This is a genomic window from Cellulophaga sp. F20128 (genome assembly GCF_023015805.1).
Classification (GTDB): Bacteria; Bacteroidota; Bacteroidia; order Flavobacteriales; family Flavobacteriaceae; genus Cellulophaga.
Window position 1 is genome coordinate 1 of sequence record NZ_JALKBA010000007.1, and the last position, 57671, is coordinate 57671.

Consider the following 57671-nt stretch of genomic DNA (forward strand, 5'->3'; position numbering starts at 1 on the left):
ATATCAGGTATTGAAGGAGCTCAAATTTTAAAGAACAATAAAACAGGAGTAATGATTGCAGGAAAAATAGTTGATCTCACACCAAATCTAGCATTAAAACTAACCAAGTTTGTACTGAAAAAAGCTATAAAGATAGGGATACAAAAAGGGATTTCTTATTAAATAAAACACACCTAATTATGACAAAACTTGAAGAGTTAACAGCATTAGTAGTCAATGAACTCAATGACTTTAAAACTGGTATTGAGAAATTAGAGAAAATCAATAGGGCATTAATTGACACTAAAATTAAGATGGATTTAACCGAATATAAATCCATGATTGAAACCCAGCAACAGGAAATGACATCTCATAAGGAATTTATGAAAAGCTTTGAAAATCGTTTTAATAACAAAACCAATCAAGCTAAAATTTATCCTACTTGGGCAGTTGTGGTTTTTATTGTTAGCTTAGTATTTAGTTTTGCTTCTTTATCCTATATTATTTTAACCTAAACAATTTCAATTAATTCTAATAGAACTATAAACAAAACCAGATAAATATAGTTCTCCCTTACTTTTTTAATTAAAACTTGATAACATTAAGCAAATAAATCAACATTAACATCTTTTTTCAAAAAACTCGATCAGTTAAGTTATATACACAACCCAAATAAGATTTACAAAAATTGTAACCTTAAAAAAAAAGACATTAGAACACTGGTATTGGGATTAATTAAAAGATTGTAGTTTTTGTATGCGCCACATTACATATTCAACAAGGCTATCACATTTAGAGTTTCCAAATTCAAAAATATCCTGTGAATTTGCAGTATTGAGAAGAAATTTTTTCATCATATTCCTAGCCCTATGAAGTCTTACTTTCACATTACTATTGGTTAAATCAAGACCTTTTGAAATTTCCGAAATTTCCATACCTTCGACTTCTTTAAGCATATACACAACCTTGTACTTATGAGGTAATGCATCAATAGCCTTTTCAATAAAAGCGGTGGATTCTTTATACATAATCTTACTTTCTGGGTTCATAGAGGATGTATCCGCAATTTGAAATACGCCTGTTTCTTGCATAAGGTCTGCAACTTGATGTCTTTTAGATTTCCTTTTCCGTTGAAGGGCTTCATTAATTCCAATTCTTACTAACCAGGTTGAAAACATAGCTTCATTTTTAAACTGATAAATTTTTTGAAAAGCTTTAACGTATGCGTCCTGCATTGTATCTTCAACATCTGCTTCAATATCTATATAACTACGAATAGTTCTATAAAGCAGTTCATTATACCGTCTCATTAAAATTTCGAAAAGCTCAGTTTGACCATTCAATATTTTTTCTACAACCATAAAATCCGGCAGTAATGTTGTCGAAACAATTTCTTTTTTCTTTTCTGAATTTCCATTACCCATATTCACTCTTTTTTAATTAGATGCAATAATCCAAATTAGGTTACAAGAATACTATAAGAAATTCAACCAATACCCCCAATTTGTACAACATCACTCTTTTTATTGCCAATTCGATCATTTTTAGTAAATCACGTATAAATAAGAATAAACTATGAAGTTTTCTGGCTTCGTATTGTGTAAGCGACAGCATTGTCAAAAAAGAAAAAAAAGAGCTCTTCAAATCCCTAAAAAAAATAGTTTTTTGTAACCACAATACATTTTCTGCATCCAATGGATAATAATTATAAAAATTTTATCATGAAATCACTTATAAGTATGCTATTGTTTGAATTAATTTGTTTTTCATCCTACGGACAGCAAAAAGATGAATTGTCAGATCCAGAAGTAGCTTCTGTAGCTGTTGTCGCAAATCAAATTGATATTAGCTACGCAGAAATAGCGCTCAAAAAATCAAAAAATAACGAAATTCTTGAATTCGCAAATCGAATGATAACCGACCATAATGTGGTAATTAAACAGGCAGTTGATCTGGTAACAAAACTTAGTGTTACCCCTAAAGATAATGCAATTAGTAAATCATTAGTGGAAGACGCTGAAAAAATTAATAAGAAGCTACTTAAAGCTAAAAAAAAGAAGTTTGATAATATATATATAGATAACGAAGTTGCATACCATAAGGCAGTTATTGCCGCGGTAAAAAACTTATTAATTCCAGAATCCGACAATATGGAACTTAAGGAATTATTAGAAGCCGTTTTACCTGCATTAGAAGCACATCTAGAGCATGCGGAAATGGTTCAAAAGCAATTATAATCTTGTAATAATAAAACAAAACGATTATGAACTTCCTTAAGAAAAAAAAGATACTACTGTTTGTTACTGTTGTTATAGGATTTGGAATATCCATGGTAGCTCAAAACGCTCCCAAAAAACATATTGTTGAAATTAAAAAAATGAAGTTTATTCCAGCCGAAATCAATGTAAAAAAAGGAGATACGGTCGTTTGGATAAATAAAGAATTTTTTCCTCACGATGTAACCGACCAAAAGACTAAAGCTTGGGGTTCCGGACCATTCGGACAAAATGAAACTTGGAGCAAGGTTATTACCAAAAACGAAAATTATTTCTGCAACCTACATAAAGTTATGAAAGGAATTATAAAAATTAAGAAATAAAATATTAACGCAAAAACCAAAAATTATGACAAACAAATTTATGACCCCAGTGCTCCTACTAATTATGGTATTTAGCCTTTTTAGTTGCAATAATGATGATTCTGGTTCTACACCTATAATTCCTCCAGGTGAGGGAAGTTTAAATTTACCCCCATTAGATCCTCAATTAGTTCAAGAAGGCCAAGATGTCTTTCGATATGACACTTTCGGAGATGAAACATTTTGGACAGATGTATTACAAATGAACCAAGTAATAGAAACAGCTATAAGTCCGAATACAGCTTTAAATGTGGGTTTAAAGGTGGATGCCGAAGCTTTACCACCAGCTGTTGTTACTGCTATTCAAAATGGGGAGGTTGATTTAGATGACCCTCAAACCACGTTGGTCTTATTACAACTTAATGCTGTTCTTGGGGTTCAAGGACAAGTCAGTAAAAACCCTGATGGTAGCTTGTCGTTGGACAGAATGGGCGTTACTTGCGCGTTGTGCCACTCAACTGTTGACGACTCCTTTGCCCCTGGCATTGGTAGTCGTTTGGATGGATGGGCAAATCGGGATTTAGACCCTGGTTTAATTATTTCATTATCTCCAGCTCTAGACCAACCAACAAAGGATGTTTATGCTTCTTGGGGGCCTGGAATTTACGATCCAAGATTTAACAATGATGGTTTGAATAACCCAGTTGTCATCCCACCTGCGTATGGCTTATATGGCCTTCCTAAAGCTATTTTTACTGGAGATGGAGATGTAGAACGCGAGCCCGCAGGACCTGTGGCTTATTGGAATAGATATGTAGCGGTTACTCAAATGCACGGACACGGATATTTCGCCGATGCACGCCTCAATTTAGAAGTTGACCATAGAGAAAATGATGATTTAGTAACAGATAAACTGCCTGCTTTGCAAGCGTATCAATTTTCTATTTCAGCTCCCACAGCTCCCGTCAGTTCTTTTGATGCGAATGCCGCTGCCAGAGGAAAAGCGCTTTTTTCTGGAAAAGGACAGTGTTCAAGTTGTCATTCCGGGCCATTATTTACTGATGTTATCGATGGTGGGAAATTACATCCTCAAAATGCATCTGTGGCAGTAGATAAAGATTATGTTAATCGCTCAGCTACAAAGAAATGGAGAGTTACACCACTTAAAGGAATTTGGCAACACCCTCCTTATTTTCATGATGGCTCTGCGGCTACCTTGGCTGATGTAGTCGCAAGATATAACCAGCAAATGAATCTTAATTTAAATACGGCAGAAATGGCTGATCTTACTGAATATCTGAAATCTATATAGTTATTGGTTGGTAGTGTAAAAAGAAGAATAAAGACTTATTTAATATTCTGCTTTTATAAGCATCTTTTTGGAGCGATACATTCTTTAAGAATCAATCCCTAAAGAGGTGCTTTTTTTTATGTGCAAGTACTAAAGTTTGATAAAATGTGTCCTATTTAAAAAGATCTTGGTATTAGAACAATATATAATTGATTATTAACAAAATGAAAGGCCTAAAAGAAATCCTATTCTCTACCCGTACCATGACGGTTCTTTTGCTTTTATATGGTATTTCCATGGCAGTTGCAACTTTTGTAGAAAACGACTATGATACACCTACAGCAAAAACGCTTATTTATAACTCGATTTGGTTTGAAATTTTGATGCTTTGGTTGATTGTCTTGTTCGCTGCAAATATTAAGACTTATAGACTTACAAGACAAGAAAAATGGCCGCTATTGGTATTTCATTTAGCTTTTATTTTTATGTTTATTGGAGGCGCTGTAACGCGTTACATAAGTTTTGAAGGACAAATGCCGATTAAAGAAGGACAGACTACCAATGAAATTATCAGTGATCTCACTTATTTCAAATTGATTGTAAGCGATGGAAACAAAACATTAAGCTACGACAAAAACCCCTATATGATGTCTTATTTTAATGCAAAAGACACTAAATGGCCTTTCAAAAGAACCTTTAAACAAAAATATCGATTTGGAAATAAAGTTATTGCCTTAAAAACCATTGACTATATTCCGTTAGCCAAGGACTCTGTTCAAAAAACCGAATCGGGAAAGAAGATGCTCAATATTGTATCTTTAGGACATGGAGGTCGAGAAAATACTTATATCCCTGAAGGCGAAACCAAGAATATAGAAGGAACACTATTTAGTTTTAACAACCCGGTCCAAGGCACAGTTCAACTCAAGGAAACGGATAGTATCATTACGATTGTACTTCCCAATGATGGACACTACATGTCTATGGAAGGACAGCAAAAAGGTATCGTAACTGATTCTACCTTATTGGCGCAACGTTCTGGCGAACTTAAAGCGAATGCATCTGCCATTTTGAATCACAGGACACTCTACACCGTTAACACAACCAATTTCATCATCCCTGAAAACGCCTTCAATGGAAAAATTGTTTACTACAATGGGAACAAAAACGACCCGATGGATAAAAATCTTTTGGAAGTGATTCAGTTGGAATTAACCTCGGGAAATGAAATAGATACACTGTTGATAAAAGGGGGGAAAGGTGTTACTGAATTAGATAAAACTGTAAGGATTAATGGGCTGAATGTTTCCTTGGGATTTGGTTCCAAAATACTTTATACTGATTTTTATTTGCGATGTGATGATTTTTTACTGGAACGTTATCCAGGGTCAAATAACCCATCATCTTATGAAAGCAAGATAACCGTTATTGATGGAGAAACAGAGAATCAGCATCATATTTATATGAATAATGTGATGGATTATCGTGGCTACCGATTCTTTCAGGCCAGTTATTTCCCTGATGAAACCGGAACCATCCTTTCTGTAAATGCCGACAAATGGGGAACAAATATTACCTATTTTGGATATTTTTTATTGTTTACAGGAATGTTTTTCACGCTCTTCTGGAAAGGGACTCGTTTTTGGAATCTCAATAATTCTTTAAAGAAAATGCACGCGAAAAGTCGTGTATTGATTCCTTTTTTAATGCTTTTAGGCTTAGGATTCGGAGTGAATCTCAGTTTCGCCCAAAATAGTGTCGTTCAAACTACAGAGACAACAAGTTTAAAACGACAGAAACTTGGACCAAATGCTCAATTTGCAAAGCCTAGCGAGTTTGGACTCAAAAGGATAATTGATCCCGTTCATGCCGAAAAATTTGGACATCTTTTAGTTCAGGATTTTCAAGGCAGGATTAAACCTATGAACACACATAGTCTTGAACTACTTAGGAAGATTTATAAGAAAGATTCATATCACAAAGGAACACAGACTATATCTTCAGAACAATGGTTTATTTCCATGCAGATCGATCCTAGTTTTTGGGCCAATGAACCATTGATAAAAGTGGGTAAAAACGGAGGTGATAAATTAATAAAGGAAACAGATGCCAATGAAGATGGTTATACGTCATACACCAATCTTGTGGACATGAATACAGGCGTTTTTAAGCTGGAAGAACAGAATAACTTATCTTTCAGCAAACGGAAAGCCGACCAGTCTAAATATGACAAAGCCGTAATAGAGGTGACCGAACGCTTTAATGTTTTCAGCAATATCGCTTTTGGGTATTATACGCAAACCGTTCCAATAAAAAACGATTCAGCACAAACATGGACAAGTTGGATATACAGTACTGAAGAAAATTCTGTAATGATTGACACGACAGCTTATGCACTGTTAACCAATTATTTTAATGGTGCCAAAGAAGGGTTGAAAACCGGAAATTGGAACAGTGCTGATAACGCTATTGAAGACATCCGTGAATTTCAGCAGATTTGGGGTGAAAAAGTTATGCCACCAAAAACAAAGGTACAACTGGAGATTCTCTATAATCATCTAAACATTTTCTTCTGGTTGATGATAATTTACAGTTTTTTGGGTGTGTTTATGATCTTGCTTGGTTTTGCGGAGGTATTTTCTCTTGGATCAAGATATCATAACATGATTCGTATTTTGACCAAAACCTTATTGGGTATCATGGTTGCAGCACTAGTCGTACAAGTGATGGCTTTAGCATTACGTTGGTATCTTTCGGGACATGCCCCTTGGAGTAATGGATATGAAGCTATAATATTTATTTCTGGAATAGGTGTACTTTCAGGTTTGCTTCTTTACAGAAATCGGAATGCTTTTATTCCTGCAGCTGGAGCGTTGGTCGCCATGATCATGATGGGTTTTGCCCATGGAGGTTCCATGCTCGACCCACAGATTACGCCTTTGGAACCCGTATTAAAATCCTATTGGCTCATGATTCATGTTGGCATCATAACTTCCAGTTACGGATTCTTCGGCTTATCTACAGTATTGAGTGCAATTTCATTAATACTGTTCAGTGCAAAACCTACTATAAAAATAAAGCGTTCCATTAAGGAATTGACCATAGTCAATGAAATGGCTTTAACCGTGGGCATCTTTGCCCTTGCCGTAGGCACCTTTCTAGGAGGAATGTGGGCTAATGAGAGTTGGGGAAGATATTGGAGCTGGGATCCCAAAGAAACTTGGGCATTTATATCGGTTATATTATATGCTGTGGTGCTCCACTTGAGATTAGTACCGAAACTGAAGGGTAAACTTACTTTTAATATCGCAAGCCTATGGGCAATATGGCCGATTATATTTACCTATTTTGGAGTAAACTACTATCTGTCAGGATTGCATTCCTACGCTGCTGGTGACCCAATACCAATTCCTGCCTGGATTTATATTACTGCAGCAGGAATGCTTATTTTGACTTTGGTGGCTTACTTTAGAAACAAATTGAGCAAGAAACAGATTTAATTAGAACCAAGCAAAACCGATATAAGATTAGAATCGTTTTTTATCTGTCCCTTAAAAACAGACGTTACGGTTGAACTTCCCAAATCCTCAACACCTCTACAAGAAATGCAACTATGATTTGCTTTTAAAACAACACCTACATCCTCTGTGTTAAGTATAAAAGATAGTTCTTGCAATATCTGCATTGTCAATCGCTCTTGCACTTGTGGTCTTCGTGCAAAATAGTCAACAATTCTATGGATTTTAGATAATCCAATGATATAATCTTTTGGATTGTAAACAACATTGGCTATGCCTTGAATTGGTACAAAATGATGTTCACAAAACGACGTAAACGGGATATTGAGCTCAATTAAAGGCGTGTGATAACCAAACTCATTTTCAAATACAGTTACTTTAGGCTTGTTTTTTGGATTTAAACCCTTAAATACCTCGTTCACGTACATTTTTGCCACTCGCTTTGGTGTGCCCTTTATACTATCGTTGGTTAGGTCAAATCCCAATATTTCTATAATATCCTTAAACTTTTCAGTAATCAGTTCAATCTTCAATTCTTCATCTCTATCAAAAGCATCATCACGTAGCGGATTTTTGGCCACTACGTGATGATTGAAATTTTTTAAACTATCTTTTACTAAAAGGGTGTTTCCGTTTACCTCCATAAAATTAATTCTTGGCTTTATTGAAATTGTTTTCAGATAGTTTTGCCAATGAAAATGCACCAATTGCCATTACTATATCTCTCACCGCAACATCTACATAAGTCCAACTGAAAATTAAGGTCAAGGCTATTGCCACTAGCCATCCAGAAACCACATAAGCACCTAATTTCGTTTTTGTTAAAACCAGTACTCCAGCAATAATTTCGATAACACCAACTATCATCATAAATGTAGTAGGTTCAAATGGAAGCATGGATGCAAATCCTTCGGAAATGTATTGAGACCAATCGGTCAAAATGTTTGTAAATTTGTCTAGTCCTGCAACAATTGGAACTAAGCCAAAAGTGAATTTTAGCAAGGTTTTTACTAACTGTACGTTTGAGTTCATAATTCTACTATTTAGTTATTAATTTATTACACCCTTTTGATGGTAAATTTTAAAAAACGATACAAAATTTTGTAACTTTTTTTGCCTTTTTCAATCTAAACTAAAAGACACATGCACATGGAAGCTATTAATATTAATAATTATAACAATAAAAAAATAAAAGAAGCGCACGTGATAAGGCGTATTCTTGGAGGTGAGAAAGAACTCTACGAAATTTTAGTGAGACGGAATAACCAAAAATTGTTTCGGGTTATTAGAAGTTATTTAAAAGACACGGCAGAAATAGAGGATGTCATGCAAAATACTTATTTAAAAGCCTATGCCAAGCTGTATCAATTCAAATTGGAATCTTCATTTTCTACTTGGTTAATTCGCATTGCAATAAACGAATCGCTTGCTAGATTGAAGGAAAAAGGAAAACTATACCATTTAAACCAACAATCGGATATTTCAAAAAGCAATACCATTTTAGAAATTCCAGACCATAGGCAGTTAAACCCACAAGACACGATGATACAGATTGAAGCAAAGCAATTGTTGGAAAATGCTATTGACAGTTTAAGTATGAAATACAAGACTGTTTATATTATGAAACAGGTGGAAGAAATGAGTCTCAAAGAGGTAGCTGCTGCTTTAGATATATCTGTTGCCAATGTAAAAATACGTTTACATCGCTCAAAAGAAATGCTGAAAGAAAAACTTTACGAAGTCACAAATGATAAAAATGTCTTTGAATTTGGGTTTAGCAAATGCGATAGGATTACCGAGAATGTGATGAATATGGTATAATAGCTAACAATAAAAAGATTCAACAAAAACTATTATGCCTATAAAAACAGAAAAGCTCAATTAATTACATATTTGAATACACAAGTAGTTAGTTTCTTTATACAAACCGTATATGGAATAGGGCTTAATAACATGTATCAATCTGAATTACAGCAGATTAGATGTTTGAAGTTTTTCATCCAACGAAAAGTTAAAATTTACAAATTAAATCAAAAACAATGAAAATTAAACCAGTAAAGATCATATCTATCGGCTTCAACACACATGATGTCTTGCATATTGTAACCGCCAAACCGAAAGGAATTGAATTCGTCCCAGGGCAAGCTACCGAAATTTTTATTGATAAAGAAGGCTGGTATAACCAAGGTAGAGCGTTTACTTTTACTTGTTTACCAACAGATGATTATTTAGAATTCTTGATAAAAATCTATCCTTCTCACAAAGGAGTTACCAACAGACTACTTGATTTAAAAGCAGGAGACAAGCTTATTATAAATGATGTTTTTGGTGCAATCACCTATAATGGAGAAGGAACCTTTATTGCCGGTGGTACTGGAATAACGCCATTTATATCAATCTTTAGGGAATTAAAAGCACATAATAAATTGGGCAACAACAGACTTATTTATGCGAACAAAACGAAAAAAGACATCATACTTGAAAATGAATTTAAGGAAATGTTAGGTGATAATTTTATTAATATACTTTCTGAAGAAAAAATAGAAGGCTATTCTTACGGAAGGGTTTCCAAAAATTTCATAAAGAATAATTCGAACGTTTCAAATTCTATTTTTTATGTATGTGGCCCACCACATATGATGTTGGCTGTGGAAAAATATTTATTACAATTAGGGGTGAGTAAGAAAAATATTGTGACCGAAGAATTTTAATAAATATTTATATAGAAGTCAAATAATTTTATGGCACAATAAGATAACAAGAAAGTTAAGACCATTAAATATAGCGCGCACCTAATTGATAAATTTTTTGCTATGTTTCAAAAACATCTATCTGATATGGTTAATAGATGTTAGTAATTCTCTAAGTTCTGGTAAATTTCCGCCTTTCAATATGATTATTTAAATTATTTAACTTAAATTTTAACTATAAATTAAGTTCCAAGTACTAGCACTAGTACAAATTGATTAGACCTTTTTGTTATCAATCCTAATGGAGGCAATATGAAAAAATTAAGGAATCATAGAAACACTGATTGGAGCGATTTTTATTCAACACAACAATAATAAAAATATTGCTAATAATAACTTTGTAGTAAAATAATACTCCTCTTTTAATATGTACTTTATTACATCTTGACAGAAAATATAGAGCGCGTTACTCACAGCAAGCCTATGGACCCTTTTTCATATTTCTATAAGGTATTATTCTTAACAGCAAAACAATAGCAACGACTGAATCACCCACTAAACTAGTTTATTATGAAATGAGAAATTTAAATTTTCGTTTTATCAAAATCTATTGCCTAACATTCCGAAATTCCAATGATCCAATTTGAATCGTTATAATTTTATATTATAGATTGGTAACTATAAATCTTCTAATTTGCTTTTTAATAAATAAACAAGTAAATCCGTTTCCTTTTTATGTGTTCTAAAGGACAAAATAGCTGCACGTAATGTGAATTGGCTGTCAAGAATTGTTGAAGAAATAAAGACACGGCCATCTTCGAGAATATGGTTTAACAGAGCCGTGTTCAGGGCCTCGTTATCACGATCTTTAAAGTTAAATCTGAAAGCTATGATTGTCAGATCCGGTTCGCAAACAATCGTAAACCCCAATTGCCGTAATTCTTTGCATAAATAAATTGTAAGTCTCAACTTTTCTTCAAGGTAATCGGAGAAAATGTCTACCCCATATAGTTTTAAAGGTAACCACATACGCAATCCTCTAAAGTGCTTACTCATTTCAGGAGACAAATCCGATGGAGAATAATGCATTTCCTTTTCAGCATCTTGCATATAATTTGCAGAGTACTTATTGGTATTAAGTAAATGATTTATATCCTTTACCAGTAGCATTCCGGAACCATAGGGTAAAAACATACCTTTATGAGGATCAAGAATTACTGAATCAGCCTGTTTCAAACCATATAATTTATTTTTACCGTAAGTGGTCATAGCAAAAAAGCCTCCATAGGCTGCATCTACATGAAACCAAATAGAATATTCTCTACATATTGCACTTAGTTTTTCCAGAGGATCAATGGCCCCAACATCAGTAGAACCGGCATTGGCAATTGCCAAAAATGGTTTTAAACCATCATTAACATCTTTTTTTATTTGAGATTTGAGTTCGAAAGTAGAAATTCTAAAATCACTATCTAAAGGTATTTGACGTAAAACACACTCTTCCAGCCCAACGATATTAATTGCTTTGTAAATACTGTGATGTGTTTGTGTTGAGCAGTAGATTACACTTTTTAATAGATTCTTTGAGGTAATGTTTTTAGACTTTTTGGCTGTTGATAATGCAATTAGATTGGCAATACTACCTCCCGATGTTAAGTTTCCACCAAACCCTTTTGAATATCCTATTAAGTTGCCTACCCATTTTATTAATGCATCTTCCATTCTTACAGCACCTGGTGAGGCATAGAATATACCAGCGTATCTATTTGTAACTGCGGCGAGGTAATCACCTAGAGCAGAGCTATATATACCACCTCCCGGGATATAACCAAAATTACCCCCTGAAGCAGGATTTAAACCAGTATCAACTACACGCTCCTTTATTAAACCAAGTATATTCTCCAGTTTTAAAGTTTCTTTTCCAATTTCAAATAAATTATCCTGTTTTGTTTTATTTTGACCGCTATTATTAAAAGCTTTTGTTTCGCTAATTGTGTTTAAAAATTCATTGGCGAAATTCAAAATTACATTATCAATTTCTTTCCGTTTCTCCTCGTTTTCCTCCAAGGGAAAATTATCGTTAGAACAGGATTGATGCTCTTTTTTAAAATCCATAATTTATTATTATGAAATAGAATTTACATTTTCAATAAATGATAATTGACTCCTATAATTTATACCCAGTTTGGATATAACTTCTTTCCGCTCCTAATTGTATTAAACAATTTCTAATATCCTCTTCAAAAGCTTTTGGTCCACATATATAAAAATATTGATTTATATTTTTTATTTGTTCTTTCATAAAAATATAATCGACTCTTCCAGAAATCATATTCTGTGCTTTGGATATGCTCAAAATATTAATATAATTTTCACCAAAAAGAGGCTTCAAATCAGATTTAAAGAGGATGTCATTTTTCGTTTTGTTCGCATAAATCAATTTATTGTCCTTTATTTCTGTACCCGAGTTAACTAGTGATTTCAAGATGGGTACAAATGGTGTTATTCCAGTACCACCCGCAATAAAAACACCTCTACCCTTATATTCAAAGGTACTCCACGGTTCAGTTATTTGTAAAATTGCACCACTATCTAATGATGCTAACCCATTGGTCAAACTTCCTTTGTTCTGATTTATCTTGATATACAGTTCTAAAAAAGGACTGTCGTTGGTATTTGTAATTGTAAATGGTGCTACATCAAGTTCATATCCAGGTTGATCTATGCTTAAATCAATAGCCTGTCCGGGTGCAAATGTATATCCATAAGGTTTCTGTATTTGAAAACGAATTACATTGTGGTTAATTTGTTGTTTGTGTAAGATCTTGGATCTGTAAGGAAAAATAAAACCGTTCATAGAATAATCTTTTTTGGTTATCTATTTGATTAAAAAGTTCAAGTTTGGTTACAATTTTATAACATAAGCTATAAATTTCATCCCGATCATTTCAGGAATTCGCAATACAATCGTATACGTATCAAGGTCTGCCTTACCTCAAAAGCCTATAAACCTAATATCATTAGTTATAGAGGAGAAGTCATCAAAATTTAAGAAAGGTATATCCCTGGTTTTATTAATAGTTAGATTAAGGATAAAGTTCTAAGAGGTCGTTTCAAGTGGATTTTGGAGCCAGGGTAGGAAAAAATCAGAAAAGAGGGAATGTAATTTCACCTAACAACCAATTAGTTATTATAAAGGGTTGTTTAGCACCAAAATGATTGATTTAGTGTGGTTTGTAAAAAACAGGATAGTAACCAACATCATTCGGAAATCGACATTATTAATAAGCGAATTAACATTCTCAACTTCAACATTAAAAATATGGATCAAACTAACCTCTGATTTAGGATTATTTAAGATGAATACAATAGTAGATTTATCATCGACCCACTATTTATCAGTAAATATGTATTTTGATTATTCGTATCAGGATGATTTCTTTCCGAAATAGTTTTTTGAATTAATTTTGATTTAAGACAGTATTGTAATAGATAAGCATGACAATATCTACCTATTAAGTATCACAACAATTTCAAATTAACCGGACAAATGTATAAAACGCAACCCTAAACTGAGGCAAGAGGCTTAAGGACTAGCTAATAAAATAAACCTTAAAAAAACTTCAACTATCATAGGCATTAAGTAAAGCATACTAAATACCTAATCTTATAAGTTCTGTGGATGAAATTTAAGAAAAGATGCGGAAAAGGAATTTCGAATTAGAGATTCAACTGCATAAATCTTTTAAAGAATTTACTACCAGGTTTAATGAACATTTTAAACTCTTCAATAATTCTGGGCTAAATAATAATTATTTATCGGATGTTAAAATACCTACAAGATTAGAAATCCACAAAGCCAATCGGAATAGATGATGAGATTAATTTAAAAATTAATCACATTATCTAATGCATCGTCGGCATCTTTGTGCATAAAATTTGCTTGATAGTTTACGGTCGTCGTAATTGAGGAATGACGATAAAGTTTCTGAAGCATTTGAATTGGAATTTTCTCACCTGAAATATTTCCAAAGCTATGTCTTGCAATATGCATACTCATATTTTTTTTGATCCCAACTTGTATTGAAGCTCTTTTCAATAATCGATTAAGGTTTCTTGTAACGGATTGAATTCTTACAGAAACTTCTTCATAATCCCTTAAATTGGTGCTTCCAAGATATGGGAATATAAGATTATTGGGAGTTTCTAATTTTCTATAAATGTCGAGTAATACCTTTGCCTTATTTGGAACTTTCAAAGAAACAAGTTTACTGTTTTTGTCCATTCGATAGAGTAATCGGTTATCAACAATATCCGACCATTTTAACTTTAAGACATCAGCAACTCGAATACCTGCAAAATAAAAGCTAATGAGCCAAACATTAACTGCATTCTGTTGCGCTTCAGAAAGATTGTTAACCACTTCTAGCTTTTGAATTTCTTCTATATTCAATCCAATTTTTTGAGATTCAGGAATTCTAATTGTCATTTTGCCTTTACCAAAAGGATATAGCCCTCTGTCCGTAATAGATTCTGCAATAGCAAGATTATAAATTGTTCTGATTAAAATAAGGTAGTTAACGACCGTTCTAGGGGAAAGCTTTTTGCTATGTATTAAATAGGTTTCAAATTTCTTTAGTAACACAACATTTAACTTGTTAAAAGGAAGCACATCCTTACCTAAAAATTCCTTAAACTTTTTTAAGCGGCCAAACTCAGTATCATATTGATGATGTTTATTTCTATTTTTAAGATTTTTAAGGTGCATATTGGCAACAACAAAGAAATCAAAGCCCTTGTTTTCTACTATCTTGTTTCTAATTTCTGCAACTGATTCGTACTCTGGTTTCATTTCAGATTTTAAAACCTTATCATTAGCTTCTGCAACTTTACTGACAATAAAATTATTGAGCACCTTTGAGTTTGGATGGGACTTCCGAACGTTACGATTTTTTTCGTCCCAAAATTTTTCATCAATATATTGCCCCGTATTTAGGAAAGAACTTTTACGGTCTTTAGTTATCCGTATAGCAATAGGGTACCGTCCAGCTTTATTCTTCTTTTTTCTCAAAACTGCTCTTACCGTTGCCATATTAAAACTATTAGATTATAAAGATAATCATTTTAGGTACAACATAGGTACAACATTTGTTGGTTTTGTTTGCTATTATTTGATATTAAATAATATTAATCATTAATTAACACGTTGTATTTCAGTGTATTTGCATTAGTTTAGCATACAAGCATCAAACACTCATAACCCGAAGGTCACTGGTTCGAGTCCAGTTCCCGCTACAAAGTAAACCAGCTAGAAATAGCTGGTTTTTTTGTTTGGTAAAAAAAGTGAAGCTTGCTTTAGCTTTTTTTACCAAACAAAAAACACAAGGTCGCGTAGCGCCCTTGGTTTACTTTGTAAAGCTCCCCTTTAGGCCCTTTCCGAAATGCAATGAAGGAAAGAATCCAGGCCTTCTAACACATAAAATCATCATTACAAAACTAAAGCTACGCGCCCTTGGTTTACTTTGTAAAGCTCCCCTTTAGGCCCTTTCCGTAGTGTAACGAAGGAAAGAATCCAGGCCTTCTAACACATAAAATGATCATTGCAAAAAATGCTTTAGCTTTTGATGCCATAAAAAATACCACAACGCTTTAGCGTTGTAGGCTTTGCCTTGTAAAGCTCCCCTTTAGGCCCTTTCCGTAGTGTAACGAAGGAAAGAATCCAGCTAAACACTAATACTCCTAGGCTCACAATTCTTTACACACCCCTTAGTCCCCTCTTTTTAGAGGGGAGAACCTAAAAACAAAATTACGATTACAAAACTAAAACTACGCGCCCTTGGTTTCCTTTGTACAGCTCCCTTTAGGCCCTTTCCGTAGTGTAACGAAGGAAAGAATCCAGGCCTTCTAACACATAAAATCATCATTACAAAACTAAAGCTACGCGCCCTTGGTTTACTTTGTAAGCTCCCTTTAAGCCCTTTCCGTAGTGAAACGAAGGAAAGAATCCAGCTGAACACTAGATCTCCTAAGCCAACATTTCTTTACACACCCCTTAGTCCCCTCTTTCTAGAGGGGATAACCTAAGAACAAAAAGTACGATTACAAAACCATAGCGTAGCGCCCTTGGTTTCCTTTGTAAGCTCCCCCAAGGCCCTTTCCGTAGTGAAACGAAGGAAAGAATCCAATACTTAATTTAAAAAATAAAATTGTAATTACCGAATAACTTCAGAGTGAAAGCGCTTTACTGAACAGCATCTACGATTAAATTTCAGGGAATCATTTGTTTGTAAAATTTTTCACTTTCATCAACTCTGACAAACTAGTAGTAAATGGTATTGCAGAAGCTCTTCCAGACTTATAATTATTTAGTGCTCTAAAATTCCATGATAGATATTCAAATTCTTTAACTGAACAAGGTTCTAACTGTACAACCAAGTAACTTTCTTGCATAGGTTTTGGATAATCCAAACGCATTAAAGTATTCTTGCTGGTTACTCTATATTCAGGCTTTTTAATTTTAAAGATTCTAGATGACGAACTTTCACCATTTATATGTAACAGCAAATATTTTGCACTCAATGTTTCTTGATTAAGTTTTAAAGCCCCTCTGTCATTATTCATCCTAAAATTATACAGTAGCTTTTTGTTAATCCAGTCATAGTGAGCCTCTGATTTACAATATCCAACTAAAACAAAAGTTTCATCTGGAATAAACGCTCTGTTTTCATTATAGGGTTCTGGTAATGATTCTTTTACAATATCACTTTGCCTAGGAGGTGTTTTATATGTTTCAAAAGTGCGATAAGCAAGTTTTTCTCTTTGCGAAGCTCTATTAACAAAGTGTTCAATAATTTCTATAATGAAGGACTTAAGTTCCCCAATTCCACTATCCGTTTTTGATGGTCTAACAGGGAAAGCTCCTAATCCAGGTATAATCTCGTGAAAACCTTTTCTGTTTAGTGATTTATCTCCAGGATATAAAACATAGGCACCACCAGTTCTTCTAATGGCATCTTTATAGGCATGCATTTTTATTAAATCAGCATTTTTATAGATTCCTTTTTTGTTCTCTGTTTTTTCTTCATCTAAATCTTTTGCAGTATTCTGCTCAATAAAATCAGTTAGATTGGCTATTTTATATTTTGCATCAAAGTGAACATGAACTATTAATTCTTGCTTTTCAGCTTCTTTTTCCGAAATACCAAATGGCCAGAATGATAGTGTGTAATCTGGTCTTAATGTTGTAGTCCAACTTCCGGAATCCGGATATTCTTTCTTTCCACTGAATGATCGATTATAGTTAAATTGAATGTTCAATTTTCTAGTGTCCGTTTCAAAGACACCTTTCAATGCAGTATATTTACCTTGTTTAATTTGAAGGTTTAGACCATCTTTTGAGGGCTTAATTAGTTCTGAAATATCTTTAGGGTCTATTTCGAAGAGTTCTTGAAATAAGTCTAGTAGTTTAAAGAAGAGCCAATATTCATATAGTGTAGCAATGTCCTTTTTTCCTGCTCCATACACATCTTCGCCTCCTTGCCAAATCAGTTTGGCTGCTAGTTCAAACATTAGCCATGTTCTTAAAACCTCTCTATAACCTTCTTTTCTCTGGAGGATAGGGCTATTCAATTTTAAAGTTGTTGGTCTAGAAATATCTTTAAAAACAGAATGGTGTAATTGAGACTCTAACTCTCTTATTAATAAATTTGATTCAGAATCAAGATTTGAAGCTTTAGGAGCAGCTTTTTTGATATCGGAACAAAACTTTAAAAATGTTTCTAAAGCATGTTTAATAAAGCGATTTTCTGGTGTATCAACTGAATCTGTTTTACGGAGACTTGTAATTCTTTCAGGAAGTGTTTTTAAACCACAACTTTCTAAATAATGACCGGTAGGTAAATTCGTTCTTTTTCCACCTTTAACTAATTCTTTTACATTGCTATTAGAAAACCTTCTTACACTTCTAATATCTTTTTCTTCATATGCGTCAGTCCATTTGGTTACAGGTGCTGTCACTATTCTATGAATAGCATCCTTAAACTCTGCCGAATTAATTATGGATTTAATGAAGGCAAATTTTTGATATAGTGTTTGACTATCTTTAGAAAAGTCAACATCAAAATGATGAGAAACTGGAGAATTAGACTGTAAAAGTAAATCAGTACATTTCTCTGTGATGATTTCGAGCATGTCCCTGTAATCATCTCGATAGCCAGATTTAACGGATTGAATTTCTAATTTTATTGATCCAAAATTTTCTTGATTGTCTTTTTTTAATAAAGGAATCTCTAGTGTTCCAACGAATATATTTGGTGAGATTGTACCTATGTTCGATTTACGTTTATGCTGTTGAATTATATTATCACTAATATCACCAAGCATAAATTGATTGTCACTTATCTCATAGTCATAATAACACCCCTCAATTAACTGAAAGCGAGCTTCATTATTTTCAATAGCTGTTTCAATTCCATCAAATAAGGTTCCGTCTCTTTTGGAACTGATCCAAAGTTTTAATCCTTCTTGAACGGAATCTAAATTTATTTCTATTTCAGATAATTCTTTCATCTTCTAAGCCTCAGCATAACTTGCGAATCCATTATCTACTGCTCCTTTATACATCCTTGCAATTTTTTCTAAAGACAGTGGATATAGTACCTTATCATTTGAGTAATCAAAATCAACTTTATCGAAAACATCTTTAACCACCTTTAAATCCTTTGTCAAACAAAAACCGCCTAAAGTCTCTAGGATCGGAGATAACTTTCTTCTTGAACCATGAAGCTTTGGAAGTAACTTTTGCATAATAGCAATATCTAACTTTTCAGAAGTCGTTAGTACATTGTTTAAAGTATCTAATTGATTAATCAATCTCAGAATCTCAGAAGCACTTCTATAACCAAACTCTGCACCTGTTTTTTGTAATTCACCAAAGAAATTAAGTAGTGTTTTAGTGATTACATCTAGGTCTTTGGTGGTAAACGATTTGATGTTTGAAAGACTTATAAAGTTTTGAGCCATATTTGCTCCTTTAGCTAACAAAGCTTTCATATTTAGATCGTTTGCTTTGCCAAGGAAACCTTCCATTTCGCTATTATTAATGCGAAACTCTATTGTATTCGCTCTATCTAAAACTTTTGGACTAAACATATTGGTGGTTTCATCAATATTTACTGTGCCTATTATAAATAAATTTGCTGGAACTTTAAGTTTTGAAGGAACACCATTATCCACAGTACCATCAGCATAAAGTGGAATTTCTTCATTCGATTCCATTACACTTAGAAAATCCGCAAAATACCTTTCAACATGACTCAAATTCATCTCATCTAATATCAGAAAATGCGGAAGTTCAGGATTGGAGCTTGCTTGTAATATCAAGTCTATTACACCACTATCAGGCTTTACATATTCTTCCGGTTTTAATGCGTTAGGATAGCCGAGCAACGGTTCTCGATTGGTCCAATCTGCGCCTACCGGAATAATGCGATACTGACTTTCTTCTTGACAAATCCATTGTACATAGGCTTGGGATAACTTAGTCTTACCTGATCCGGATAAACCCGTTAAGATGACAAATGGTTTGGTCAGAAGGGAGCTAACAAATCGAGTAATGAGTTTGTCTGTGTATACTAAACCAGCACTTTTACAATCAGCTTGAAAACTTTTGATGTCAAATGATATTTGCTTTATTAAATCATTTTTAATATCAATTTCATTAACAATTGGCTCATAATCTTTTTCAAGAACGTTTATACTTTTTGAATTCAAATAATATCGCTTGGATTTATCTTTTAATTCTATCAAATCAAGATATCCAAAATTCGAGAGGAACAGTAAATATTCTTTTACCATTCTAAAATCATTATCACCAGGCGTACAGTTGGGCCATGATTTATATGGTTGCGTGTTACTTCTATAGCCAAATATTTCATTAACATATTGTCTCATAGGTAATTTTGAATACACTGAAAGTGGAATAATTATATCCTTAAGTTCTTCCGGAGATATGTACCAGTTAGACGGTGATTTAGATTGGCGTTTGATCTCGAATAAAATATTAAATATCAATTTAATAGGTGATACTTCGATGTTGTTGACACGCCATTCTTGAATGATTTCGTTTGATTCTATATGAACGTTGGGCAACGTAAAATTTGAATATAAATGTCTAATGAAGTCGTCATAACTAGGATTATCTTCTGCCATTGAAATCCCTAGGCGAGTAAGGTTAATTATGCCTCCAGTAGAATTTTCTAGTAGCTTAAGTGCCTTCCAATATTGCCCAGAATTCTCAATTATATTTTTATTTAATCCTCTATCTACCTTTGCTAAGTCAATTCTAGTTTCAAGTTCGGTTTGTAGTTCTAAAAGGTCATCTTGAAACTCTTGTGTAGTATGCTTCTGACCATTATGTTTGTATAGTATGCGTAATACTCCAATTAATATTTCGGGCGAATTTATTCCCTCGCTTGGAGTAGTTACTGCCCATCTCCATTTAAAATTTTCAAAAGGTATAATTGGTGGAATTTTAAATAGGGTCGTATCTTCTTTTACTTCCATAAACTTTATATAATGATTTAAAGCGGCCGAATACATATTGTTCCCAGATGTGTTACGGTCTATAAAGGATTGATCCTTTTTGATCTGATGAGCAAATTCTTCTACATTTGAAGTTTCCCAACTTTCTATTTCAGGAATATTATTCTCTTTAGCAATTTGGTTGATTAATTTAAAAGCGCCTATATAACTATTAACTGTGGATTCACTTTTACCTTTTATTTTCAAATATTGTTCAAAATCGTTTACCTGTCCCATCTGTTTTTTTACTTGTTTTTATCAACGAAAGAATAATGCACTAACCCACTTAAGTTCTCTTCCTTCCAATCATTAACAATGGCCTTTTTAATTGCATTCGCAAATACTTCAGCTGCCATAGGAGGAAATGCATTACCAACTTGTTTACATTGTTGTCCATGATTTCCTAAAAATTCAATTGAATCAGGAAATGTTTGAATTCTTGCAGCCTCTCTTACCGTAAGCTGTCTATCAAGCCACGGATGTATAGGGAACGCACTATGCCCAGGAACAAGAGTGTGGCTGGGTTGATTTCGGTCTAATCTAAATAACACCTTGCTAAAGCTCTTTATAAGCTTGCCAGTTCTACTGTATTTTAAATGTTCGGGTAAATCATCAGGATTTATTTTACACCCTTCGGTTATATAAGAAAATCGCTCAACAACTTCTGGTGAATGATTCATTGGAATGTGATTTTTAAATTTGGTTTGTGACTTATCTGTTTCTAACCCTGTTATTACTTGATTTATGCTCCTATACGGTTTTTCCCAATCTTCAGGTTTTGAATAAAATTTAGGTTTAGGCCATGGTATAATATTACCAGTTCTGTTAGCTAGAAAAATGAAACGTTTTCTTTTTTGTGGCACTCCATAATCAGCTGTATTAATGATTTTGTAATCATAATTGTTGTAACCTAATTCTTTTACTCTTTCTATAAAATTCTCTAGGAAATACCCATCTGCTAAGTTGATTAAACCAGCGACATTCTCCATCATTAGCCATTTAGGATTAAATTCCTCTACGTATTTTAAGTAGGTAAATATTAAATCATTTCTTATGTCATCATGTGGATTGTGCGATTGTGATTTCACAAACCTTCGTTTGCCAAACATTGAAAAACCTTGACATGGTGGACCACCTACAATAACATCAATTTCCTTATTTCCCACAACATTTTTTACATTCTCAAAAATTGATTCATTAGATAAATCACCTTCAATAAAAGGTACGTTTTTGTGGTTGTGTCTGAAAGTCTTTGCAACACCTGGATCAAAGTCTGCACTAAGCACATGTTGATATCCAGCTTGTTCGTATCCTATCCCAATTCCGCCTGCTCCAGAGAATAAATCAATGAAGCTAAGTTTGTTTTCGGATTTATTAATTACATTTTTTTCAATCAAACTATTTCTTTTTAACAGTAAATTCTCTTCTGAACCGTTGTAATTTTTATCCAAGATATGTTTTTTAAGTTCTCTTGCAATATGAGCACCCATTAAAGGAGGTACGGCATTTCCAACTAGAATACACTGTTCTTTTCGTGCTCCTGTAAAAATGTGTGAATCAGGAAAAGTTTGAATTCTAGCTGCTTCTCTTGGTGTTAAACTTCTATCCAAAGTAGGATGAACGGGAAAGGCATTGTTACCAGGAACCATAGTAGGAGCTAATTCCTTTCTATGTAGTCTGACATATGTATTTCCAAAGTTTTTACGTCTAATTTCAATTGGCAATTCTTCTGGTGGGGGAAGTTTGCCTCCCTCAGGGATAAGTTTATATCGCTTTAGAACTATTTCTCCATGTGTAAGTGCTAAATGATTAGGGAATTTTTCATCTTTTTTAATTAAATCACCGATAGCTTCCTGAACATTCTTTTTCGCTTTTAAAATGCCAATAGAATCATTGCTTTGTGGTGGGTACTTGAAAAGCTTATTTACCTTAGTCCCCACAATTATCACACGCTCTCTTTTTTGCGGAACACCATAATCCTTAGAATTCAAAACTTTTAGATATATATCATATCCAATTTTTGAAAAACTGTTAGCAACCATGTTTAAATATCTTCCTTTGAACATAGATTTAATCCCCTTTACATTTTCAAAAACAAAACATTTAGGCTCTAAATCGTCAACAAGGCGAGAGTAAGCTTCAAATAATACATTTCTTGGATCTGCCGAATTTTTATCGCCCATTACAGAAAAGCCTTGACAAGGAGGCCCTCCAATAATTACATCTGGCTTAACACCATTTGTACTTTCCAATATATCATGTGAGGTCAGAGTTGTAATGTCTTTACATATAAATGGAATATCTGGATAATTTAAATTCATTGTGTTTTCACTTTCCTTCCATATATCAGAAGCTCCTATAATTTCAAACCCAGCTTCTTTGAAACCAATATCTAAACCTCCTCCTCCAGTGAAAAGGCCATATACTTTTAATTTTTCATTCATGTTCAACTAGTAGTTCTTTTACACTGATGTTTAATATCTCAGCGATTTCATATAAACACTCAATACTTGGTTGTCTTCTATTTTGAACATATGAGTTTACCATATTGTAGCTCTTACCCAACTGTTCAGCTAACCAAATTTGCTTAATACCTTTTTCTTCTAAAACCTCTTTTATTCGGTTCATTTTTTTGAATTGTTTAATTCAGCGTACAAAATAGGAATAATAATTTATCATCTCATTACATGAGTACTAAAGTTATCATTTCATAAAAGTGAGAGGTAAAAAAAGGAACCTACAAAACAGTAGGCATATAGAATATTTGGTAGTAGCCTTGGAGTTCGTTTTACAAATCCTTGCTAATGGGTTTTTATTCCAATACACCTTCAAAAACACCGACAACTTTAAATGATGATAAATCTTCATCTTCTAGTATTATATTTTCATAAGTATTATCTGTTGATAAAGGTTTTAAAATAATGGATTGGTGTTTCCAACCATTCTCATCTTCATATTTTTTACTTTCATATTCTTTAACGGTATAACAAGAACCGAAATCCAAATCATGAATATTGGTATGTTCAACCAAAACTATTTGCCCATTCCTAGAACCGCCAGAGTATTTTCTAAATAAACAGTAAGTCCCATTTGGGATTACTTTATTCATAGACTCCCCAACTACCTGGCACGCAAATAAGTCTTTACTAGGTTTAATTTTATCAGGAATATTAAGCCAATTTACCTCTTCAACTTGTTGTATTTCACCAAAGTTTCCAGCGGCAACTTGAAGATCATATAGTGGAATGGCATTTTCAAACGGTTTTATATTTTCCGTTTTGAATACGATTTTTGTTATAGGCTGTTCAGATTTATAGTTCGGGATAAAAGTTTTAAAATATTCCCTCAATAAAGGATCGCAGACATAAACATAGGTGCCTTTAATCCCCCTAAGCATAATTGTTTTATAAATGTTTATAATAAAAGCTTTTAGTTCCTTGGGGTCTTTAATGGATTGTTTGCCATTTTTATCAAAGTAGTTTTCCTCATTAACAATGATTTCTTTTGTCTCAGGATCAAATGATATTTCGTTTCCGAATATTATTCCTGAATAGTTAAGATCATACCCTTGCGTAGTATGTATACATCCCACTTCGTTTATAGACCCTTCTGAATTTATCCAATCATTGGCTGTTCCGTTCCACTTTAGTTGTACATCGTCTATTTTAATGTCAAAAGCATCTTTATCTTTATTTGATATCCAAGCCCAAGAATAACCAGCAATAAGTCGTGAAAGTCCACTTTCTTTATCCCGTAATTTTATTTGTTCTATCATTGTTTCTAGCGAATCGAACAATGTAAACTCATACTCCTTTGAATTGAATTTTGGAGCTTCTTCCCTTAATCTTGTGTGTAACAGAGCGTCTATATAATCTACGTAGGCATTTCCTCCTTTTACTCGAAACTGAGACTTTAACTTAAGTATAGAAGTTTGCTTATTTTCTTTGAGGAGGTCAAAATCCTCTTTTTTAGCATCCGATGGCTTAATTGATTGCCCTTCATCATAGAATAAAACGGTATTCTTAGACTGCATTATAACCCAATCTAATTCACTTGAATTGTGTTTGTCTAAATTCAATGCCAGACAAGCTTTGTCATAAGCTCCAAAATAGGCACCTAGATTTACCCTACGTCTTAATCTATGGGATTCATCCACAACAAGCAGGTCATATTTTTCTTTACTCACCTGTGCTGGACCAATAACCATACTTGCACTTAATCCTTTAATATTTTTAAAGACTTTTTTTAGGGTAGTTCTAAATGAAGACATAGGTACCACCAATGCCATTTTAGGATTGGGAAGAACCTTTTTTATTTGGTCTACCAAATCAATAAAAACCTTTTCTTCTGTACCAAATTCATTAAAACTAAAATCCTCTAGTTCACTAGACAGCATTTTAAAAAGAAAAATTGCTAAAATTGTCTTCCCTGTCCCAGCTCCTCCTTCTACAATGATATTGTCATTTTTACCAGTTACTAGACTCTGCAAAATTTGAAGAAGGCCTTGACTTTGTTCTTTCGTTAAGCTTTTATAGGGTGAATACTTAAATAGGTCAGAGTTATCAATGTGTTCAATAGAATGTTTAGAGATACCTTCTGCCCGAAGTTGATTCCAAATTGTATTAAATATATCCCAATAGACTTCTTTCTTTTGATAATAATTATGATTCGCCAGACCAAGATTTCCGTTTAACAGCTTGAACATATTATCTCCTGACATGTATTTTATCAGGTTGGATTCTATATCTAGAGTAGCTGACTTATTGAATTTTTCACTAGTGATTAAATGAACAGATGTAAGGATACTTTTAGTCTTGTGCTTTAAATGAGTGCCCATTCTAGAATAGGCGTCCGTGGTTTCACCAATATAAGCTGTTTTGGTTTCACCATCACTCAGGATATATACTAGCGGCCAAAGGTCTTTGGCAAAATGATTATTGCTGAAATTTTCAAATAGACTATTTTCAAAATCATAATGATTTACTGTTACTTGCGTTGAAATCATTAAAGCTCTGTATATTTTTTAGCGGTTCCTTTTGCTTTTTCTACTGGGTATTTTTCTCCATTTTTTTTAATTTTTTCCAATAGAATTTCTTTAACATCAAATCCATATTTTTCCGCTAAAAGGAAAGCATAAGCGAGTACATCTGCCAATTCTTCTTTTACTTTTTCTTTGCCCGCTTCTTCAGAAGATTTCCATAAGAAATTTTCTAAAAGTTCGCCTGCTTCAATATTAAGAGCAACGGCAAGGTCTTTCGGATTGTGAAACTGTTCCCAATCCCTTTCGTTTCTGAATTTAATTAGGGCATCTGTTAATTCTTTTATGTCACTCATAAATTATTCTAAATGATACACATCACATTTGAGTATGGCAGATGCGCTATTAAGCAACTAATTTAGCAAATAAAAACAAACCTGCCTACCAGTAGATTGACAGAAAATCTACAAATCCCAAAGCGTCGGCTTTGTTCGATTTTTTATCTTTCCGAAATTCTTACTTTATTCGAACAAGCTTTGGCGGTCCGCCCCCTTGCAAATGACTTTCGGGATAACTCAGTTCCCAAATTTCTCCTTGGCTGCCTTGATATTTAATTGTCCAACCATCTGCACTAGATTCAATTTCAAGCAACTCATTTTTAATCATTGCTGCTATGAGTTTACAATTGGCATCAGTAATTACTTCACCATTTATAAACTCCCATTTCCCTATGATTTCTTTAATTTTCATCAGTGATTTCTAAGTGTACGCTTGTATTATTTCCATGCTTCTTTCGGATACCCTAAGATAACCTATTCTTAAACATTACAAATACTCAACCTCCTCCACCCCCTCAAACGCCACAGCCCTACAAAAGACAGCGAAGGTTTTTGTCTAGCAACTAATTTCCAAGGCCCGTATTTGAACGAAATGATTTAAAAGTCCAGCTAAAATTATGGAATTTGGGAAATAGGAAACATGGTACGTCCGTCTTTGGCAAGTCTAGAATGAATGCCATTTGCTATTATTCCTATAATTTCAATATCTTTGAGCCTATACAAAACCAATCACAAATGCAACGTATCATTAGTCTATTATGTATCCTTATTACCTTCTCCCTTTCTGCACAAAAGAACAAAAAGAATGATTCCAATAAAGAGAAGGCTACATGGGATGTTTCTGCTCCTGGAAAAGATTTTAATTACAAGACACATTCCTTCACCACTACTGAAGGCACTTGGATGAATCTAGATGTAAGTCCAGATGGCAAAACCATTGTCTTTGATATGCTTGGCGATATTTATAGCATGCCTATTTCTGGTGGAAAAGCAAAAGTGATTCGTAGCGGAATTCCTTTTGAGGTTCAACCTCGCTTTAGTCCAGACGGAAAACACATCTCCTTTACTAGTGATGCCGGGGGTGGCGATAATATTTGGGTTATGAATACGGATGGCTCTAATGCCAAGCAAGTGACTAAAGAAACCTTTAGACTACTCAATAATGCCGTATGGACGGCAGATGGGGATTACCTCATTGCTAGAAAACACTTTACATCTGGCAGGAGCCTTGGCGCTGGTGAGATGTGGCAATACCATAAAACTGGCGGTAGTGGCTTACAATTAACAAAGCGTAAAAACGACCAACAAGATGTAAACGAACCATTTACGTCCTTAGATGGGACCTATTTATATTATTCTGAAGATGTATATCCTGGCGGAAGTTTTGAGTACAACAAGGATCCCAACAGTCAGATCTATGTCATAAAGCGTTACGATTTTGAAGATGGAAAAACGGAAACCATTACGGGTGGCCCTGGTGGCGCTGCACGCCCTACCCTATCTCCAGATGGTAAAAAATTGGCCTTTATTAAACGCGTTAGAGAAAAATCAGTCCTATACATTCATACTATAGAGACGGGTGAAGAATTCCCTGTGTACGACAAATTAAGCAAAGACCAACAAGAAGCTTGGGCAATTTTTGGGGTGTATCCTAATTTTAATTGGATGCCTAACAACCAAGATATTGTAATTTGGAGTGAAGGGAAAATAAAGAAGATTAATACGGAATCGCTTCAAGTGGCTAACATCCCTTTTGAAGTTGACGTAAACATTGATTTAGCCGAAATAGTACATACGGCAACACCTATTGAACGTGATAATTTTACAGCAAAAGTCATCCGCGATTTAAAAACATCGCCTAACGGAAAAACCGTTGTATTTAGTGCCTTGGGTCATCTCTATAAAATGGAACTACCCAATGGTACCCCAACGAGATTAACTACGAACCCAGACTTTGAATTTGAACCTTCATTTTCTGCTAACGGAAAGGAAATTATCTACGTAAGCTGGAATGATATTGAAAAAGGAGCCATTTATAAAATTAGCAGTACGGGTGGTGCGGCTACCAAAATTTCGTCAGAAAAAGGAATTTACAGAACCCCTAGGTATAGTAATGACGGCTCTAAAATCGTTTTCCGAAAAGAAGGTGGCAACAGTGACCAAGGAAACTCGTTCACCAAAGGTGCTGGAATTTATACAATGTCTTTAACCGGCCAACATAGTACTAAAGTGACTACCGAAGGCGAAAACCCTAGATTTAGCATGGATGACAAACGCATCTTCCTACAAACGGGAGGCACGTATTTTGGCAACCTCACCAAAAAATTGATTAGTGTAAATTTAAATGGAAATGATGTGCGTGAGCATGTGATTTCAAAATATGCCAATTACATTGTTCCAAGTCCAGATAATAAATGGGTGGCTTTTTCAAACTTGCACAAAGTGTATATTGCACCATTGGTCATGAACGGACTAGCCTTAACCATTGATGGGAACAGCAAAGCGATTCCTGTACAACAAATTGCAAAGGATGCTGGCGTAAACATACACTGGAGTGCAGATAGCCAAAAGGTAATGTGGACATTGGGCGATGAATATTTTAGTAATAGCCTGAATGAGAAATTTACCTTCTTGGATGGTGGTCCAGATGAGGCAACGAAAATGCCAGAAAACGGCAGCAAAATAAGCTTATCATCTAAGGTTGATAAATCGAATGGAAGAATTGCTTTTACAAACGCTCGTATTATAACCATGAACGGTGACCAAGTGATAGAAAATGGAACCATAGTCATTAATGGTGACGAGATTGAAGCCATTGGCGAGGCTTCAAAAATTAAGGTACCTAGCGATGCCAAAACCTATAATGCCACTGGAAAAACAATTATGCCGGGCTTCGTAGATGCCCATGCGCACATCGGTGCTTTTCGTACGGGTTTACCAGCACAAGCCAACTGGCAGTTTATGGTAAATCTAGCGTTTGGGGTGACCACGGCTCATGACCCTTCAGCCAATACGGAAACCGTTTTTACCTTATCTGAACTTCAAAAAAGTGGACAACTCATAGGCCCACGACTCTACTCTACTGGTTTTATCCTTTATGGCGCCGATGGTGATTTTAAAGCCGTCATTAATACTATTGATGATGCAAGAAGCAGTATAAGACGTACAAAGGCATTTGGTGCAAAGAGCGTAAAGAGTTACAATCAACCACGTCGTGAGCAACGTCAACAAGTATTGCAAGCCGCTCGTGAACAAGGTATTAATGTGGTTCCAGAAGGTGGTTCTACATTCTTTGCAAACCTTTCTATGGTTATTGATGGCCATACTGGCGTTGAACATAACATTCCTGTAGCACCTGTTTATAAGGATGTGTTGGAAATTTGGGGGAAAAGTGGCTCGGGTTATACACCAACACTTATCGTTAATTATGGAGGTTTAAATGGGGAGTATTTTTACTACCAACGTGATAATGTGTGGGAAAACGAAAAGCTACTCAATTTTACACCAAGAGGTATTGTAGACAGTCGTTCTAGACATCGCACCATGGTTCCTTTAAAAGAATATGAAAACGGACATGTCCTAGTCTCAAAAACGGCTAAGGACTTAAGCGATGCTGGTGTTAAAGTAAATATGGGTGCACATGGACAGTTACAAGGTTTAGGTGCACATTGGGAAACTTGGATGCTTGCTGCCGGTGGTATGACAAATCTTGAAGCATTACAAGCGGCAACCATTAACGGTGCAAATTATATTGGTGCAGGACAGGATATTGGTTCACTTGAAAAAGGAAAATTAGCTGATTTAATTGTCTTAGATAAAAATCCTTTAGAAGCTATTGAAAACACACAGTATATCACTTATGTGATGGCAAATGGTAGGCTTTACGATGCTGAAACCTTGAATGAAATAGGAAATCGTTCAAAAGAAAAACCAAAATTATATTGGGAAGCACATGGCTATAACCAAAGTTTTGAATGGCATGAAGAGACACAGAGTTTTATGCATGGTGGTTGCACACATTAAATTATATCCATTTCTTAAGTGATAAACACCATATAGTACAGCCTACAAGGAGTGGTCTACGATATGGAATTCGTTCTGTGTAAACAGTAGCAATGCACATAATTTAGAACGCCCTAGCAAGGTAAAGAGGGTTTAAAGAAACTGATGGGGGAAAATTGGATCAATAGCTGATTAAAGGAATTAATATGTGATCTCTACGGCATCATAATCCACCCGCTCCATTGCGTTTGTACAAATCCTTACTTATGGGGTAGGTTTGCAAAAGCTCATCCGGCAGATCATCATCCATGACGTTTTGGATAGCATGCCTAAATGACCGCACGGAACCATTTAAGTTTGGACTCTTTTCATGTTTGTTTGAAGACACTTCATTTTTTTTGTTTAAAAAAAATACCATACACAAACTATTAGTTTGTATATTTAACATAATATAAACTTTGTTGAATTGTTTCAGTTTAATAAAAGCCAAAAATAGAAACTAATAGTTTGGGAAAAGAACAAAAAATAAACCAATTGCTAAGCGCTCAACCTTCAGGAGCTGTGTATTTGAGCTCGTGGCTAACAGAAAATGGTTTTTCTACGCAATTGTTAAATCGCTATAAAAAGAGTAATTGGCTCTATTCCTTAGGCACTGGGGCTTGGATGCGCGTGGGAGAAAACCCAACATATGAAGGTGCCATATACGCTTTGCAACAACAGGCTGAATCAAGTGTCCATATAGGAGGAAAAACAGCTTTATCTTTACTAGGAAAAGCACATTACTTGGAACTATCCACACAACAAATCATATTGTTTGGAGGCCATAAAGAAAAACTACCCGCCTGGTTTACGGCATACAATTGGAAGGTAAAAATAAATTACTTTAGCTCATCATTTCTACCTGCCAAATCTGGATTACAGACTTTGGAGCAGCGCAACTTTAGCTTACAAATATCTAATCCCATAAGAGCCCTATTAGAATGCTTATACCTAGCACCTAAGAAGCAAAAACTTGTAGAGTGCTATGAAATAATGGAAGGGCTTAATAATCTTAGGCCAAAACATGTGCAAGACCTTTTAGAGCAATGTACCTCTATAAAAGTGAAACGACTTTTTTTATATATGGCAGAAAAAGTAAATCACGATTGGTTTACGTACATAGATGTAGCAAAAATAGATATCGGAAAAGGAAAACGTTCTCTAGTAAAAGATGGCGTTTACATCGCGGCATACGGAATCACTGTTCCAAAAGCATTAGCAGAATATGAATAGTTATAAAAATCAAGTTGCACTATTATTACAAGTATTACCAGAGGTGGCAAAAGAAAAATGTTTCGCCCTACACGGAGGTACAGCCATTAACTTGTTTATCCGGGATATGCCTAGGTTATCCGTTGATATTGATTTAACCTACATTCCAATAGAAGACAGAGGTACGTCTCTTAGCAAAATAATTGCAGCTTTGGAGAATATTAAAGTGAATCTTGCTAAAATTTTGCCAGGTGTAAAAATCACACTACAGGAAAAGGTTTTAAAACTACAGCTTACTACAGCCAAAGCACAGATAAAATTGGAAGTAAGTCAAATAAACAGAGGCATACTAGATGAACTTGTCGTGTTACCATTGTGTGAGAAAGCTCAAGAAGAATTTGATGCATTTTGTGCAATTTCAGTAGTGCCTATGGGTCAACTATATGGCGGTAAAATTTGTGCTGCCCTTGACCGTCAACATCCGAGAGATTTATTTGATGTAAAAGACCTATTAGAGAACGAAGGGTTCACAGATGAAATAAAGAAAGGATTTCTACTGCTTCTGTTGAGCAGCAATAGACCTATAAACGAGATGTTGCAACCCAACTTAATTGACCAAAGAGAAGTACTAGCCAATCAGTTTAAAGGTATGAGCTCTGAACCTTTTACCTACAAAGACTTTGAAAAAACTAGGGCAACATTGATTACCACTATACAGCAAAGTTTAACGGCTAAAGACGAGGAGTTTTTAATAAGTTTTAGCAACTTAACCCCTAATTGGAGTATGTATGATTTTCAACGATTTCCAGCCGTACAATGGAAATTGCAGAACCTCACAAAACTTAAGGCGAACAATTTAGAGAAGTTTAACACATATCATATCGCCTTAAAAAAACTGCTGGAATACGAATAATACCTTTATTACAAAAAAAACTTTATATAAGAAACCACGAGCAAACCCATACTCAAAACATTACCAATACGCTATCTCCACTTCCTTATAATCCACCCGCCTAATAATATCGGGCCTATCCCCCGCTCCATTGCGTTTGTACAAATCTTTGCTAATGGGATAGGTTTGCAAAAGCTCATCCGGCAGATCATCATCCATAACGTTTTGTACATCACTTTCGGTTAGCGTATCGTCTAACCAAACGTCTATATCGTCATCTTGCAATATCACCGGGCGTCGGAACTTTTTATTGTGAATCTTCGCAAATAAGGGTGTTGCCTCCTTGGTAAGGATGCTAAAGGTGACCATCTTATCTTTGGTCACCGCATAAATGCCCGCTAAATTTATAGGCGTTTCATTCTTCCGCTGAAAATAGAAAGGCACCTTAAAATCCTTCCCATTTTTCTGGGCCGTATGGGGTTCGTAAAAGCCGTCTACAGGAACAATACACCTTCTGGTCAACGCACTGCTTTTGTAGTTGTTGGAGTCGAACAATTTTTCAGATCTAGCATTTAATCCTGAACCGTATTTTATGGTTTTTGCATAATATGCCTTGGCATTGGCGCCCAGCTCATAGGGCGGAATAAGTCCCCAGTGCACCGGAATCATATTCCTTTTTTTCTCTTGGGGAATAATCCATAGCGTAGGATGTGCAAAGCCGTTGGCGTAATTGTAGGTGAGTTCCACATTGGCAGCCAACCCACCACGGATGGCCGTTATCTTATAATGGTTCTCTAATTCTTTTGCTTTTTTAACAACTCGGGTACCGTAACACATGCTGTATGCTTTAGGGGAATCAAGATACTCATTTTTTAAAATACCCATGAGTACAAATGTTAATGTTGACAATTAAATGGCGCTAGCGCTCCATGCTGTTCAATTATAAATTACATTTGGAAATAATCCATAAGCTAGGATATTATCCCAATGAAAACAGAAGCCATCATCCATTTCGATTTAGACACTTTTTTTGTGTCTTGCGAGCGACTCATAGACTCCAAGCTGCTAAAGCGTCCGCTTTTGGTAGGCGGCACGGGAGACCGAGGGGTTGTGGCCGCTTGCAGCTACGAAACTAGGAAATTTGGAATACATTCTGGCATGTCTATGAAATTAGCGCGACAATTATGTCCGGAGGCAACCGTTATTAGAGGTAATTCTAGCACCTATACCAAGCACTCCCAAACGGTTACCGAAATTATCAAGGAACGGGTGCCTGTTTTTGAAAAAGCGAGTATTGATGAGTTTTATGCCGACTTAACAGGAATGGATAAATTTTTTGGCACCTATAAGTTTGCCACCGAATTGCGAAATACTATTATTAAGGAAACCGGCTTGCCCATTTCCTTTGGCCTATCGTCTAACAAAATAGTCTCCAAAGTAGCAACCGGTGAAGCCAAACCCAACAACCAAATGCGGGTAGATTACGGTTTGGAAAAACAATTTCTAGCCCCGCTTTCCATTCAGAAAATACCATCGGTAGGCACAAAAACCTACCAGACCTTGCGCAATCTAGGGATTACCAAGGTAAAAATTGTACAGGACATGCCCGTAGAAATGATGGTTAGCGCCCTAGGAAAACACGGGCAAACCATTTGGAAACGCGCCAACGGCATAGACCGTCCGCCCTTGGTGCCTTTCCACGAACGCAAATCTATTTCTACAGAACGCACCTATACCAAAGACACTATAAATATGGTGCAATTGCGCACCACCATCACCGCAATGGCCGAGAATTTAGCTTACCAATTGCGGCGGGCCGATAAACTTACCGCCTGTGTTTCGGTAAAACTGCGCTATTCCGATTTTCAGACCTATTCCAAGCAACTAAAAATACCCTATACCAGTGCAGACCATATTCTTATTCCCACCATTATAGAATTGTTTGAACGCTTGTACAACCGCCGTTTACTCATCCGATTGGTAGGCGTAAAATTCAGCGATATTGTTACGGGCAACTACCAAATAAACCTGTTTGACGATACCGAAGAAATGCTGAGTCTCTACGATGCTATGGATCATATTCGCAAAAAATACGGCGAAAAAAGTGTGATGCGCGCCACCGCTATGGGCGCAAAAACCATAGGGCGTTTTCACAATCCGTTTAGTGGGGAACCCCCCATAGTCTTAGCCCATAGAAAACAGTAATGTATCTCAACTGTCACTCATACTACTCCTTGCGTTTTGGCACATTTTCAGAAGTCACCCTTTTGCAAATGGCCAAGGACTATGGGGTGTCTTGTTTGGCATTGACGGATATCAACAATACCTCAGCCTGTTTAAATTTTATTCGGAAGGCCGAAGAGCTCCATATAAAACCCATTGTGGGAATCGATTTTAGAAAGGGAGCCGAACAATTGTACGTAGGCCTCGCCAAAAGCAATGAAGGTTTTCAGGCATTGAATGAATTTTTATCGCACCACTCGCACAAGGCTCTAGCCTTACCGCCAGAAGCCCCAGCACTCGCAGCTACTTTTATCATCTACCCTTTTGAAAAGGTCTTACAGCTTGAAAAAACCGAATTTAGAGTAGACGAATTTATCGGTATCTCTATAGAAGACCTAAAGCGATTGCCTTTTTCCAAATACAAACGGTTCCAAGACAAGCTCGTCATTCAACAGCCAGTCACTTTCCGGAACAAAAGAGATTTTAATGCACACCGACTCTTACGCGCCATTGCCAACAACACCCTTTTAAGCAAGCTACAGCAAACAGAACAAGGTCGACCTTCGGAACAGATGCTCCCCCTAGCCGATTTGCTAGAAACCTATAAGGACTTTCCCAACATTATAAAAAACACCGAAAACCTCATGGCGCAATGCCAGATCAGTTTTGGTTTTGGTGAAAGTAGGATCTCGCAGAATCAGCAAGTTTTTGGTGAATCTAAAGCAACCGATTATGACTATCTAAAACAACTTTGTGAGGCTGGACTCCCCAAACGATACACCACCATCACCAAGGCGGTTAGTGACCGATTGGCAGTGGAATTGAAGACCATTAAAGAAATGGATTTTGTGTCCTATTTTTTAATCAACCATGAGATTGTAAGCTATGCCAACTCCAAAGGGTATTTGCATGTGGGGCGTGGTAGTGGCGCCAATAGTATTGTGGCCTATATTATTGGGATTACCGATGTAGACCCTATAGAGCTAGATCTGTATTTTGAACGTTTTATTAATCCCTACCGCGTTTCTCCGCCCGATTTTGATATCGATTTTAGCTGGAAAGACCGGGAAGATGTAACCGCTCATATTTTTAAACGCTTTAAAAATACCGCCCTCTTGGCTACCTACAACACCTTTAAATACAGGGCTGTTGTACGGGAATTGGGCAAGGTTTTTGGCCTGCCAAAAGAAGAAATAGACAAGCTGTGTAAGGGGCATTTTTCCATGAACGAAATCGATGAAATGGGGAAACTGGTCTTAAAATACTGTGCGCTCATCAAAGGTTTTCCAAACTATATTAGTGTGCATTCTGCCGGGATTTTAATCTTAGACAAACCCATACATTATTACTCGGCCACAGACTTACCGCCCAAAGGTTTTCCTACAGTACAGTTTGATATGATCATCGCCGAAGATGTGGGTGTTTTTAAGTTTGATATTTTAGGGCAGCGGGGCTTGGCAAAAATTAAAGAAGCCATAGACATTATCAAAGAAAACAGGCCCGAACTCCCAGAAATTGATATCACTCAGGTTGAAAAATTTAAAAGGGACAAAAACATCAATGCACTCCTAAGCAAGGGCAAGGCCATAGGTGCTTACTATGTAGAATCGCCTGCTATGCGAGGATTGATGTGCAAGCTAGGCGTAAACGATTATTTGGGTTTGGTAGCAGCCAGTTCTGTGATTCGCCCTGGGGTATCGAGCTCTGGAATGAAAAACGAATATATTAAACGCCATAGAGAACCCAGTCGACGCAAGCAGGCCAATCCTATTTTAGCACAGATTATGCCCGAAACCTATGGGATTATGGTGTACCAAGAAGATGTGTTAAAAGTCGCCAATCAGTTTGCGGATTTGGATCTAGGAGAAGCCGATGTTTTGCGTAGGGGCATGAGTGGCAAATTCAGGTCGCGCGAAGAATTTACACGCGTAGAAGAGAAGTTTAAAGCCAATTGCAAGGCCAAAGGGCATTCCGATGCCTTAACCACCGAGGTTTGGGAGCAAATAGCAAGTTTTGCCGGCTATGCCTTTGCCAAAGGACATTCAGCTTCCTATGCCGTAGAGAGCTACCAGAGCATGTACTTAAAATGCTACTACCCCTTAGAGTTTATGGTGGCCGTTCTTAATAATGGTGGCGGATTTTACAGTGCAGAACACTATATACACGAAGCCCGTATGTGGGGCGCAACCATACACCCGCCTTGTATTAATTTAAGCGATCACCACAATACCATTAAAGGGAAACACATCTATTTGGGTTTTGGCTATCTAAAAAACCTAGAGCATTTGGTGGTGCAACGGCTGTTAACAGAACGGCAATTGTATGGGGCTTTTACGTCTTTTGATGATTTTATAGATCGGGTTATTATTAGCATTGAACAACTTTCTATCCTTATCCGGATTGGAGCTTTTGCCTTTACAGGCATCCCCAAAAACAAATTGCATTGGCAGGCTATTTTTAAATTGAATGCCAAAAAAAGGCAGTCCAACCACCCCAGTCTGTTTGCGACAAAGCACAAGCATTTTATTCTCCCCGAATTGGAACATTCCTGGTTAGAAGATGCCTATGACCAACTGGAATTATTGGGGTTTCCGCTCTACAGTTATTTTGATCTCATAGCTGAAAAAATGGAGAGTACTACTATGGCTGTAGATATGCCTGTGTATCTACACAAAGAAATTTTACTGTATGGGATTTTGGTGAACACCCGCTTTAATACCACCAAGAACAATAAAAACATGCGGTTTAGCACTTTTATAGATAAATCTGGCGATTATTTTGATGTGGTACACTTTACCAAGGTGGTTGATAAATACCCCATTCGCGGTATAGGGGTTTATGCCTGTTATGGCAGGGTTACCGAAGAGTTTGGACATTATAGTTTGGATGCCATTTGGACTAAAAAAATAGCCTTGCAGTCGGATCCAAGAGCTTCGGAGAGGCCTACTTTTAAGAGTTTGAAGGTGTAAAAAACCGCCATATCCTTAATAAAATCAACCAGTGAATAATCCTATAGGGTAAATAGATTGTTTAGAGCAAAAAAAAATTACTATATTAGTTAAGGAAAATTATTTCTGAGTAAAAAATCAAAGTAAATTTGCTTGGAGTTTTAGATTGTTTTTGACAACATAAAAAATCGACGTTGTTTATTTAATATCTCACAACATATTTTGAAACAAACCAGATTAATAAATACTTTTAACTAACCAATTAAAAACGCAGTAGTATGTATTCTCAGATATATTTAGTAGACGATGAGGAGATAGTGAATTTTATTCACCGTGTTAGCCTCAAAGAACTAGGGGTAGATGACAAAGCAATTAATTTCACCAATCCAGAAAAGGCTTTGGACCATGTGCGTTATCGCATTGCAACAACCGAACCTATTTTAATACTACTAGACATCCATATGCCAGAAATGACAGGTTTTGAGTTCTTAGAATTTATGGTGCTCGAGGATTTCTCTACAAACATTGATGTCGCCATAGTGACCTCTTCTGTGTCTGAAGCAGATAAGGCCCTAGCCAAGGAGTTCTCACAATTTGTAAAAGGTTTTGTTAGCAAACCTATCAATGCCGATCAGATGCGAGAACTTATAGGAGAGTCGGTATCTAATAAGTTTTTCCTATAAGTGTATATGCACTTGAGATAGGCTAGCATTGGAGATATGGCCGTATGATCGGGAACTAAGGTTTGTACAAAATGTACTAAGGCTCCTAGTCTGTTCCTTTTTTAAAATTGCTTCAAGAAAAGAAGAACCGTATTTTAAAAGGGCAGCAACGGTTCGCTACCTCAAATCTAAAACAGAATGTTCGTTTTAGCCCCCGGAAAAACAGGATACAACAAACCAAAAACGGCTCCAAAACAACTGTTTCTAATCCGTCATGACAACCGCAACTATAAGGTTTAGCGCTGCACCTAAAATCCCTAGTATTTGTAAAGCATTAAAACAATACTGTACTACCCCTATAAATCCACCAATTATTTAATACCAACTTTCTTAAAAGTTTAAGAATTTATCTTCCATAGCATAGCTTTTACTTCATTACTGATTTCTACTTTTTAAGCTCCCTTCTACCCATTACGCACTGTAATCCGTATGCTCCCTATATAGTTTGGCAGGAAACCCTATATTAGCATATGAAACCTTCTGCTTTGCGCACCCTAACCCTATATATTACCGGCAGTTTTAAGGAACTGTTGCAGTTTGTGGAAAGCACCAATTTTTCTAGAGCCTTTTTGGTAGGTATTGCAGTTACCTTACCCATTGTGGCTGGCCTATTACTGGGATACCTTGAAGCTGGACTAGCACTCTGTTTCGGGGCCTTTTGGAGTTCACCCAGTGATGTTAGCGGTAGTTTCCGACACAAAAATATAGGCATTCTTATTTCTGCCGCCTTGGCTATGGTAGTCAGTTTTATAGGAGGTTATCTGCATTACGAAGCATGGTTAACCCTTCCTGTATTGGGGGTTCTCAGCTTTGGAATTGCCTTTATTTCTGTATATGGCTTTCGGGCTTCGCTAATCAGTTTTTCTGGTCTTTTGGCTTTGGTACTAAGTTTCGCCTTTGATCCGGAAGCACTGGAAATTTATCAATATGCGTTGTTAGTTGGTCTCGGCGGACTATGGTATTTGCTCTTGACTAAAATTTGGCATCATATTAATCCGAAGGCAGAGACCGAAGAGTTTTTATCGCTTACCTATGTGCTTACGGCCGATTTTATAAAAACGAGAGGAAAATTGATTGACCCTCATGAAGACCGTGAAAAACTACAGTCCAAACTACAACAACTCCAAAGCGATCTTACTGAAAATCACAAGACCTTAAGAGAAATTTTAATTCTTTCCAGAAGGACTTCTGGTTGGTCTAATTATCAAGACAAACGCTTGCTGGTATTTGTGCAATTGATAGAAATGATGGAAACAGCAATTGCCAATCCCGTGAACTACGATCGAATGGATAGGCTCTTTCATGACCATCCACAGTCCCTAATAGTATTCCAACAACTTATTTTTAAAATGGCCCACCAATTGCAGGTCATTTCCGAAGTGGGCAACAACAAAAAAGGGCTCCCTAAAAACGATTCCTTAAGGCAATGTTTTAAAGCGGTGAATCTGGAAATAACCAAGTTGGGTAAGACCCTAGGTAACGAGGAGTATCTCATGCTTCAAAATTTCCTGGAATACCAAGAAAAGCAGTTCAAAAAACTAAAAAGAATAAAATGGTTGTTGGGTAATCCTAGTACCGCAGAAATTGATTTTATTGATAGGAAAGCTGCCAAGCGCTTTCTGGTTACCCAAGATTATGACCCCGTGCTCCTATGGCGAAACTTTAGTTTTAAGTCCACCATCTTTAGACACTCTTTACGGCTGGCCGTTACCATAATGATTGGTTATGCCTTGGGTTCAATTTTTCCCTTTCAAAATCCATATTGGATTTTGTTGACTATTATCGTGATTATGAGACCTAGCTACGGACTCACAAAAAGTCGCGCAAAAGACCGTATGAACGGGACACTTATAGGTGGCGTAATAGCCACTGCTTTGGTTTTCCTTATACGGGAGCCAATAATTTATGGAGCCATGGGTATTGTTTCGTTGATCTTTGCTCTTTCATTGGTCCAAAAAAACTACAAGGCATCGGCGGCCTTTGTTACCCTGAGTGTCATCTTTATTTTCGCTATTCTTGAGCCCGATGTGCTTAGTGTCATAAAATTTCGCGTCCTAGACACCCTAGTTGGAGCCGGACTCTCCTATGTGGCTATGCTGTGGTTATGGCCTACTTGGGAATTCGTTGAAATTAATGAAAGTATCGCAAAAAGTGTAAAAGCCAATGCCAATTTTCTTCATAAAATTGCTACCTATTATCAGCAGAAGGGAAAAATACCTACCTCTTACCATATTGCTCGTAAGCAAGCATTTTTAGAAACTTCCAATCTCAACTCGGCCTTTCAGCGTATGGCACAAGAACCCAAATCCAAACAAAATGCCATGGATACCCATTATGAGCTGGTTGTTCTAAATCATAATTTTTTGGCGTCATTGGCATCCATAAGTACCTATATACAGCATCATAAAACCTCGGAAGCCTCGGAGACCTTTACTATTGTCATTGGAAAAATAGAACAAAATATGGCGTTAGTACTGCAATGCTTGCATGATAACGAATGTAAGAATGCAGAGCAGTTTTTGGTAAAAAAACCCCTTTTTGATGACCAACTACCCCCCTACTATTCTTTAGAAATTACAAATCTGGCTTCCAAAGACAAGGAAACCATACGTGATCTGCAAGAAGCCCATTTGGTTTGGGAGCAATTGCAATGGCTGTTCTCGCTAAGCCGTAAAATGCTTCAACTGGCCGTAGCGCTGAAGCGCGATTAGATAACAATCGTATTTCAGTATCGGTTTTGAATATTGATCTGATAAAATTTTAGTGGACAATCTATAACCAAAAATAGTATATTTAAGGAAAATACAGGGTATTACCTTCTACACAAACTCCCCTTGTAACCCGTAAAAATCTCAATTCCCATTTGCTTCCATTGGTACTATTCACAGGGATTAAATCCCGAATTAAACCAGATCAATACCATTTTCTTCCTGTCTTCCCTATTTCATTTAGAACTTAGCCTAAATAAATATTCAACAAGTTATTTATTGCTTGGTCTCGGCGCCCATTTATTATAAGGTGTCATATCAAAGCTATTTACGTCTTCCATAGTTAAACCCAATGCTTTAGCTACACCTTGACCATATTCTGGATCGGCTTTATAGCAGTTTCTTATATGACGAATCTGAATAAATTTTTCTGCACCACCCACCTGTGCCGCTGTATTATTAAATAATAAATCGGCTTTGCCATCGGCTTTAATAATGCGAAATAAATCCCCAGGTTGTGTATAGTAATCTTCATCATCATCCCTAAAGTTGTGTGCATAAGCAGAACCATCCAATTCCAAAGGCGGTTCTTTGGCATCTGGCTGTTCTTGCCATTCACCGTAGCTGTTTGGCTCGTAATGAAGGGTACCTCCATGATTGCCATCTACGCGCATTGTTCCATCTCTATGATTGGAATGATAAGGACAAGTTGGCTTGTTTACTGGAATTTGATAATGATTTACCCCCAGCCTATACCGTTGCGCATCACCATAAGAAAACAGACGTCCTTGAAGCATTTTGTCTGGAGAAAAGCCAATGCCAGGAACTACATTTGTAGGATTAAAAGCAGCCTGCTCTACATCTTGGAAATAATTTTCTGGATTTCTATTCAATTCAAACTCCCCCACTGGAATAAGCGGAAAATCTTTTTTAGACCATACCTTCGTCAAATCAAACGGGTGAAAGCGATAGGTCTTTGCTTGTTCCTCTGTCATCACCTGAATATACATTTTCCATTTCGGGAAATCTTTTTGTTCAATAGCATCAAAAAGGTCTCTTTGTGATGATTCTCTATCCATCCCAACTATTTTCTTAGCCGCCTCATCCGATAAATTTTCAATACCCTGTTGGGTTACAAAATGAAACTTCACCCAATGCCTTACATTATCTTTGTTGAGAAGGCTATAGGTATGACTTCCAAAACCGTGCATGTGTCTGTATCCTTTGGGAATTCCACGATCACTCATGGTAATGGTAACCTGATGCAAGGACTCTGGGAGCAGGGTCCAAAAATCCCAATTGTTATTCGCACTTCTTAGGTTGGTTTTTGGGTCTCGTTTTACAGCCCTATTTAAGTCTGGAAACTTCATAGGGTCGCGAAAGAAAAATACAGGAGTGTTATTCCCTACCAGATCCCAAATTCCTTCTTCCGTATAAAACTTTAGTGCAAAACCTCTAATATCTCTTTCCGCATCTGCCGCACCTCGTTCTCCGGCTACGGTAGAAAAACGGCTAAACATCTCCGTTTTTTTCCCGATCTCGCTAAAAATTTTGGCTTTGGTATAGGCTGTAATGTCATGTGTTAACCTAAAAGTTCCAAAAGCCCCTGAGCCTTTGGCGTGCATTCTTCTTTCTGGAATCACCTCTCGGTCAAAATTTGCCATTTTTTCGAGAAACCATGCATCTTGCATTAACATAGGACCACGTGGACCTGCAGTTTGTACATTCTGATTATCTGGAACGGGTGCCCCGGTCTGTCTTGTGAGTTTTGATTTTTTTTCTTCCATTTCACTTCGGTTTTAAAAGCATTTATTTCATGCTATAAGATACACTATTTTCGTGACTCCATAAACGGCTTACCTTTTATTTTAACAGCAGTTTAACCCTAACTAACCCCAGGATTAACGTATCAAAAAGCTGTTTTCAGGGCACTCTTTATAAAACAGGTATATAGTACATTCATTTGTGTATAATGGTAAGCGGAAGACGCTAAATACCAGTGCGTCTCGTTTGTTTATGATGCAATATTTATACTAAGACAAGATAGTCAATTTAGGAATACCTATAGCAATACCATTTTTAAAGACAGCCCAAGAAGATGTTGGGGAGAAGCTTAAAGTTTAACAAACCAAGAGCAGGCATTGCGATCCTCTGTATGGCCGTATTAGCAACAATAAATAAATTATTATCTAAATACCCAGAGCTAAGCCATACCCAAAATTCCGCTCTGCCTTGGTTACAGGTAACTACTATAATCTATTGCATACTTTTCTGCTAAGGAGTATTCCCATAACAGCATCCAAAGGACATACCTATGGCAATCATAAAACCCTCCTAAATTTAGTAGTATACCTTTAGTGTATACGTTGCAATACTGCATAAGTAAGCTGTTAAAAAAATAGCAAACACATACGATATCAACCCATTGTGGGTAAGAAATCTAAATTTTTATGCCTCAATTTTCTTACTTTTACACAAAGTACACAATACAGAACTCGGTTTATTCTTAGAAAAAGCACTTCAAGTGTAAAGAAATCCGTAGGAGTTTTCAGCTATTTTCCGGAACAATCGGAAATGTAAAATTGAATCCTTCATTGTGTTTCTTTATAACTAACCAAGTACATATGACCATAGGAAAACATAATTTTGTCAAGGAAAATCAGATACCTACAAGTTTTTTGGCGGGGATAGCGTCATACGAAGGTGTTGTAAATACCACTAAGTCTTATGTTTAAATTCTTCCGTAGAATACGCCAAAGCTTTCTACCTGAAAGCAAATTAAAGTCGAGTATGCAAGAGCTAGCAAAGCTCAAGGCAGATTTGGAAACTAAAGATGCCTATAATAGAATTTTCATTGAGCAAGCCCCAACTGCAATTGCCATGCTGGACAACAATATGAATTATTTAGCAGTGTCTCAGCGATGGATTTCAGATTTTAAAATGGAAGACAAAGAGATTATTGGCCGTTCCCACTATGATCTCTTCCCCGAAATAGGAGATGCTTGGAAAGCAAATCATCAAAAATGCCTGCAAGGTGCTACTGACACTTGTGATGAAGCTCCTTTTGTTCGTGCTGATGGATCCGTACAATGGATTTATTGGGATGTACGCCCTTGGTATATTGCAAAAGACACTATAGGGGGTCTTATTATGCATACGGGCGATATTACCCACCTTAAAGACAAAGAAGAAGAACGCGTTCGTATTGAAAAAATCTTGGATAAAACGAATGAGGTTGCCCGTATTGGAACTTGGGATATCGACCTATTAAAAAATGAAGTTTTTTGGAGTAAAATGGTTTGTGAAATCCATGAGGTTTCGCATGATTATACACCCAATTTAGAAACTGCCATCAACTTTATTAAGAAAGGAGAGAGTAGAGATACCATTGAAAAAGTAGTTCAAGAGGCCATTATGAATGGTACGCCCTATGATGTAGAAGTAGAACTGGTAACAGCAAAAAATACGATTATTTGGGCACGTGCTATGGGACAAGCAGAAATTGTAGACGGTCAATGTATTCGCCTATATGGGGTTTTTCAAGATATCAATGAAAGAAAATTATCGCAACTAGCCCTAAACAAGGCGCATACAGAATTGAAAGCTATTTTTAATTCCAGAGCGGTAGCCATTGTAACAACGGATACTGATGGTATTATTAGACAGTTTAATCACGGTGCAGAAATTCTAACTGGATATACTGCTTCTGAAATGATTGGATTGCAAAGACCAAAAAAGTTTCACCTAAGAGAAGAATTAGACAGGTTTATACTTGACGTAGCAAAAAAATATGACAAAAATCCAAAGGGGTTTAGTCCACAATTGGAAATGTCTAAACACAATGCATACGATACCCGTGAATGGAATTACCTTAGAAAGGATGGATCTACATTACCCGCTCTTTTAACCTTAACATCTATGAAAGATGAAGAGGGTAACCTTATTGGTTATTTAGGGGTCTCTACTGATATTTCTGAAAAAAGAATTGCTCAGAATGAACTAGTTCGAAAAAATCAATTATTAAATTTTGCCGAAGAAATTACATTGATGGGCAACTGGCAATGGGATACTGTTGCAGACAAAGTGGAATGGTCTGATAACCTCTTTAATATTTTTAAGCTCGATAGGGACATAGAGCGCATCCGTTTTGACACCTATTTTAATTTTGTACATCCTGATGATAAAGGTATTGTATCTGAGTATTTTGATAAGACAAAAGAAGAGAAAAGACTTAATAAATTTACACATCGTATCATCGCAGGAGATGGTCAATTGAAATACATTCAGCTTCTTGGTGAGGTCATTACCAATGATGAAGGAGCGGTAATTGAAATGATAGGTACCTGCCAGGATATAACTACCATTAAGGAAGCTGAAAAAAAACTACATGAAGCACACTTGCAATTGCAGGCCATTTTTAATTCAGGCCCCATAGCCATTGTATCTACAGATCTTGACGGTGTTATTAATCATTTTAACCACGGTGCCGAAGTTTTAACCGGATATTCTGCCTCTGAAATGATCGGATTGCAAAAACCGTTTATTTATCACACTGAAGAAGAGCTAACTCAATTTACAAAGGATATTGCAAAGAGATACAATAAAAATCCTGAAGGTTTCCATCCACAATTAGAGTTAACCAAACAAAATGAATACGATACCCGGGAATGGACTTATATTAGAAAAGATGGCTCTACATTACCAGTTCAACTAACTTTAACAGGAGTTAAGGATGAAGGAGGTAAGAACATAGGTTTTTTAGGGGTTTCAACGGATGTTTCTGAAAGGAGAAAAGCAGAAGACGAACTCTTACGAAAAAACTATTTGTTAAACTTTGCCGAGAAAATTACAATGATGGGCAATTGGCAATGGAATACCCAAACCAATAATGTAAAATGGTCTGCGAACCTATATACTATTTTTGGCGTCAAAAAAGGCACAGCCATAACCTATGATACCTATTTTAGTTTTGTACACCCCGAAGACAAAGAAAAAGTCACGAATTACGTACAGAATGCCATTGCAGCCAAAAAAAAGAACTTAGATTTATTACACCGCATTCAACTAAAAGACGGGACTATAAAAACCATACAACTCCTAGCTGAAATTATTACCAATAGTCTGGATGACATCACCGAATTTGTTGGGACTTGCCAAGATGTAACAGAGCAGAAAATGGCAGAAAACAAATTCAGAGGGCTGTTAGAATCTGCACCAGATGCAATGGTTATAGTGAATGAAAAAGGAAAAATACAACTCATAAATAAACAAACTGAAAAATTGTTTGGATACAATGCCAATGAATTGTTTGGAAAATCTGTTGAAATTCTTATGCCACATAGGCTTACAAGTACTCATACCACACTTCGTGAAAATTTCTTCGCGAACCCTAAAACAAGAGGCACAATTCCGGGAGCAGAGCTCTTTGGAATTCATAAAAACGGACAAGAAATACCAATACAAATAAGCCTTAGTCCTTTCCAAACAGAAGAAGGGTTGTTAGTCTCTGCCGCAATACGTGATGTTACAGAACAAAAAATAACGCAAGCAAAAATAATTAATGCTAAAAATGAATTAGAATCCTTAGCTCAAAAGTTAACCATACAAAACGATCAACTGGCCGATTTTGCACACATTACCTCTCATAATTTAAGAGCCCCAGTAAGTAACCTTAATTCTTTACTCGATTTTTACAATAACTCTGAAAGTGAAGACGAAAAAATCATTTTATTTGAAAAATTTGAAAAGGTTATTCATCACCTTACAGGAACATTAAACACCTTAGTTGAATCGTTACGGGCTAAAAATGTGAGCTTAGAAGATATGGAAGATGTTTCTTTCGAAGAAGTTTTACACAAAACTAAAGAAATATTAGGCGGCCAAATTATGAATACAGCTGCCGTAATTACAAGTGATTTTTCTAAAATCGGTAAAATTAATTACAATAAAATTTATTTGGAAAGTATTTTTCTTAACTTGTTGAGCAACTCCATTAAATACAAATCGGAGGCTCGTGTACCAGTAATACACATTGAATCTGAGATTAATAATGGTAAAATAACACTGAAATTTAAGGATAATGGCTTGGGCATTGATTTAAAAATGCACGGCCATAAATTATTTGGATTAAACAAAACCTTTCACAGACATAAGGACGCCAAAGGAGTAGGATTATTTATAACTAAAACACAAATTGAAGCTATGGGAGGTACCATAAGAGCCGCTAGCAAAGTTAATGAAGGCACAACCTTCTACCTAAATTTTAATTAAGACCTATGCAAAAAAACCCTATTAATATTTGTATTGTTGACGACGACGATATTTATCAATTTACAATCATTAAAACATTAAAGTCGTTTAATTTACCCAAAAACATCATCGCTTTTGCTGATGGCGAAGAGGCCTTAAACTTTATGTTAGATAACTTAGGAGAAGACGCTAAACTCCCAGATGTTATCTTTCTAGATATTAATATGCCTATAATGGATGGATTTCAGTTTATGGATGAATACATTAAAATAAAACCCAAGGTAGGGAAGCCCATTACTATTTATATGGTCTCTTCTTCAGTGGATCCCGTAGACATTGAACGCGCAAAAAACATCAGTGCCATTTCTGATTATATTATTAAACCAATACGGCAAGGGCAATTGAAAACTATCCTCGAGAAATTGGAAAAAAACATAAGATAAATAATGCCTTAGTAAAAGGCACTAATACCATCAAATAGCAGAGGAAGAATACATACCGGTTATCATCATAAAATAGGGTACAAACTCTAATTGAATACGCAACTTAACGACAACAACGGTTATGGAAGCATCCCCGCAGTTAAGAGAATGTGCTTTTCGCTTTTAAATTCTTCCCATCCCCAGTTTTTTTACGAATAGCTAAAAACAATAACACCCAATGTCTTTTTATTATAAAAGAGACAATTTTTGGGCGTGTAAAACACACCATATAACCTTAATTCATTGAACTGATTATAGTTAATGTTAAAAATTAAAATTATAATTGTATCTTTTTTCTTACTTTTGCATTGTATTAGTAAGAAAAGTATTACCTTTTAACTTAAATTGCAAACCTAATTAAGAACTTAAAATTCAAAAAACTATTTTAAAAGGTATCATGAACGCTCAAATAGCAGCCGAAAATGTATGCTGAAAATAGGTTTTAAACGATTTTAATCCTCTTTTTACACTTAATAAGATTATGAAAATTGAAACCGTATGTATTATTGATGATGATCCCATTTTTGTTTATGGCACAAAAATTTTATTGAATTACAACAGCAGTTTTGGTTCTTCTGTTATAGTGCATGAAAATGGAAAAGAAGCCTTAGATGATCTTAGCGCCACAGTGAAGTGCGGAGAAAAACTGCCTGACATTATTTTCTTGGATTTAAACATGCCCATTATGAACGGATGGGAGTTCTTAGATGAATTTACAAAGTTGCCTATGGAAAAAAGACCTAGGGTATATATTGTGAGTTTTTCAATAGATAAGCAAGACGTTCAAAAAGCATATACCTATGAAATTGTAAAAGACTTTATTGAAAAGCCTTTGTCCTTTGAGATACTGACAGACCTATTCAAAACTATTGAAGCAGAATATGAAGCAGAATTTTCACTGTAACTGAGGTATTTTTTTGCTTAATTGAGCGCTACATTAGATATGGATGACCATCTTTTAAAACGGTCTTTCAAAGCCCGACTTTTTTTAAAACTCAAAAGCTAACTTTTCATCCCAAATTAATGAATCACTGGCATAGCACCCATTTCCATTTCTAATATGCCTCCTTTTGTTATTTCCTGATGTGTTATCCAATACCGGTCTAACGGCTTGCCATTTAATCGCATGGATTGAATGTAAATGTTCTCCTTAGAATTATTATTAGCCATAATTGTAAAGGTTTTCCCTGAATAATACTTGGGATCCAAATTGATTTTTATTTCATTGAAAACTGGGCTTGTAATCTGATATTTGTTATCCCCAGGAGCAATAGGATGAATCCCAATAGCTGCCAACACATACCAAGCAGACATTTGTCCCACATCCTCATTCCCACACAACCCATAGGCATCAGTTCCATAGGCATCCCTACAAATTTGTCGCGTTATTTTTTGGGTTAAATGCGGCACCCCAGCAGTGTTCAACATAAACGGTACGTGATGCACAGGTTCGTTAGGGTGATTGTAATAATTGTTCCATAGAAAATCATCTGGAGTATTTTCAAAAAAGGAAATCAATTCGTTTTTATAGGCTTCCTCTCCTCCCATCAATGCTTTAAGTCCGTCTATATCATGAGGTACAAACCAGCCTTGTTGGTAGGGATTGCTTTCAATACTACCTTGCCCATGTACTGTTTTCCCTTTCCAATCTAACCAAATCCCTGCACTATCTTTTGCTCTAAACCAATTCACTTCCTCATTCCAAATGTTCTTGTAATTTTCACTTTTCTTTAGATACTCTGCTGCTATTTTAGTTTTCCCTAAAGAGTTTGCCAAGGTCCCTAAAGCCCAATCTGAATACGCGTATTCAAGGGTTTTGGAGATATGATTATTAGAATACCCCAATTCTCCATTCCCTGTATGGTCTACCGTATTCTTAGCATAAGTAAATGCTTTTTCCACATCATAATTTCGAATGCCTTTTTCATACGCATCTACGATTACGGATACCGCTGGGTTTCCTATCATACAACCAGAATAGGAGTTTAACATTTCCCAACGAGGTAAATATTCCCTGCCACTATATTCTGCCATTTGCAACAAAGAATTAATTTCATCATTTACCAAAGTAGGATTGATGATTGTTTGCAGTGGAAATTGTGATCGGAACACATCCCAACCACTAAAAATGGTGCGGTAGGTAAAATTTTTGGTTTGATGCACTTTCTTATCGGCCCCGATATAATTTCCATTGACATCAGAAAAAGTTCTAGGATCTATCATGGTATGGTACATGGCCGTATAAAAAATAGTTTTCTCTGTATCAGTGGCTCCAGCAACCGACACACTTTGTAAAGCCGTATTCCAACTTTCACGAGATTCTTCTCGGGTTTTATCAAAATCCCAATGGTCAATGTCATGTTTTAAATTTTCTTTAGCACCAGCCATATTTACAAAAGAAATTCCGCTTTTCACCAATACTTCCTCCCCTTCGGTTGTACTAAAATTGCTAAAAAAGCCCAAATGGGCACCTTGCATTTCGGTTACACCCGTATGAATTTCAGCATTTTTAACTGCTAATTGATACTCATCTTGACGTATAAATTTCATTTTTCGAGGCACATCAGGTAGCTGGGCACTCCAAATACCATAATCCTTTAGGGGTTTGCTAAACTGACAATAGAAATACACCACATAATCTGCATTTCCAGCCCCAGCACCCCAACCACCACCTTCGGGCGGACATTTCATCCAGCCTTGAATGGTGTGCTCATCAACTACTTGGATGTATTGCTCTGTTGATGTACCACCTACTCTACGCGAAAGATCTATCTGAATTCTAGAGCTGTCATTTTCTGGATAGGTAAACCTAATAATTCCGGCCCTAGGTGCCGAGGTAAGTTCTGCCTTCACCTTGTAATCGTCTAAGGTAACTGCATAATACCCAGCCTTCGTAATTTCAGTATCATGTGTAAATCGTGAGCGATAGCCACTTTCTGGATCCTCTGGAACACCCCTATTGGTTTGTAGTTTTCCGGTGGTAGGTGTAACCAAAAAATTTCCCAAATCTCCAAACCATCCTACCCCACTCATATGGGTAAAACTAAAGCCTTCCATCGTTGGGTGTTCGTAAGAATAACCAGACCCATTATCCCCACCCGTAAAGGTGTCCGGACTTAATTGCACCAAACCAAATGGAGTTGCTGCACCTGGAAAGGTCTTGCCAAAGCCATGGGCATCTTTTGATTTTTTTCCATAGGTAATTGCTCCAATTATTGGATCGATATAATCTACAGCTTGCTTTTTATTTGCGTTTTTATCTTGACTTTTATCAGCACAAGAAAACAGCATTAACACAAGGAGTGCGCAACAAAAGTTAAAGCACCTTATTTTCTTCTTTTCAATTATCACATCAATTTTATTCATATAATTTCGTAGACTCTATGGTATTTACTTTACTAAAAAAAAGCATTATGCAACACCTATTATTTTAATCGCAACTCCGTAATTTCCCCTAGCAATTTCCCATCCTTCGTAAACAAGCCTGCTTTTAAAAGGGTTTTAGCCCCCACTCTAAAATCACCCTCATATTTTATAGCCTTAGCCGTAGGCACATCGCCATTGGTGGTATACAAAATATCATAGCCTATCGTTTCTGTTTGCAAATACACAATAGCCTGGTTGTGCAATTGATCTATGGCATAGGAAGGGTATACGCTATACATGCTACGAGCATAATTCACCTTATCGCGCTCTAATCTTTGAAAATGGTTCATTTCTAAAGCAGTTTGAAACCGCTCCCAACTCTTAACTTTAGGTGAACTCCACGACACCTCAGCACTTGCCAATGTTCTAGGGTACAACATGTATTCACTGTGGGTTGCAGTTGGTGTAAACTCTGCCCACAAACAGGCTTCATTTCCTAAAACTAGGCTAGCCTCTGCCGCAGTTAACTCCGCTGGCATGGGCTCATGATTGTATACTTTTGATAATGGCAATACCACGTTTGGCCCTTCTGGCTCCAACAAGGATGGCCCTTGCACCTGACTGATATAAGAATAGAGATAGGAACTCATAATGGTGGGATACCCTTCTTTAGGGGCTTGTAATTGAGGGGAATGATTGCCCCTACGCCAGGCCATAATAGTTGCCCCTTGGGCGCCTTTACCACTTAAAATTTCGTCCCAACCAATCATGGTCTTTTTTTGAGCCCTTACTATTTTATTTACTTTTTGAATAAAATGACTTTGCAATTCTTCTTCATCCTTTAAGCCAAAATCCTTCATAACATTTTGACAATGCGTACATTTTTTCCAATTGGATTTATTACATTCATCGCCTCCAATATGGATGTATTGGGACGGGAATAATTGGGCCACCTCCTTGATTACATCCTCCAAGAATTCATAGGTAGATTCTTTTCCGGCACATACAGCATTATCGGGGGCCTTACCACCAACCGCTACTTCAAAATTTGCATCGGTTTCTCCATCATAACAAAACAGTTCTGGATAGGATGCCACCAAGGCTTTGCTATGTCCAGGCACATCTATTTCCGGGATAATTTCCACATTCCTAACACGCGCATATTCAATAACCTCTTTGATATCTTCTTGGGTGTAAAAGCCACCTACCGTTTTTGGCTCATCTGCCGTTGCTGCCGTTCTTGACCACCAACTTATTCCAGTTCTATCTGCTCTCCAAGCCCCCTTTTCTGTTAATTTGGGATACTTCTTAATTTCGATGCGCCACCCTTGATCATCTGTTAAATGCCAGTGAAATTTATTCACCTTATAGGACGCTAAAATATCGATCTGTTTTAATACAAATTCTTTGGTTTGAAAATGACGCGATACATCTAACATTAAACCACGCCATTGAAACCTAGGATTATCTTTTACCACCATGCTAGGAATACGCATAACTTTGTTTGTGCCAAGTGGAATGGCTTGCCGCAAGGTTTGAAAACCATTAAAAAAACCGGCATATCCTTTGGCTTGAATGATAATTTTTGAAGGGGTAACTTCCAAAATATAGCCCTCTTCTGCAATTTGTGGATTCGTAGATTTTTGAAACAGTATATAGTTCGTCTTCCCTACTTTATTAGCGGTTGAAATTTCTATATGAAGTCCCGCATCAGCAACCATTGTTGACAAAACATACGGTTTTAAGTCGGCCACAACTTTTTTGGGCATGAAAATCATGGTAGTATTCGTCAGCATAAAATGACCAGAATGCCTAACAATCGATTCTGGTTGTGGAATAAAATGCAAGCTATCTTTTTCCGTTGCATTGGCTACAAAAATTGTTACTAGGATTAATAGATTTGTAAGCACTCTTTTCATTGATTTCTTCCTTTACTGTTTCTACCTACTCTCTAATCCTCCTAATGCGTATTTGCTTTAAGATTGGCATCATAATCCGTTAACATTTTTTGTAATTTTTGTACAATTTTTGGATTTTGTTCTGCCAGATTATTCGTTTCAGACATATCTAATTTCAAATTGAACAATTCTATTTTCTCCTTGACCTTCCGCAATTTCCAATCTCCTTGTCTCACGGCTTCAAGTATTGTATCTTTATAATAATAAAAACCCTTTTTTATATGGGGAGATTTCGCTCTTTTCTTACCTGACAACAAGGGCCAAATATTTTTTCCATCCATAGGTTTTTCTGAAATCTCACTATCCGTTAGGTAGGCCAAAGTGGGTAAAATATCTATGGTAGAGGCAACCTCAGAAGAAACCGTTCCTGCGGCTATGGTTCCTTTCCATTGCGCAATCATTGGAACGCGCATACCACCTTCATAGGTTTGAAACTTAAACCCTCTTAGCGGTAAGGCACTGCCTCCTTGTTCATCTTTAAGGTTCCAAGGCCCATTATCGGATGTAAAAATAACCAGTGTATTCTCGTCTATATTTAATGATTTTAAAGTTTTTAAGATCTGACCCATACTCCAATCTAATTCTTCAATAACATCACCATACAATCCCCTTGCGCTTTTTCCTTTAAATTCAGGCGAAGCATATAAGGGTATATGTGGCATGGTTTGGGCTACATATAGAAAAAACGGATTGTCTTTGTTATTTTTAATGAATTGAACAGCATCTTCTGTATACCGTTTGGTCAATGTAGACTGATCTACAGGATATTCTACCACCTCATCTTGCCGCATTAAGGGCACCTTACTTTTGCGCCACTTCTCTTCACGAAGGCTATCAATCGTCATACCTTCCTTGAACACTATATTTTCTGATACTTTAAAATTGCGATTCACAGACATATCATTACTAAATGGTATTCCAAAATACGAATCGAAACCCTGTGCTGTTGGCCAAAATTCTGGTTTATCTCCCAAATGCCATTTACCGATACAAGCGGTTGCATACCCTTTTGTTTTAAGCATATCAGCAATAGTAATTTCCTCCTGTGCCAAGCCACTATCACTATAAGGCCACAACACCACGGGTACACCAACACGTGGTGGATAAGAACCCGTTAGGAGCGCAGCCCTGGAAGGAGAACAAACCGGGGAGGCCGAATAAAAATCGGTGAATTTTATGCCGTCAGCTGCCATTTGGTCTAAGTGGGGTGTTTTTATAAGCGGAGATCCAAAAACACCTACATCTTGATACCCTTGATCATCCGTAAAAAATATAATAACATTGGGTTTCGACGGTTTTTTTTGAGCTCGCACTGACAAATTACAGCTTAAAAAAACGGTCAGTACTACTGTGATCAATTTCATATGGATTTCTTTTAATTATTTTTTAGTGAGTTGGCCATCAAATTGATAGGTTTTCCCTTTTTTGGTTTCAAATTCAATACGCTTGTTTTTGTATTCCAAAATACATGTCCCTCCATTTTTTGAAAGCACTTCAACCTCTTGCAAAACTGTATTTTTCCATCGGAAAGTCAGTTCAAATCCGCCTCTGGCTACAATTCCCGAGACACGACCATTTGCCAATGCATCCGGCACCGCAGGTAATAATGTTATCTTACCTAAATGACTTTGCAACAACATTTCTAGAATTCCTGAAGCTCCTCCAAAATTCCCATCAATCTGAAAAGGAGGATGTGCATCAAAAAGATTAGGGTATGATCCGCCTTTATTTTCTCGCAAAGGTTCTTCTGCCGGACTTAACAATCCGTGTAATAATTTATAGGCTCTATTGCCATCCAGAAAACGTGCCCAAAAATTTACTTTCCAAGCCAAACTCCAGCCAGTACCATTGTCGCCTCTGTATTCTAACGATTGTTTGGCAGCTTCCATTAAATCGGGAGTTTCTTCATAATTAATTCCATTTCCCGGATATACGGCCCACAAATGAGACACATGCCTGTGGTGGTTTTCTGGATTGTCTTTATCCTCTAACCACTCTTGCAATTGCCCGTGTTTTCCTATTTGGTTTGGTGCAATCTTAGGAAGCATTCCCCGTAGTTTTTTTGAAAATTCTACGTCTACCTTTAAGATTTCGGCCGCTTCAATATTGCTTTTAAACAAAGCTCTAATAATTTGATGATCCATAGTTGGCCCTGCTACCAAACCACCAATTTCAGGGGAGTTGGAAGGGGTACTAATTAAATAACCCGTATTAGGATCTTTGTATAAAAATTGTGAATAAAAAAGGGAAGCATCGCGTAGTAACGGATAATATTCTTTTAAAAACGCTATATCTCCCGTAAATAAATAGTGTTCCCAAATATGTGAGCTAAGCCACCCACCCGCAGAAAGCCAAATACCGTGATGGGATGCGTTTACAGGAGCAGCACCACGCCATATATCAATATTGTGATGTACTGCCCAACCTTCAGCACCGTAATGCTCCTTGGCTACAATCTTTCCAGTTTTTGAAACATCGTCAATAAAGTCAAATAAAGGTTCATGGCACTCACTTAAATTGGCAGTTTCTACAGGCCAATAGTTCATTTCTAAATTAATATTACTGGTATAACTGCTGAACCAAGGCGGATTCAATTTATCATTCCAAATACCTTGAAGCGTAGGGGGTTTACTTCCCGGTCTGCTGCTCGCTATCATTAAATAACGTGCATACTGCACATACAAGGAAATTAATTGTGGATCATTTTCTGATTTCCAAAAATCATAAATCCGTTTATTGGTTACCACAGCCGATTGCCCATTATCGCCAAAATCGATTTGAAAACGATGAAACAAGCTTTGGTAATCTTTAGTGTGTTTTGCTTTTATTTTTTTATACGATTCGGTACCAACCTTTGCTAAAATTTCTTTTACAATTTGATCTGGATTCCCGGATACATCATTAAAACTTTTGTAATTCGTTGCTGCAGACAAATAGATCGTAGCTTTTGAAGCATTGGTGATTTTTAGTTTCCTATTTACCGCTTGTAGTTGTCCATTTGTTTGTACAGTAATAGTAGCCACTCCTTTTAAAACCCCATCTTTTACTTTTACCTCTAGGGTTTGGGATGTACCACTACTTTTCACCGCCTTTGTATCATGAACAGCATCTAACCAAATGTCAAAATTCAATGCTTTTGACTTACTAGCGCTAAGGTTTACAGCAATGATCTGATCTGGAAAACTAGCAAGGACCTCTCTGGTATATACAACCTCTTTTACCTTATAAGAAACCGTACTAATGGCATTTTCTAAATCTAAGACTCGAGTATAATCGGTATACGTATCATGCTCCAAAAAATCGATATACAAATCGCCAAAAGGTTGGTAGGGCACTTGTTTTAGCGGTTCGCTCATAAACTCTTTTTGAGCTAGATTTTGGGCTGCTAGCTGCTTACCTTCTGTTAGCAACTGACGTATTTCTGCCAAGTAGGCACTAGCGCCTTTATTGGAGTAATCATGGGGTTTACCTGCCCATAAGGTTTCTTCGTTAAATTGAATGTGTTCATAGGCCACACCTCCATAGATCATAGCTCCCAAACTTCCATTACCTACCGGAAGTGCTTCTGTCCACACTGAAGCAGGTTTATCATAAAACAATCGTAGATCATCTTGTGCTTGTATCGATTGTAAGGCGAAGCCACAGCATACAATTAGGGCTCTCAATAATAATTTGATATTCATTTTTAGTATTTAATTTTATGTTGATTTATACCAACAATTACCATTTATCCAGAAGGACTCTAGGCCCCAATTTCTGTTTTAGTCGTTCCAATGTGCCTTGATGATGGCATGTATTTCTTCATTTTCGGGATCTGTATCACCCAATAGCTTTCTTTGGGCTAAAATCTCACCCTTCATTTCCTCAATGATATCCTTATATTTTGGATCTGTATACGCATTGCGCAGCTCATGTGGGTCTGCTTCCAAATCATAGAAATCCCAAAATTGCGTAGGCTGTTCTTCTTCCGAATATTTGTTTACTTTCAATCCGTTGCCATAGAAAAAGGCCAATTTGTATCGATCTCCTCGAATACCAAAATGTCCTGGGCGATCTTTGGAGTGTTGCGAGTACCTATAGTACCCATGTTTACGCCAATCTGAAGGCGTATTCCCTTTTAAATTTTCCCGAAAACTATGCCCTTGCATAGTTTCTGGGTAGTCTATACCTCCATAATCTGCAAAGAGGGCAGAAAAATCTACATTTTCTATAATATCTTTATTTCGAGCCCCAGCAATAACCTCTTTTGGGTACCGAATTACAAAAGGCATGTGAATGGACTCTTCAAAAATTAAGCGCTTATCAAACCAACCGTGCTCTCCTAAAAAATAGCCTTGATCTGCGGTATAGATAACAATAGTGTTCTCTGCCAAGCCTGATTTGTCTAGATAATCCAGGATCTTTCCAATATTATCATCGATTGCAGCTCCACAGCGCATAAAATCTTTTACAAATTTCTGATAGGTTTTCATGCGTGCTTCATCGGCACTTAAGCCTTCTACAGAAAAAGGCAACTCCGGGTAATTCATAAAATCTTTTCGCAATTTTGGATTTGCGGTAGCATCCAAATAGCGTTGTTGTAAATTATCTATAGATTGTCCTTTAAAGGACCTACCTGTAGTTGCTGCATCATTATCATAAAAAGATGCAGGTACAGGAATATCAACGTCCCGATACAAATCACTAAAACGTTCCGGATAATCAAAAGGCTCGTGGGTTGCCTTAAAATGGCACATGGCCATAAATGGTTTTGACTTGTCTCTATTTTCAATCCATTCTGTAGTCATTTCTGCAATAATATCGGTACTAAAACCTTGGTATGGCTTCCCTCCTTTGGAGTAATCTTCCCAATTCTCTTTGGTTTTCATCACGGGATTCCAATACTCTCCTTGCCCCGGTAACACACAGTAATAATCA

Annotated in this window: 38 protein-coding genes (1 of these 38 running past the window's edge); 17 read left to right on the top strand and 21 right to left on the bottom strand. The window is 36.3% G+C overall.

Features of this window, described 5'->3' with window-relative positions; translation table 11 throughout:
• Nucleotides 1-179 precede the first annotated feature (179 nt).
• Nucleotides 180-494, top strand: a complete 315-nt coding sequence (locus MWU65_RS08655; protein WP_247077036.1) for a DUF6730 family protein — start codon at nucleotides 180-182, stop codon at nucleotides 492-494.
• Between the two features lie 216 nt (nucleotides 495-710).
• On the opposite strand, the gene MWU65_RS08660 is transcribed toward MWU65_RS08655, so the two are convergent.
• The gene (locus MWU65_RS08660; protein ID WP_247077038.1) at nucleotides 711-1403 is read right to left on the bottom strand and encodes an RNA polymerase sigma factor; all 693 of its coding nucleotides are present in this window, start codon (nucleotides 1401-1403) and stop codon (nucleotides 711-713) included.
• 297 nt (nucleotides 1404-1700) lie between these two features.
• On the opposite strand from MWU65_RS08660, the gene MWU65_RS08665 reads away from it, so the two are divergent.
• The 4 genes from MWU65_RS08665 (at nucleotide 1701) to ccsA (ending at nucleotide 7348) form a co-directional block, all read left to right on the top strand.
• On the top strand, nucleotides 1701-2216 hold the full coding sequence (locus MWU65_RS08665) for a DUF4142 domain-containing protein (protein ID WP_247077040.1): 516 nt from the start codon (nucleotides 1701-1703) through the stop codon (nucleotides 2214-2216).
• A gap of 26 nt (nucleotides 2217-2242) precedes the next feature.
• Nucleotides 2243-2578: a plastocyanin/azurin family copper-binding protein gene (locus MWU65_RS08670; RefSeq protein WP_247077042.1), complete on the top strand. Its 336-nt coding sequence runs from the start codon at nucleotides 2243-2245 to the stop codon at nucleotides 2576-2578.
• A gap of 25 nt (nucleotides 2579-2603) precedes the next feature.
• Complete coding sequence (locus tag MWU65_RS08675; protein WP_247077044.1) at nucleotides 2604-3869, top strand: c-type cytochrome; 1266 nt, start codon at nucleotides 2604-2606, stop codon at nucleotides 3867-3869.
• A gap of 203 nt (nucleotides 3870-4072) precedes the next feature.
• Nucleotides 4073-7348 carry a cytochrome c biogenesis protein CcsA gene (ccsA, locus tag MWU65_RS08680; protein WP_247077046.1) on the top strand — a complete coding sequence of 1092 codons (3276 nt, stop codon included), beginning with the start codon at nucleotides 4073-4075 and terminating at the stop codon, nucleotides 7346-7348.
• Here the strand turns inward: ccsA and folE are convergent.
• Nucleotides 7345-8010, bottom strand: coding sequence for a GTP cyclohydrolase I FolE (gene folE, locus MWU65_RS08685; protein WP_247077048.1), 666 nt, complete (start codon nucleotides 8008-8010; stop codon nucleotides 7345-7347). The genes ccsA and folE overlap by 4 nt on opposite strands.
• A 4-nt stretch (nucleotides 8011-8014) precedes the next feature.
• Complete coding sequence (locus tag MWU65_RS08690; protein ID WP_247077049.1) at nucleotides 8015-8398, bottom strand: DoxX family membrane protein; 384 nt, start codon at nucleotides 8396-8398, stop codon at nucleotides 8015-8017.
• 117 nt (nucleotides 8399-8515) lie between these two features.
• Here MWU65_RS08690 and MWU65_RS08695 point away from each other — a divergent pair, with 117 nt between their 5' ends.
• Nucleotides 8516-9187 carry an RNA polymerase sigma factor gene (locus MWU65_RS08695; RefSeq protein WP_247077050.1) on the top strand — a complete coding sequence of 224 codons (672 nt, stop codon included), beginning with the start codon at nucleotides 8516-8518 and terminating at the stop codon, nucleotides 9185-9187.
• 218 nt (nucleotides 9188-9405) lie between these two features.
• Nucleotides 9406-10077 carry a flavodoxin reductase gene (locus MWU65_RS08700; protein WP_247077051.1) on the top strand — a complete coding sequence of 224 codons (672 nt, stop codon included), beginning with the start codon at nucleotides 9406-9408 and terminating at the stop codon, nucleotides 10075-10077.
• 657 nt (nucleotides 10078-10734) lie between these two features.
• Here the strand turns inward: MWU65_RS08700 and MWU65_RS08705 are convergent.
• From MWU65_RS08705 to MWU65_RS08750, 10 genes are all read right to left on the bottom strand, one after another.
• Nucleotides 10735-12171 carry an aminotransferase class I/II-fold pyridoxal phosphate-dependent enzyme gene (locus tag MWU65_RS08705; protein ID WP_247077052.1) on the bottom strand — a complete coding sequence of 479 codons (1437 nt, stop codon included), beginning with the start codon at nucleotides 12169-12171 and terminating at the stop codon, nucleotides 10735-10737.
• A 52-nt stretch (nucleotides 12172-12223) separates the two neighbouring features.
• Entirely contained in the window at nucleotides 12224-12913 is a 690-nt protein-coding gene (locus MWU65_RS08710) for an FAD-binding oxidoreductase (protein WP_247077053.1), read from the bottom strand.
• A gap of 1029 nt (nucleotides 12914-13942) precedes the next feature.
• The gene (locus tag MWU65_RS08715) at nucleotides 13943-15148 is read right to left on the bottom strand and encodes a site-specific integrase (RefSeq protein WP_247077054.1); all 1206 of its coding nucleotides are present in this window, start codon (nucleotides 15146-15148) and stop codon (nucleotides 13943-13945) included.
• A gap of 1184 nt (nucleotides 15149-16332) precedes the next feature.
• Nucleotides 16333-18624 carry a DUF2357 domain-containing protein gene (locus tag MWU65_RS08720; RefSeq protein ID WP_247077056.1) on the bottom strand — a complete coding sequence of 764 codons (2292 nt, stop codon included), beginning with the start codon at nucleotides 18622-18624 and terminating at the stop codon, nucleotides 16333-16335.
• Nucleotides 18625-18627: 3 nt separating this feature from the next.
• Complete coding sequence (locus MWU65_RS08725) at nucleotides 18628-20874, bottom strand: hypothetical protein (protein WP_247077057.1); 2247 nt, start codon at nucleotides 20872-20874, stop codon at nucleotides 18628-18630.
• Between the two features lie 8 nt (nucleotides 20875-20882).
• The gene (locus tag MWU65_RS08730; protein ID WP_247077059.1) at nucleotides 20883-23081 is read right to left on the bottom strand and encodes a DNA cytosine methyltransferase; all 2199 of its coding nucleotides are present in this window, start codon (nucleotides 23079-23081) and stop codon (nucleotides 20883-20885) included.
• Nucleotides 23074-23265 (bottom strand): helix-turn-helix transcriptional regulator, encoded by a 192-nt coding sequence (locus MWU65_RS08735; protein ID WP_188599600.1) that lies wholly within the window; start codon nucleotides 23263-23265, stop codon nucleotides 23074-23076. Before MWU65_RS08735 ends, MWU65_RS08730 begins: the two co-directional genes overlap by 8 nt.
• Before the next feature lie 184 nt (nucleotides 23266-23449).
• Complete coding sequence (locus MWU65_RS08740; RefSeq protein WP_247077060.1) at nucleotides 23450-25642, bottom strand: DNA/RNA helicase domain-containing protein; 2193 nt, start codon at nucleotides 25640-25642, stop codon at nucleotides 23450-23452.
• Nucleotides 25642-25971 (bottom strand): nucleotide pyrophosphohydrolase, encoded by a 330-nt coding sequence (locus MWU65_RS08745; protein ID WP_247077061.1) that lies wholly within the window; start codon nucleotides 25969-25971, stop codon nucleotides 25642-25644. Before MWU65_RS08745 ends, MWU65_RS08740 begins: the two co-directional genes overlap by 1 nt.
• 160 nt (nucleotides 25972-26131) lie before the next feature.
• Nucleotides 26132-26365: an Imm27 family immunity protein gene (locus tag MWU65_RS08750; protein WP_247077062.1), complete on the bottom strand. Its 234-nt coding sequence runs from the start codon at nucleotides 26363-26365 to the stop codon at nucleotides 26132-26134.
• A gap of 323 nt (nucleotides 26366-26688) precedes the next feature.
• Here MWU65_RS08750 and MWU65_RS08755 point away from each other — a divergent pair, with 323 nt between their 5' ends.
• Complete coding sequence (locus MWU65_RS08755) at nucleotides 26689-29976, top strand: amidohydrolase family protein (protein WP_247077064.1); 3288 nt, start codon at nucleotides 26689-26691, stop codon at nucleotides 29974-29976.
• A 202-nt stretch (nucleotides 29977-30178) separates the two neighbouring features.
• Here MWU65_RS08755 and MWU65_RS08760 read toward each other — a convergent pair whose 3' ends face one another.
• The gene (locus MWU65_RS08760) at nucleotides 30179-30373 is read right to left on the bottom strand and encodes a hypothetical protein (RefSeq protein WP_247077066.1); all 195 of its coding nucleotides are present in this window, start codon (nucleotides 30371-30373) and stop codon (nucleotides 30179-30181) included.
• Between the two features lie 89 nt (nucleotides 30374-30462).
• Here MWU65_RS08760 and MWU65_RS08765 point away from each other — a divergent pair, with 89 nt between their 5' ends.
• Together MWU65_RS08765 and MWU65_RS08770 are read left to right on the top strand one after the other, a co-directional pair.
• On the top strand, nucleotides 30463-31227 hold the full coding sequence (locus tag MWU65_RS08765; RefSeq protein ID WP_247077068.1) for a type IV toxin-antitoxin system AbiEi family antitoxin: 765 nt from the start codon (nucleotides 30463-30465) through the stop codon (nucleotides 31225-31227).
• Nucleotides 31220-32119, top strand: a complete 900-nt coding sequence (locus tag MWU65_RS08770; protein WP_247077071.1) for a nucleotidyl transferase AbiEii/AbiGii toxin family protein — start codon at nucleotides 31220-31222, stop codon at nucleotides 32117-32119. Before MWU65_RS08765 ends, MWU65_RS08770 begins: the two co-directional genes overlap by 8 nt.
• Nucleotides 32120-32179: 60 nt before the next feature.
• On the opposite strand, the gene MWU65_RS08775 is transcribed toward MWU65_RS08770, so the two are convergent.
• Nucleotides 32180-32983 carry an SOS response-associated peptidase family protein gene (locus MWU65_RS08775; protein ID WP_247077073.1) on the bottom strand — a complete coding sequence of 268 codons (804 nt, stop codon included), beginning with the start codon at nucleotides 32981-32983 and terminating at the stop codon, nucleotides 32180-32182.
• A gap of 102 nt (nucleotides 32984-33085) precedes the next feature.
• Between MWU65_RS08775 and dinB the strand changes: the two genes are divergently transcribed.
• From dinB to MWU65_RS08795, 4 genes are all read left to right on the top strand, one after another.
• A complete protein-coding gene (gene dinB, locus MWU65_RS08780; RefSeq protein ID WP_247077075.1) occupies nucleotides 33086-34303 on the top strand; it encodes a DNA polymerase IV in 1218 nt (405 codons plus the stop codon).
• The gene (gene dnaE, locus MWU65_RS08785) at nucleotides 34303-37290 is read left to right on the top strand and encodes a DNA polymerase III subunit alpha (RefSeq protein WP_247077078.1); all 2988 of its coding nucleotides are present in this window, start codon (nucleotides 34303-34305) and stop codon (nucleotides 37288-37290) included. The genes dinB and dnaE overlap by 1 nt, the downstream gene beginning before the upstream one ends.
• A 257-nt stretch (nucleotides 37291-37547) precedes the next feature.
• On the top strand, nucleotides 37548-37952 hold the full coding sequence (locus MWU65_RS08790; protein ID WP_247077080.1) for a response regulator: 405 nt from the start codon (nucleotides 37548-37550) through the stop codon (nucleotides 37950-37952).
• 509 nt (nucleotides 37953-38461) lie between these two features.
• Nucleotides 38462-40702 carry an FUSC family membrane protein gene (locus tag MWU65_RS08795; RefSeq protein ID WP_247077082.1) on the top strand — a complete coding sequence of 747 codons (2241 nt, stop codon included), beginning with the start codon at nucleotides 38462-38464 and terminating at the stop codon, nucleotides 40700-40702.
• Between the two features lie 269 nt (nucleotides 40703-40971).
• Here MWU65_RS08795 and MWU65_RS08800 read toward each other — a convergent pair whose 3' ends face one another.
• Nucleotides 40972-42486, bottom strand: coding sequence for a catalase (locus MWU65_RS08800; protein WP_247077084.1), 1515 nt, complete (start codon nucleotides 42484-42486; stop codon nucleotides 40972-40974).
• Between the two features lie 1003 nt (nucleotides 42487-43489).
• Between MWU65_RS08800 and MWU65_RS08805 the strand changes: the two genes are divergently transcribed.
• The 3 genes from MWU65_RS08805 (at nucleotide 43490) to MWU65_RS08815 (ending at nucleotide 48334) form a co-directional block, all read left to right on the top strand.
• Nucleotides 43490-46969: a PAS domain S-box protein gene (locus MWU65_RS08805; protein WP_247077087.1), complete on the top strand. Its 3480-nt coding sequence runs from the start codon at nucleotides 43490-43492 to the stop codon at nucleotides 46967-46969.
• 5 nt (nucleotides 46970-46974) lie between these two features.
• The gene (locus tag MWU65_RS08810; RefSeq protein ID WP_247077089.1) at nucleotides 46975-47391 is read left to right on the top strand and encodes a response regulator; all 417 of its coding nucleotides are present in this window, start codon (nucleotides 46975-46977) and stop codon (nucleotides 47389-47391) included.
• Nucleotides 47392-47911: 520 nt separating this feature from the next.
• Nucleotides 47912-48334 carry a response regulator gene (locus MWU65_RS08815; protein ID WP_247077091.1) on the top strand — a complete coding sequence of 141 codons (423 nt, stop codon included), beginning with the start codon at nucleotides 47912-47914 and terminating at the stop codon, nucleotides 48332-48334.
• Nucleotides 48335-48450: 116 nt separating this feature from the next.
• On the opposite strand, the gene MWU65_RS08820 is transcribed toward MWU65_RS08815, so the two are convergent.
• From MWU65_RS08820 to MWU65_RS08840, 5 genes are all read right to left on the bottom strand, one after another.
• Nucleotides 48451-50796, bottom strand: a complete 2346-nt coding sequence (locus MWU65_RS08820) for a GH92 family glycosyl hydrolase (protein WP_247077093.1) — start codon at nucleotides 50794-50796, stop codon at nucleotides 48451-48453.
• 59 nt (nucleotides 50797-50855) lie between these two features.
• Nucleotides 50856-52715: a family 20 glycosylhydrolase gene (locus tag MWU65_RS08825; RefSeq protein ID WP_247077095.1), complete on the bottom strand. Its 1860-nt coding sequence runs from the start codon at nucleotides 52713-52715 to the stop codon at nucleotides 50856-50858.
• A gap of 41 nt (nucleotides 52716-52756) precedes the next feature.
• Nucleotides 52757-54118, bottom strand: a complete 1362-nt coding sequence (locus tag MWU65_RS08830; RefSeq protein ID WP_247077097.1) for a sulfatase — start codon at nucleotides 54116-54118, stop codon at nucleotides 52757-52759.
• Between the two features lie 15 nt (nucleotides 54119-54133).
• The gene (locus MWU65_RS08835; RefSeq protein WP_247077099.1) at nucleotides 54134-56437 is read right to left on the bottom strand and encodes a glycoside hydrolase family 95 protein; all 2304 of its coding nucleotides are present in this window, start codon (nucleotides 56435-56437) and stop codon (nucleotides 54134-54136) included.
• A gap of 78 nt (nucleotides 56438-56515) precedes the next feature.
• Nucleotides 56516-57671 carry the 3' portion of a sulfatase gene (locus MWU65_RS08840; RefSeq protein ID WP_247077101.1) on the bottom strand. Its footprint extends 458 nt past the window's final position, so only the last 1156 of its 1614 coding nucleotides appear in the window; its start codon lies off the right edge, out of view — the gene reads right to left on this strand; it ends in the stop codon at nucleotides 56516-56518.

What these genes read in the sequence shown, in the direction of transcription:
- MWU65_RS08760 (WP_247077066.1), bottom strand. Translation starts at nt 30,373, where the DNA reads ATGGTATTTTTTTTAAACAAAAAAAATGAAGTGTCTTCAAACAAACAT.
- ccsA (WP_247077046.1), top strand. Translation starts at nt 4,073, where the DNA reads ATGAAAGGCCTAAAAGAAATCCTATTCTCTACCCGTACCATGACGGTT.
- MWU65_RS08810 (WP_247077089.1), top strand. Translation starts at nt 46,975, where the DNA reads ATGCAAAAAAACCCTATTAATATTTGTATTGTTGACGACGACGATATT.
- MWU65_RS08820 (WP_247077093.1), bottom strand. Translation starts at nt 50,796, where the DNA reads ATGAATAAAATTGATGTGATAATTGAAAAGAAGAAAATAAGGTGCTTT.
- MWU65_RS08715 (WP_247077054.1), bottom strand. Translation starts at nt 15,148, where the DNA reads ATGGCAACGGTAAGAGCAGTTTTGAGAAAAAAGAAGAATAAAGCTGGA.
- folE (WP_247077048.1), bottom strand. Translation starts at nt 8,010, where the DNA reads ATGGAGGTAAACGGAAACACCCTTTTAGTAAAAGATAGTTTAAAAAAT.
- MWU65_RS08670 (WP_247077042.1), top strand. Translation starts at nt 2,243, where the DNA reads ATGAACTTCCTTAAGAAAAAAAAGATACTACTGTTTGTTACTGTTGTT.
- MWU65_RS08755 (WP_247077064.1), top strand. Translation starts at nt 26,689, where the DNA reads ATGCAACGTATCATTAGTCTATTATGTATCCTTATTACCTTCTCCCTT.
- MWU65_RS08790 (WP_247077080.1), top strand. Translation starts at nt 37,548, where the DNA reads ATGTATTCTCAGATATATTTAGTAGACGATGAGGAGATAGTGAATTTT.
- MWU65_RS08730 (WP_247077059.1), bottom strand. Translation starts at nt 23,081, where the DNA reads ATGAATGAAAAATTAAAAGTATATGGCCTTTTCACTGGAGGAGGAGGT.
- MWU65_RS08710 (WP_247077053.1), bottom strand. Translation starts at nt 12,913, where the DNA reads ATGAACGGTTTTATTTTTCCTTACAGATCCAAGATCTTACACAAACAA.
- MWU65_RS08725 (WP_247077057.1), bottom strand. Translation starts at nt 20,874, where the DNA reads ATGGGACAGGTAAACGATTTTGAACAATATTTGAAAATAAAAGGTAAA.
- MWU65_RS08705 (WP_247077052.1), bottom strand. Translation starts at nt 12,171, where the DNA reads ATGGATTTTAAAAAAGAGCATCAATCCTGTTCTAACGATAATTTTCCC.
- MWU65_RS08830 (WP_247077097.1), bottom strand. Translation starts at nt 54,118, where the DNA reads ATGAAATTGATCACAGTAGTACTGACCGTTTTTTTAAGCTGTAATTTG.
- MWU65_RS08750 (WP_247077062.1), bottom strand. Translation starts at nt 26,365, where the DNA reads ATGAAAATTAAAGAAATCATAGGGAAATGGGAGTTTATAAATGGTGAA.
- MWU65_RS08675 (WP_247077044.1), top strand. Translation starts at nt 2,604, where the DNA reads ATGACAAACAAATTTATGACCCCAGTGCTCCTACTAATTATGGTATTT.
- MWU65_RS08800 (WP_247077084.1), bottom strand. Translation starts at nt 42,486, where the DNA reads ATGGAAGAAAAAAAATCAAAACTCACAAGACAGACCGGGGCACCCGTT.
- MWU65_RS08825 (WP_247077095.1), bottom strand. Translation starts at nt 52,715, where the DNA reads ATGAAAAGAGTGCTTACAAATCTATTAATCCTAGTAACAATTTTTGTA.
- dnaE (WP_247077078.1), top strand. Translation starts at nt 34,303, where the DNA reads ATGTATCTCAACTGTCACTCATACTACTCCTTGCGTTTTGGCACATTT.
- MWU65_RS08695 (WP_247077050.1), top strand. Translation starts at nt 8,516, where the DNA reads ATGGAAGCTATTAATATTAATAATTATAACAATAAAAAAATAAAAGAA.
- MWU65_RS08775 (WP_247077073.1), bottom strand. Translation starts at nt 32,983, where the DNA reads ATGGGTATTTTAAAAAATGAGTATCTTGATTCCCCTAAAGCATACAGC.
- dinB (WP_247077075.1), top strand. Translation starts at nt 33,086, where the DNA reads ATGAAAACAGAAGCCATCATCCATTTCGATTTAGACACTTTTTTTGTG.
- MWU65_RS08720 (WP_247077056.1), bottom strand. Translation starts at nt 18,624, where the DNA reads ATGAAAGAATTATCTGAAATAGAAATAAATTTAGATTCCGTTCAAGAA.
- MWU65_RS08735 (WP_188599600.1), bottom strand. Translation starts at nt 23,265, where the DNA reads ATGAACCGAATAAAAGAGGTTTTAGAAGAAAAAGGTATTAAGCAAATT.
- MWU65_RS08745 (WP_247077061.1), bottom strand. Translation starts at nt 25,971, where the DNA reads ATGAGTGACATAAAAGAATTAACAGATGCCCTAATTAAATTCAGAAAC.
- MWU65_RS08655 (WP_247077036.1), top strand. Translation starts at nt 180, where the DNA reads ATGACAAAACTTGAAGAGTTAACAGCATTAGTAGTCAATGAACTCAAT.
- MWU65_RS08795 (WP_247077082.1), top strand. Translation starts at nt 38,462, where the DNA reads ATGAAACCTTCTGCTTTGCGCACCCTAACCCTATATATTACCGGCAGT.
- MWU65_RS08770 (WP_247077071.1), top strand. Translation starts at nt 31,220, where the DNA reads ATGAATAGTTATAAAAATCAAGTTGCACTATTATTACAAGTATTACCA.
- MWU65_RS08835 (WP_247077099.1), bottom strand. Translation starts at nt 56,437, where the DNA reads ATGAATATCAAATTATTATTGAGAGCCCTAATTGTATGCTGTGGCTTC.
- MWU65_RS08805 (WP_247077087.1), top strand. Translation starts at nt 43,490, where the DNA reads ATGCAAGAGCTAGCAAAGCTCAAGGCAGATTTGGAAACTAAAGATGCC.
- MWU65_RS08815 (WP_247077091.1), top strand. Translation starts at nt 47,912, where the DNA reads ATGAAAATTGAAACCGTATGTATTATTGATGATGATCCCATTTTTGTT.
- MWU65_RS08700 (WP_247077051.1), top strand. Translation starts at nt 9,406, where the DNA reads ATGAAAATTAAACCAGTAAAGATCATATCTATCGGCTTCAACACACAT.
- MWU65_RS08660 (WP_247077038.1), bottom strand. Translation starts at nt 1,403, where the DNA reads ATGGGTAATGGAAATTCAGAAAAGAAAAAAGAAATTGTTTCGACAACA.
- MWU65_RS08665 (WP_247077040.1), top strand. Translation starts at nt 1,701, where the DNA reads ATGAAATCACTTATAAGTATGCTATTGTTTGAATTAATTTGTTTTTCA.
- MWU65_RS08740 (WP_247077060.1), bottom strand. Translation starts at nt 25,642, where the DNA reads ATGATTTCAACGCAAGTAACAGTAAATCATTATGATTTTGAAAATAGT.
- MWU65_RS08690 (WP_247077049.1), bottom strand. Translation starts at nt 8,398, where the DNA reads ATGAACTCAAACGTACAGTTAGTAAAAACCTTGCTAAAATTCACTTTT.